Genomic DNA, 57,671 nt, shown 5'->3' with positions numbered 1-57,671 from the left:
CGACCGGACCCGGGGGGACCGCCGGAGCCCGGGGGACGGCCACCGGAGCCGGGGGGACGGCCGCCGGAAGCGGGGGGACGGCCTGCGCTGCCACCGGCACCGCGGCCGGTCGTCGCGCGACCGCGGCCGGGCGGCGGGACCGCCGGTCGGCGAGCGCCGGAGCCGCCACGCGCAGCGCCACCGCCGCCCCCGGTGCTCCGGGTGCGGGTGGGTGCCGGACGGCGCACCGAACCGGCGCGCGGGCCGACGGGCGAGGTCTCGTCGTGGGGAGGCACGCGGGAGTTCCCCTTTCCTGACTGGTGGTGGGCGACGGGGATGCCCGGTCGCAGCCTTGCGTCTTCAGCTGTGGATGCGGGGGAGGACCCCGTCCGGCGGCGCCCGGTAGGGGCTGCTGTGACGGAGGGGCCCGCCGTGACGGCGTAACCGTCCCGCGGCGGTCGCTAGTCCCTGGCGGTCCGGCGCCGCCCCCGGCGGGGCTGCCGCCCGGGCACGGGCTCGGTACCGAGGACGTACGAGCACTCGAGGTGGTTCCAGCCGCACCCACGGCAGACCTCGACGGCGTACACGGTGAACTCCTCCTGGGCGGCGTCCATCCGGGCCAGCTCGACCGGGGTCTTGGCCTGGCCGGCCACGGGACCGAGGTGGTCGCCGTACACGTAGTTCACGCGGGTGAGGCGCTCCCTGCGGCACACCGGGCAGGAGGTCTCGGTCGGTTCACCGTGGTACTTCGCTGCCCGGGAGAGGTAGGGACTGGCGTCGCAGACCTCGAACAACCCGGTGCGCCCGGCGTACACCTCCGCCAGGACCGCTCGCCGCTGCAGCGAGTAGTCCACGACGGCTCGACGTCCGGGCACGGCGGCCAATGTACGTCCCGGGCCTGTGCGCGGGGGTTTCGCGACGAGCGCCACACCGGCGCGCCGAGCGGGGCCCGGAGGGTCCCCGAAGCGCGCCCGGGACGGGAGCCGAGGACCGCGGGACAGGAACCGCCCCGCGAGGCGGCGCGAGGAGTCGGGGCCGGAGGCCTCGGCGACGAGCGTCGGGGCGAGCTCCGAGCTCCGAGCAGCCGGGGAACGGCACGTGGCCGCGGTGCGACCCGGAGGGTCGCAGATGTCATCTATCGTTGTATCGTCTCGATACATCGACTGTGGGACCCGAGGAGGCGTGGTGCTCGAGTTCGCCATCCTCGGTCTGCTGCAGCAGGCCCCGATGCACGGGTACGAGCTGCGCAAGCAGCTCGCGCAGGTGCTCGGCGGGCTGCGCAGCATCTCCTACGGCTCGCTGTACCCCGCGCTCAAGCGGATGCGCGCGGCCGGGCTCATCAGCAGCGATGAACCCGACCCGCACGCCCTGCTGCCGGCGGACGCGCCCCCGCTCACCGGCCGGCGCGGGAAGGTGGTCTACACGATCACCGCGGAGGGCAAGGAACGCTTCCACGACCTGGTCAGCCAGACCGGGCCGGAGGCGTACGACGACGGCGGGCTCTTCGGCGTCCGCCTCGCCTTCTTCGGGCACACGGCCTCCGACGTGCGACTGCGGATCCTCGAGGGCCGCCGTCGCACCGTCGAGCGGCAGCGCGAAGGGTTGCGGTCCTCACTGTCGCGGACCCGCGAGCGGCTCGACCGCTACACCCTCGAACTGCAACGACACGGCCTGGAGTCGGTGGACCGCGAGGTCCGCTGGCTCTCGGAGCTGATCGATTCCGAACGCCGCGAGGCGTCGGGCAGCACGGCAGGACGCGAGGAGCCGGGCGCCGCACCGGCACCGGCGGCCCCTGCACCGTCATCCGCGGACCGCACCCGGTCCGCGTCCGTCGGACCCGATGAGGGTCCAGGGGAAGGAGAGCCATGGGCTCCGTGAAGGTCGCCATCGTCGGCGTCGGCAACTGTGCCGCGTCGCTCGTGCAGGGCGTGCACTACTACCGCGATGCGGACGAGAAGGCGTCGGTCCCCGGCCTGATGCACGTCCGCTTCGGTGAGTACCACGTCTCGGACATCGAGTTCGTCGCCGCGTTCGACGTGGACGCCAAGAAGGTCGGCCGTGACCTCTCCGAGGCCATCGTCGCCAGCGAGAACAACACGATCAAGATCTGCGACGTGCCGCCGCTCGGCGTCGCCGTCCAGCGCGGCACCACCCTCGACGGTCTCGGCAAGTACTACCGCGAGACGATCGAGGAGTCCGACGAGCAGCCGGCCGACGTCGTCGCGGCCCTGCGGGAGTCCGGCGCCGACGTGCTCGTCTGCTACCTGCCCGTGGGCTCGCAGCAGGCCGCCGAGTTCTACGCGCAGGCCGCGATCGACGCCGGCGTCGCGTTCGTCAACGCCCTCCCGGTCTTCATCGCCGGCACCCAGGAGTGGGCGGACAAGTTCACCGCCGCCGGCGTGCCGATCGTCGGTGACGACATCAAGAGCCAGGTCGGCGCCACGATCACCCACCGCGTGCTCGCCAAGCTCTTCGAGGACCGCGGCGTGCAGCTCGACCGCACGATGCAGCTCAACGTCGGCGGCAACATGGACTTCAAGAACATGCTCGAGCGCGAGCGCCTGGAGTCCAAGAAGATCTCCAAGACCCAGGCCGTGACCAGCCAGGTCGACCGGGACATGGGCAAGGACAACGTGCACATCGGCCCCTCGGACCACGTGCCGTGGCTGAGCGACCGCAAGTGGGCCTACGTCCGCCTCGAGGGCCGCGCGTTCGGCGACGTCCCGCTGAGCCTGGAGTACAAGCTCGAGGTCTGGGACTCCCCGAACTCGGCCGGCATCATCATCGACGCCGTCCGCGCCGCGAAGATCGCCAAGGACCGCGGCGTCGGTGGCCCGATCCTCTCGGCGTCCTCGTACTTCATGAAGTCCCCGCCGGTGCAGTACGACGACAGCCAGGCGCGCGACGCCGTGGAGGCCTTCATCCGCGGCGACATCGAGCGCTGACGCACGAACCCTGACCGAGGGCCCGCACTCCTGCCGGAGTGCGGGCCCTCGTCGCGTCTGCCGGGCTCGGGGCCGTGCGCTCCCTACGCTGACGCCCATGCGGCCCCCGACCCTCGCGCTCCCCGCACTCGGGCTGCTGGTGGCCCTGGTCGCCGGCTGCGCCGGTGACGGCGCACGCCGCGATGCCGGGGACGCCCTCACCGAGGCCGATGCGGCCCTGCTGGCCGGACTGCTGCAGCGCAACCACGAGCAGGGCGGCGCCGACTTCGTGGTCACCGTCCCCTACGGGCGGCAGGCCGTGCTGACCCTCACCGGGGAGGTCGACTTCCGGGCCGGCACCGGCCGGGCGCAGGCGGTGACCAGCACGGGGGGCACCGAGGAGGCCCGCACCGTCTTCTTCACCCGGGACGACCTCTGGCTCGGCGACGTGCCCGGCGTGGCCGAGGCGCTGGCCGGGACGGGGGAGATCTACCTGAGCCGGCCGATCGCCACGGACGAGGAGCAGCCGCCGCTGGTCGACGTCCTGGTGACCGTCGTGCTCGGCCTGGGCGCCGACGACGCCGACGACCCGGCCGCCTTCCTCGACGACGGCTACAGCTGGCAGGGGCGACGGTCGATCGACGGCCGGCCCACCGAGCTGTTCGGCCTGCCCGGCAGCCGCACGGTGGCCGTGTCCTCGACCGACGACGTGCTGGTGCAGTTCGCCACGCCGCTGCCGGCCGGTCCCGGCGCCGACGACCTGGAGGCGACGACGACGCTGGCCGACCACGGCCGCCGGTCACTGGACCTGCCCGCGGAGGAGCAGACCGCCCCCGTGGCCGACCATCCCGAGCTCGCCGCGGCGCTGGGGCTCTGACGCGCCGCCGGGGCGGCGATGTCACGCCCTGGACATGCGGGAAGGGGCGGCCTCTTCCCCAGACCGCCCCTTCCCACGTACTTCCTACCAGATGACGGCGCCTTCGGGCACCGGGACTCAGTTCACCGACGGGTCAGAAGGGGCGGTGCTGAGGACGGCGAGCCGTCCCGTCTGACGGTCCAGCACGCGTCGCCACAGCTCGGGTCCGGAGACCTCGGCCAGGACGTCCTCCGGCGAGCCGGGGACGCAGGCCCAGGCTCCCTCGGCCAGCTCGCCGGCGAGCTGCCCGGGCGACCAGCCCGCGTACCCCGCGAACACCCGCAGGCCCTGCACCCGGCCGGCCAGTGGGTCCGGGGCGACGTCGAGGTCCACCAGGTGGATCCCGTCGGCGACGGGCCGCAGTCCGCTGCCGGGCTCGGGCGCGGGCCCGACGCACCGGGCCAGGCAGAGCGCCGTGTCGGTCTCGCAGGGCCCGCCGACGTGGAACACCGCGGGAGCGACGGCCAGGTCGCACCAGCCGGGCAGCACGTCGCGGATGTCCACCTGGCTGGGGCTGCCCAGGACGACGCCCAGCGTGCCGGTCTCCGAGTGGTCGAGGACGTAGACCACGGCGCCGGCGAAGGTGGGATCGGTGAGCCCCGGCATGGCCACCAGCAGGGAGCCGGGTCGCACGTCGTCGAGCCGGCCGATGGACAGCGCCGGCACGGCCGCACGGCGGCGACCTGTCGCGGGTCGCGCGGGCGGGCCGGACTCGGGATCGGGCACCGGGGTCACCGGACCCAGTGTGCCGCACCGCGGCGCCGTCGGCCTCGTCCCCCGGCCTCCTAGGCTGACCCGGTGCGGGACGCGGGGGCCACGGTGCGGTCGCTGCTCGTCCGGCCGGACTTCCGGCGGCTGTTCGCCACCCGCCTGCTGTCCCAGTTCGGGGACGGCGTCTTCCAGGCCGCGCTCGCCGGCACCGTGCTGTTCAACCCCCAGCGCGCTGCGGATCCGCTCGACGTCGCCGTCGGCTTCGCGGTCCTGCTGCTGCCCTGGTCGCTGGTCGGTCCGTTCGCCGGGGTGTGGCTGGACCGCTGGAGCCGGCGGTCGGTGCTGCTGCGGGCCAACCTCGTGCGCGCCGGGCTGGTGGCGGTCGTGGCCGCGGTGGTGCTGGGCGGCGTCGACGGCGTGCCGTTCTACGCCGCCGGGCTGGTGGTGGTCTCGGTCAACCGGTTCGTGCTGGCGGCGCTGTCGGCCGGGCTCCCGCACACCACCGACGCGCTCGTGCCGGCGAACGCGCTCTCCACGACGTCGGGCTCCGTCGCTGCGGTGGCCGGCGGAGGCGCGGCGCTCCTGCTGCTGCAGCTGACCGGCTCGGGGGACGCCGGGTACGCGGCGATCGCCCTGGCGGCAGCCGCCCCCTACCTCGCCGCCGCCGCGGTGGTCTCCGGCTTCACCCGCGGTCACCTGGGGCCCGACGCCGTCGCCCGGGACGGCGCCCCGCCGGTCCGGACCGTCGCGGCGGGCATGGTCGCCGGGGCACGGCACGCCTGGGCACGGCCGGCCGCGGCGGCCTCGCTGGCCGCCATCGGCCTGCACCGCATCTGCTTCGGCCTGCTGACCCTCATGACCCTGCTGCTCTACCGGGGGCCGCTGGAGGACGCCTCGGGCCTCTTCCCGGGCGGCCTGGCCGGCCTGGGCCAGCTGGTCGCGGCCATCGCGGCCGGTTCGCTGCTCGCGGCGGTGCTCACCCCCGCCGCCGTGCGCCGGTTCGGCCGGGTCCGCTGGACGGTCGGGCTGCTGCTCGTCGGCGCCGTGGCCCAGCCGCTGCTCGGGGCGCCGTTCCAGCCACCCACGGTGATCGCCGGCGGGCTGGTGCTCGGGCTGGTCGGTCAGGGCGTGAAGATCTGCGTGGACGCCACCCTGCAGGGAAGCATCGACGACGACTTCCGGGGCCGGGTCTTCTCGGTCTACGACACCCTCTTCAACGTCGCCTTCGTCGCCGCCGTCCTGGCCGCGGCCCTCGTGCTGCCGCCGTCGGGCCGGTCGGTGCCGGTTCTCCTGGTCGTGGGCGCCGGCTACCTGCTGGCCGTCGCGGCCTACCTCGGCATCCGCCGGCGCCCGGTCCCCGTCCCGGCCTGACCCGGGTCAGCGCTGCTGCGCCGCCCACCACGCGCGCAGGGCCTCCTCGGCCTCGTCGCGATCGAGGGGCCCGCGCTCGAGCCGCAGCTCCTTGAGGAAGCGCCAGGCCCGGCCCACCTCGGGGCCGGGCGGCAGCCCGAGCAGCTCCATGATCGCGTTGCCGTCCAGGTCCGGCCGCACCCTCGCGAGGTCCTCGGCCGCCGACAGCTCGGCGATCCGGGCCTCGAGGGAGTCGTACGTCTCCGCCAGCGCCTGGGCCCGTCTCCGGTTGCGGGTGGTGCAGTCCGAGCGCACCAGCTTGTGCAGGCGGGGGAGCAGGTCCCCGGCGTCGGTCACGTACCGGCGCACGGCCGAGTCGGTCCACTCCCCGCGGCCGTAGCCGTGGAAGCGCAGGTGCAGGAACGTGAGCCGGGAGACCGCCTCGACGACGTCCTTCGGGTACTTCAGCGCCATCAGCCGCTTGCGCACCAGCTTGGCGCCCACCACCTCGTGGTGGTGGAAGGAGACCCGGCCCTTCGGCTCGTGCCGCCGGGTGGCCGGCTTGCCGATGTCGTGCAGCAGGGCCGCGAGCCGCAGCACGAGGTCCGGCGACCCGGAGTCCGGGTCCGCCTTCTCCAGCTCGATCGCCTGGTCCAGGACCGTCAGCGAGTGGGAGTAGACGTCCTTGTGCTGGTGGTGCTCGTCGATCTCCATGCGCAGCGCCGACAGCTCCGGCAGGACGACGTCGGCCAGGCCGGTCGCCACGAGCAGCTCGATCCCGGGGCGGGGCGCGTCCTGCAGCAGCGTCTTGGACAGCTCCGCCTGCACCCGCTCGGCGGTGATCCGGCCGAGCGCGGCGGACATCGCCGTCATGGCGGCGACCACGTCGTCGTCGGGCACGAGCCCCAGCTGGGCCACGAAGCGGACGGCCCGGAGCATGCGCAGGGGGTCGTCGGCGAAGGACTCCTCGGCCGGCCCGGGGGTGCGCAGCCTCCGTCGGATCAGATCGCCCAGCCCGCCGAACGGGTCGGTCACCGTCCGGTCGGGGCCCAGCGAGACGGCCATCGCGTTGACGGTGAAGTCCCGGCGGGCCAGGTCGTCGTCGAGGGAATCCCCCCAGGCGACCTCCGGGTTGCGCGACTCCCGGTCGTAGCGGTCGGCGCGGAAGGTGGTGATCTCCAGCCGGGTGCCGCGGACGTCGGCCCCCACGGTGCCGAAGGCGATCCCGGTGTTCCACGTGGAACCGGCCCAGCCGCGCAGCACCTCGAGCGTCTGCTCCGGCCGGGCGTCGGTGGTCAGGTCGAGGTCGCCGGGGACCGTGCCGTTCCCCGCCCGCCCAGCGCCCGACGCGGACGCCAGCAGCGCGTCCCGCACCGAGCCGCCCACGAGGTGGATCTGGAAGCCGGCGGCGGTGAAGCGCTCCCCGGTCTCCGCGAGCACGGGGGACAGGTCGACCAGGTCCCGCACGGTCTGCTGCACGGCCGGCGGTACGGGCTCCGCGGGCGGACGCGGTCCACCGGCCTCGCTCGGACGACTCGGGGGTTGGGCGGACACGACCAGCCAGGGTAGTGCGAGCAGTCGCGCTACCCTCCTGGCATGGCTGGGACCGGCGGACGAGGGCGCCCCGGCCGTCGCTTGCGCCGGGTCGACGAGACGTCCGCCGGTGGCCTGGTGGTCGCCGACGACGGCGTGCACGGGCCGCGCGCCGCCCTCATCGGGCGCACCGACCGGCGTGGACGCCTGCTGTGGTCGCTGCCCAAGGGGCACATCGAGGCCGGCGAGACGCCCGAGGACACCGCCGTCCGCGAGGTCGAGGAGGAGACCGGGATCATCGGTGAGGTGGTCGCCCCCCTCGGCATCATCGACTTCTGGTTCGTCGCCGACGGCCGTCGCGTGCACAAGACCGTGCACCACTTCCTCCTCCGTGCCGTCGGTGGCGCCCTGTCCGACGCCGACGTCGAGGTGACCGAAGTGGCCTGGGTGCCGTTGGACGAACTCAGCGGCCGGCTCGCCTACGCCGACGAACGTGCCCTCGTCGAGCGAGCACCCGGACTGCTGGCCGACACCGCGTGAGCCGGTCGGCCGCCGGTGGCGCCGGTGGTCGCCCTGCCGCCGCCTCCGGCTCCGTCCGCAGCGGCACCCGGCCCGGGGCGCTGCTGCGCACCGTCGTCACGCTCCTGCTGCTGGCGACGCTCGCGGTCCTCGCACCGCCCGCCTCCGCCGCGCCGGCCGCGGCACCCGTGCCCGCCCTGGCGGACGACCCGGCGGACGACGCCCGCGATCCCGAGCGCCCGGTGCAGATCGAGGTCAGCCGGTTCGAGCCGCGGACCGTGACACCGGGCTCGCTGGTCACCGTGACCGGCACCCTGACCAACACCGGGACCGCGCCGGTCGAGGACGTCAACATCCGCCTGCAGCGCGGGGACGTGCTGCTCAGCCGGGCCGAGCTCGCCGCCGAGGACCTCGACCCGGACCCGGCGACCGCCGTCGTGCCGCCGTTCCAGACGATCGAGGGACGCATCGAGCCGGGCGGTGAGCTGGACTTCAGCTACACGGTGGACTCCGTCGAGCTGCGGCTGGACCGCGACGGCGTCTACCCGGTGCTGCTCAACGTCAACGGCAGCATCGACGGCGACACCCGCCGGGTGGGGGAGCTGTCCACGTACGTCGTCCAGCAGCCGCTCCTCCCCTCCGCCACGACCGCCGTCGCGTGGCTGTGGCCGCTGACCGAGCGCACCCACCGCGACGCCGCCGGCCGGTTCGTCGACGACGGGCTCGCCGAGTCGGTGTCGGACGGGGGCCGGCTCGACCGGGCCCTCGGCGTCATCGAGCGGTTGCCGCGCAGCACGCTCCCCGGCGCGGCTGCCACGGAGCCCGCCCTCCCGGTCACCCTCGCGATCGACCCGGCGCTGGTCGAGGCGCTGCAGCGCATGGCCGCCGGGGACTACGAGGTGGCCGGCGGGAAGGGCGCGGGCACCGCGGCGGCCGCGGCCTTCCTGGAGCGGCTGCGCGCCGTCGCCGCCGTCCACCCCGTGGTGGCGCTCCCCTACGGGGACGTGGACGTCGACGCGCTCGACGCCGCCGACCTCGGCGACGTCGTCGCCCGGAGCCTCCCCGGCACCCCCGCGGGCACCGCGCAGGACCCGCCGGGCACCCCCGCCGGGACGTCGGCCGAGGAGACGCTCCTGCCTGCGGGCGGGTCCGACGTCCCCGCGGCGGAGCTCCCGGCACCCGAGGACGGCGCCGGTGCCCGCATCCTCGCCGGCGCCCTCGACGTGGAGCCGCGGACGGACCTGGCCTGGGCGCCCGGTGGGACGCTGAGCGCCTCCAGCCTGGCGCGGCTCAGCGAGGGCGGGATCGACGAGGTGGTGCTCGCCCCCGGCGCGGTGACCACCGGCGAGTCGGCCGTCGGTCGGCAGGACCCCACCGCCGCCGCGCCCGTCACCCTGACCACGGCCGACGGCGCCGTGGACGCGCTCGTCGCCGACGCGCGGCTGAGCGACGTGGTGGCCCTCAGCGAGCACACCGACGGCGGGCCCCGGCTGGCCCAGCAGCGGTACCTCGCCGAGCTGGCCCTGCTCACGGCGCAGGCTCCGCCGGGCTCGGAGCAGACCGTGCTGGTCGCCCCGCCCCGGGAGATCGACGCCGGTCCCGACGGGGTCGGCGCGATGATGGCCGACACCGCGACGCTGCCCTGGCTCCGTGCCGCCACGGTGGAGTCCCTGGCCGCCGGTCCGCGCAGCGAGGACGGCGCGCTGCTCGAGCCGGTCGACCAGGTCCGCCTGGACCCCGCGGGCCTGGCCGTCGTCGACGAGGTGGTGGCCGCGCGCGACGACCTCGCCGGGGCCGTCGACGGCGATGCCGCCCTCGCGCTGCAGGCCTTCGACGCCGCGGTGTCCCGCGCCACGTCGGTGGCCTGGCGCGACGACCCGATGGGATTCCGCGAGGCCGCCGACGACCTCGCCGCGACCATGCGACGGCTGCGGAACAGCGTGACCCTGCTGGCACCGGCCGACGGCACCTACACGCTGGCCTCGAGCGACGCCCCCCTCGTGCTGACCGTGCTCAACGACCTGCCCTTCGCGGTGCGGGTGCTCCCCCAGGTGCGCTCCCGCGGCAACCGCGCGATCTCGGTCGGCGACGTCGGCATCCAGGTGCTGGCACCCGGTTCCCGCACGGTGCTGCAGGTACCCACCTCGATGCGCCAGTCCGGCGGCGTCGCGGTCACGGCCGCCCTCACCACGCCGGGGGGCGGCACCCTGGGCGAGCGGGTGGAGTTGCAGGTGCGCAGCACGGCCTACGGACCGATCTCACTGATCATCACGATCGGCGCGGCCGCCCTGCTGGGCCTGCTGTTCCTGCGCCGGCTGGTGCACTTCCTGCTGCGCCGCCGCGCCCGCGCCACCGGCTCCGACGCCGGCGTCCCCCCGCTCGGCCCGGACGGTTCGCCGACGCCCGGTCCCACGCGGAGCCCGGTGTGAGCACGGTCCCCGACGACGAGCGGCGCGAGACCCCGGACCGGCCGCGCCCCCCGGCGGGCCGTCCGCTGCCCCCTCCGCCCTACCGCGCGACCCCGCCGGAGGGTGCGGCCTTCGCCGCGCCCGAGGACGGCCGCGCCCCGCTGCCGCCGGTGCCGCCGCCGGTCCGGCGCGGCCACGAGGCCCCCCTCTCCCAGCCCGGCCGTGCCCGCCGGACGCCGGCGCCCGGACCGCTCCCGCCGCTGCCGCCGCTGCGGCACCGGTGGGTCCCCGCGGCCGACGAGACCCAGGTCTTCCCGATGCCGGTGCTGCCACCGGTGCCCCGGACGGTCGACGACACCGATGACGACGTCGAGCAGCGCGAGGGCGCACCCGGCGCCAGCGGGGGCATCCTGCGCGCCGCGGGCACCATGGCCGTGGCCACGCTGGTGTCCCGGATCACCGGGCTGCTGCGGAGCATGGTGCTGCTCGCCGCGCTGGGCGCCAACCTGGTCGGCGACGCCTACAACACCGCCAACACGCTGCCCAACATCGTCTACGAGCTGCTGCTCGGCGGGGTGCTCGCCTCCGTCGTCGTCCCCCTGCTGGTGCACGCGCAGGAACGCGACCGGGACGGCGGCACCGCCTACGCGCAGCGGCTGAGCACGATCGCCATCGCCGGGCTCGCGGTCGTCACCGTGCTCGCCGTCCTGGCCGCCCCGCTGCTGACCCGCCTCTACGGCATCCAGGACGACCCCGAACAGGTGCAGCTGGCGAACTGGCTGGCCCGCATCCTGCTGATCGAGATCGTGTTCTACGGCATCGGTGCCCTGGCCCAGGCGATCCTCAACTCGCGCGGCGTCTTCGGGCCACCCGCCTGGGCGCCCGTCCTCAACAACGTGGTCGTGATCGCGACCGGCCTGCTCTTCCTCGCCGCGAGCGGCCCGGGTGACCTCTCCCCGGTCACCATCACGCCCTTCCAGGTGTGGCTGCTCGGGATCGGGACCACGCTCGGGATCGCCGTGCAGGCCCTCGTGCTGCTGCCCCTGCTGCGCAAGGTCGGCGTGCCGCTCCGCCCCCGCTGGGGGCTCAGGAACACCGGCCTGCGCGAGGCGGGGACGTTGGGCCTGTGGGTCATCGGGTACGTCGCGATCAGCCAGATCGGCGTCATCGTGGCCACCCGGGTGGCCAACGAAGCCGGCCGCCAGCCGGACGCCATCGGCTCCTTCGGTCTCGCCAACGCCAGCCTGCTGTTCCAGATGCCCTACGGGGTCATCGGGGTCGCCCTGCTGACCGCCCTCGTGCCGCGGATGAGCCGGGCCGCCGCGCGGCGCGACGTGCCGGGGGTGGTCTCCGACCTGTCCCTGGGAACCCGCCTCTCCGCGGTGGGCCTGCTGCCGGTGGCTGCCGCGCTGACCGTCCTCGGCCCGTCGCTGGGCATCGTCGCCTTCGCCCGCGGCAACACCTCGGTGGAGGAGGCGGAGGCGATCGGCACGGCGCTGGCCATCGGCGCCTTCGGCCTGCTGCCCATGGCGGTGACCCTGCTGCAGCTCCGGGTGTTCTACGCCATGAAGGACGCCCGCACGCCCACGGTGATCCAGCTGGGCATGGTCGCCGTCCGCGTGCCGCTGCTGCTGGCCGTCCCGGCCCTCGTCGAGCCGGAGCACGTGGTGGCCGGGCTGATGCTCGTCACGAGCCTGACCTACGTGGCCGGCTGGGTGCTCGGCGACCTGGCGCTGCGCCGGCGGCTGGGTGCGCTGCGCACCGGGGACGCCCTCGTGCACGTGGCCCGGGTGGCTGCGGCTGCGGTGGCCGCGGGCCTGGTCGGCAAGCTTGTCCTGATCGTGACCGATGACCTGCTCGGATCGTCCACGGCAGGGTCGCTCGGCCGGGTGCTGCTCGGTACCGTGGTCATCGGCGCCGCGGCTCTCGCAGGTCTCGTGGTCGCCCGCGTCCCGGAGATCCGCGAGCCCCTGGCAGCCGTCAGAGCGCGCGTCCGGCGCGGATGACCGGTCCTCCGCGGGACGCGGTGCCCACGCCGGTGCAGACGCACCGGCCGCTCGAGCAGGACAGGAGGTCGACGGTGTCGATGACGTCCACGGTCACCGGCCTCCCGGAGCGCTACCGGCCACTGGACCAGGTAGGGCCCGACGAGCAGACCGAGACCGGCGTCATCCAGACCTGGCGGGCCAAGGACCGGATCCTCAACCGCGACGTCGCCGTCCGCGTGCACACCCCCGCGGGCCCCGCCGCGCACGCCTGGATCACCCGGGCCCTGACCGCCGGCGGCCTGGCCACCCCGGCCCTCGCGATGGTCTACGACGCCTCCGAGGGCAGCGTGGGGACGCCGGGGGACGAGTCGTCACCCGGTGGAGCGGCCTACGTCGTCAACGAGTGGATCGACGGCGAGACGCTCGCCGACCGGCTGGCCCAGGGCCCGCTGCCCGAGCGCGAGGTGCGCACCGTGCTGCGCCGTCTCGCCGACGGCGTCGCCGAGGCCCACCGCGTCGGCCTGGCCGTCGGGGGACTCACCCCCGAGAACGTCGTGCTGCGGCCCAACGGCCTGGTGGGCCTGCGCGGTGTGCCCGCGGCCACCGGCTCGTTCGACGGCGACGTCGCGGCGCTGGGCGCCCTGCTCGACGCCTGCCTCACCGGTCTCCGGCCCGGAGAGCGCGAGCCCCGGCCGCTGAGCGGTCCCTCGGACCTCGTGGCGCTGGCCCGGCGGGCGCGGTCGACCGAACCCGGTCAGGCCCTGTCCAGCGTGGCCGCCATGGCGGCCATCCTGGCCGAACGCCCGCGCAGCCGGCCGTCGACGGGCGGCTCCCGGGCCGACCGGAACGAGAGCCAGCGATCGGACCGGCAGCGGTCCGAGGCGCCCGTCCGCCTGAACCCCGGCACCCTGCCGCCCGTTCCCCCGGTCCGCCCGGCCGGGCCGGGCACCGCGGTGTCGCCGGTCGTCCTCGGGGGCGACACCGTCACCGCCCAGTCGGTCGTCCCCACCTCCGGTGCCTACGCGGGCGCTCCGTACCAGCCATCCGATGACGTCGCGCCGCTGTCCGACGACCTCTACTCCGACCCGGGGACCGGTTCCACCGCCTACGACGACGACGAGGACGGCGCACGCCGGCACAAGCTGCTCGTCGTCGGCCTGCCCCTGCTCGCGCTGCTCGTGGTGATCGCGCTGGCGTGGTGGGTGGGCACCAGCCTGCTGTCGGTCGCCGGCTCGGTCGACGAGGACGCGCCGCCGTCGATCAGCGTGCCGACGGCCGGTTCGTCCGACGGGGGCGAGGACGGTGGACCCGTCGCGGGCCCGGGCGTGGCCATCAGCGGCGCCGGGATCTTCGACCCGGGCGGCGACGGGGAGCCGGAGAACGACGGCGACGTCCCGCTCACCTACGACGGCGACCCCGCGACGACGTGGTCGACGCTGACCTACCGGGGATCGCCGGCCTTCGGCAACCTCAAGCCCGGTGTCGGTGTGCTGTACGACCTCGGCAGCGCCGAGGAGCTGGCCGGGATCACCGTGACCACCCCGACGCCCGGCGCGACCGTGGAGGTCCGGACCGCACAGGCCCCGGCCGGCGCCCTGGAGGGCTTCGACGTCGCCGCCGCCGGCCGGCTGGAGGAGACCACCGAGCTCTCCTTCGACGAGCCGGCCCAGGCCCGCTACGTGCTGCTCTGGATCACCGGCCTGGTGGACGGCCCCGACGGCTTCTCCGCCCAGATCGGCGAGGTCACGGTCCAGGCGGCCGGCTGATCCTCCCCGGGCGGGCCACTCCTCGGCGGAATGCCGCCCCTACGATCGTCGTTGTGCAGCCCGTGAGTGACTCCCCGACGCCCGGTCCCGCCGTCACGACGGAGGAGATCGTCGACCCTGTCATCCCGCCGGCCGAGCACGACGGCGTGCGCGACCTGATCATCATCGGCTCCGGCCCGGCGGGCTACACCGCGGCCACGTACGCGGCCCGGGCCAACCTGCACCCGCTGGTGTTCGAGGGCTCCCAGTTCGGCGGCGCGCTGATGACGACCACCGAGGTGGAGAACTTCCCCGGCTTCCCGGCGGGCATCCAGGGCCCCCAGCTGATGGACGACATGCGCACGCAGGCCGAGAAGTTCGGCGCCGAGCTCGTCCCCCGCGACGTCACCGAGGTCGACCTCACCGCGACCCCGAAGATCGTGAAGGTCGGCGACGAGGTGCACCGGGCGCACGCGGTCATCGTGGCCACGGGCTCGAAGTACCGGTACCTGGGCCTGGAGAACGAGCAGCGCCTGCTGGGCCGCGGCGTCTCCGCCTGCGCCACCTGCGACGGCTTCTTCTTCCGTGACCAGGACATCGTCGTCGTCGGCGGTGGGGACTCGGCGATGGAGGAGGCCACCTTCCTCACCCGCTTCGCCAAGAGCGTCACCGTCGTCCACCGGCGGGAGGAGCTGCGCGCCTCCAAGATCATGCAGAAGCGCGCCCAGGACAACGAGAAGATCCGCTGGGCGCTGGGCAAGCAGGTCACCGAGGTCCTGGGGGACAGCACCGTCTCCGGCGTCGAGCTGACCGACGGCAGCGGTGCCACCGAGACGCTGCCGGTGAGCGGACTGTTCGTGGCCATCGGCCACGACCCGCGCACGGAGCTGTTCGTCGGCCAGCTCAAGCTCGACGACGGCGGCTACGTCCAGGTGGAGCACCCGACCACCCGCACCAGCATCGAGGGCGTGTTCGCCTGCGGCGACGTCGTCGACCACATCTACCGCCAGGCGATCACCTCGGCCGGCACCGGTGCGGCGGCCGCGATCGACGCCGAGCGCTGGCTCGCCGACACCTTCGACGAGCGCTGAGCGGGCATAGAACCACCGTCCCGTGGGTTCTCCCCACAGGACAGCGCTGATCGACTCAGAGCAAGCCGACGAGAGGGAGAACGACCGATGGCAGGCAACACCGTGACGGTCACCGACACCAGCTTCGCGTCCGACGTGCTGGGCAGCGACAAGCCCGTGCTCGTGGACTTCTGGGCGGAGTGGTGCGGCCCCTGCAAGATGGTCGCGCCCGTGCTCGAGGAGATCGCGGCCGAGCACGGCGACAAGCTGACCATCGCCAAGCTCAACATCGACGAGAACCCGCAGATCGCCCGCGACTACCAGGTCATGTCGATCCCGACGATGACGGTGTTCCAGGGTGGCCAGCCGGTGAAGAGCATCATCGGCGCCAAGCCCAAGGGCGCGATCCTGAACGACCTCGCCGACTACCTGTGACGCACGGCCCCTGCTCCGGCAGGGGCCGCCACGCTGAGTGACAACGGGTCCACCTGTCCACCCGGGCAGGTGGACCCGTCGCCGTCCGGGGGACCCCGACTGGGCCGAGGCGGCGTCGAGGACGACAATCAGGGACACGATGGGAGTCAACGGCGGTATGCGAATCCTGGGTCCGGGTGACCGCGGCGCCGCCGTGGCGGACGTGCAGACCGCACTGCGCAGCCTCGGGCTGCTGCCCGACTCCGACGGAGCGTCCGCGCCGCGCCCACCGCACGCCATGGCCACGCTTCCCGACGTGGCGCTGGACTCCGCCGTCTTCGACGACGCCACCGAGCTCGCGGTCCGGCACTTCCAGCAGAACCGCGGGCTGTCGGTGGACGGGCGGGTCGGCGAGGAGACCTACCGCGCGCTCAACGAGGCACGCTGGTCGCTGGGCGACCGGCTGCTGCGCTACGACCCCGAGCGCGCCATCCGCGGGGACGACGTCATCAACCTGCAGGAGCGCCTGCACGAGCTCGGCTACGACGCCGGGCCGGTCGACGGCATCTTCGGCGGGGACACCGAGGCCGGTCTCCGGGCCTTCCAGCGCGACTACGGCCTCACCTCCGACGGCACCTGCGGCCCGGGCACCCTGCGGGCCCTGCGCCAGCTCGGCCGGAAGGTGACCGGAGGACGCCCCCAGTTGCTGCGGCAGAGCGCGTCCTTCGTCGACAGCGGCCCGCACCTGATCAGCCGGCGGATCGTGGTCGACCCCGGCCACGGGGGCACCGATCCCGGCCACACCTACGGCGAGACGACCGAGGCCGACCTCGTCTTCGACCTCGCCTCCCGGATCGAGGGCCGGCTCGCCGCCGCCGGAGCGACGGTCTACCTCACCCGCGGGCGGAACCAGAACCCCACGGCGGCCGAGCGCACCGCCTTCGCCAACGACGCCCGCGCCGACCTGTTCCTCTCCCTGCACCTGGACGCGCACGCGTCCGAGCACGCCCGTGGCGTGGCCAGCTACTACTACGGCACCGGATCGGGCGCCTCCTCCACCGTCGGTGAGCAGTTCGCCAACCTCGCGCGCCGCGAGGTCGTCGCCCGCACCGGGCTCCTGGACCTGGGGTCGCACTTCAAGACCTGGGATCTGCTGCGGATGACCCGGATGCCGTCCGTGCGGCTGGACTGCGGCTACCTCTCGCACCCCGTGGACCGGCTGCTGCTGCTCGACGCCCGGCTGCGCGCCTCGATCGCCCACGGCGTGCTGGCGGCGGTGCAGCGGTTGTTCCTGCCCGCGGAGGCCGATCCCCCGACGGGGACCTTCGTCCTGCCGGTCTGACGGCCATGACACCGTCGTCCTCCGGACGACACCGCGGACCGTGACACCGTCGTCCTCCGGCGCCCCGGGATCAGGTGACCTGATCGTCGAGGGTCCTCCCTCACGGTGCACGGTCAGGGAGGACACCCGGCCGTGAGGGAGGACGCCGATCCCGGGCTGCAGGGCAGCGTGGAGCGGATGTGACGGGGCGGTCCGCTCGGCGTCCCGGAACTCGATTCCCCCCGGGCCTAGACTCTCGAAGGTGGCCACTCTCCCGCCCGGCTCGTCGGCCGGTTCCGGACAGCAGGGCGCGCACCGCGGTGCGCCCCACCCCTCCCCGCGGCATCCGCGGCTGGACCCGCTGGCCGACCGCTACGCAGCACGTACCCATGGGATGAAGAGCTCGGAGATCCGGGCGCTGTTCTCCGTGGTGAGCCGGCCCGAGGTGGTCTCGCTGGCCGGCGGCATGCCCGCGGTCACCGCGCTGCCCCTCGATGCCGTCGGCTCGATGATCGGCGACCTGGTCTCCGGCATGGGCGCCCAGACCCTCCAGTACGGCTCCGGCCAGGGGGATCCCCGCCTGCGAGAGCGGATCTGCGACGTGATGGCCCTCGAGGGCATCACCGACGCCTCGCCCAGCGAGGTCGTCGTCACGGTCGGCTCCCAGCAGGCGCTGGACCTGGTCACCCGCGTCTTCGTCGACCCCGGTGACGTCATCCTGGCCGAGGCACCTTCCTACGTCGGTGCCCTGGGCGTGTTCCAGTCCGCCCAGGCCCGCGTCCGGCACGTGCCGATGGACGACGACGGTCTCATCCCCGAGGCCCTCGAGGAAGCGCTGCTCGAGTGCCGGGCGAACGGTGACCGGGTCAAGTTCCTCTACACGGTGCCGAACTTCCACAACCCCGCCGGCGTCACACTCACCGAGCCTCGCCGCCAGGCGATCGTCGCCCTGGCCGAGAAGTACGACCTCCTGGTCATCGAGGACAACCCCTACGGCCTGCTGGGCTTCGAGCACGAGCCCATGCGCGCGCTGCGGGCCCGCAACTCCGAGCGGGTGATCTACCTCGGCTCGTTCTCCAAGACGTTCTCGCCGGGCCTGCGGGTGGGCTGGGTGCTCGCGCCCCTCGCCGTCCGCGAGAAACTGGTGCTGGCGACGGAGGCGCAGGTGCTCTGCCCGCCGTCGCTCACCCAGTACGCCGTGGCCCGGTACCTCGACACCCAGCCGTGGCGCGAGCAGATCAAGCTGTTCACCGAGCTCTACCGCGAGCGCCGGGACGCCTGCCTCGAGTCGCTCGAGACGCTGATGCCCGCCGGTACCACCTGGACCCGGCCCGACGGCGGCTTCTACGTCTGGCTGAAGCTGCCCAACGGCCTGGACGCCAAGCTCATGCAGCCGCGGGCGGTGAACGCGCTCGTCGCCTACGTCCCGGGCATCGGCTTCTACGCCGACGGCAGCGGCCAGGAGTACATGCGGCTGTCCTACTGCTACCCCGAGCCCGACCAGATCCGCGAGGGCGTCCGGCGGCTGGCCCGGGTCATCGAGGCGGAGCTGGACCTGCACAGCACCTTCGACTCCGTCGACACCGGCAGCTTCCGCGCGATCCGGCCGGGCCCGGAGTTCACCGGCTCCGGCACGATCGTCGGCCCCGCCAACAGCAACGCCTACGAGGACGGCCGATGACCGAGTCCGCACCCGCACCGGCCCCCGAGACCGGGAGCGACCCGCACCCGCTGCGCGCCGTCGTCCTCGCCGGTGGGCTCACCTTCGAGCGCGAGGTCTCGCTCTCCTCGGGCACCCAGGTGGTCGAAGAGCTGACCCGCGCCGGTCTGGACGCCGAGCTGCGCGACGCCGACGCCGAGCTGCTGCCCGGGCTCGCGGCTGCGCCCGCCGACGCCGTCTTCATCGCCCTGCACGGCGCCACGGGTGAGGACGGCGCCCTGCGTGCGGTCCTCGACCTGGCCGGCGTCCCCTACGTGGGCTCCCCCGCGGCGGCCTGCCGGCTGGCGTGGGACAAGCCGGCCGCGAAGTCCGTCGTCCGGTCCGCCGGGATCACCACTCCCGACTGGGTGGCCCTCCCGCACAGCACCTTCCGCGAGCTCGGCGCCGGCACCGTGCTCGACCTGATGGTCGCCCGGCTGGGGCTGCCCCTCATGGTCAAGCCCGCGTCCGGGGGCTCGGCGCTGGGCGTGCAGAAGATCAGCCGGGTCGAGGACCTCCCGGCCGCCATGGTGAGCTGCTTCGCCTACGGGGACACCGTGATGGTCGAGCGCTACGTGGAGGGCGTGGAGGTGGCGCTCGCCGTCGTCGACCTCGGCGACGGCCCCCAGGCGATGCCGGCCGTCGAGATCGAGCCGGAGTCCGGCGTCTTCGACTACACCGCCCGCTACACCCCCGGCCTGACCGAGTACCACGCACCGGCCCGCATCCCGGACGACGTCGCCGCCCGGGCCGCGGCGGTCGCGGTCCGCGTGCACGAGGTGCTCGGGCTGGCCGACCTGTCCCGCACCGACGCGATCGTCACCCCGGACGGCGAGGTGCACTTCCTCGAGGTGAACGTGTCGCCTGGTCTGACCGAGACGTCGATGTTCCCGATGGCCGTCGAGGCCGCCGGGTACGAGCTCGGCGACGTCATCGCCCGCCTCCTCGCGGCGCGGGCCTCCTCGCCCCGCTGACCCTTCACACAACGACGAGGGCCCCATTACGTCTGTGACGTAACGGGGCCCTCGTCGTTGGATAGGCGCTGGTCAGGCCTCCGGGCGCCGTCCGGTGATTTCGGGGGCCATCACGCCGATGATCCGCTGCAAGTCGTCGACCGAGCCGAACTCGACCACGATCTTCCCCTTGGACCGGCCGATCTGGATCTTGACCTTCGTCTCGAACCGGTCGGAGAGCCGGGAGCCCAGCTCCTCGACCCCGGGGGCCGAGATGTTGCGGGTCCGGCGCTTGGCGGTGGGGCGCTCGGCGGCGGCCATCGCGACCGCCTCCTCGGTGGCCCGCACCGACATGCCCTCGGCCACGATCCTGGTCGCCAGGGCGTCCTGGGCGTCGGCGTCCGGCAGCCCGAGCAGCGCGCGGGCGTGCCCGGCAGAGATGACGCCGGCGGCCACCCGGGTCTGCACCTTCACCGGCAGCTTCATCAGCCGGATCGTGTTGGTGACCTGCGAGCGGCTGCGGCCGATCTTGCTGGCCAGCTCCTCGTGGGTGGCGCCGAACTCCTCCAGCAACTGCTGGTAGGCCGCGGCCTCCTCGAGCGGGTTGAGCTGGACCCGGTGGATGTTCTCCAGCAGGGCATCGCGGAGCATCGCGTCGTCGGTGGTGTCGCGAACGATCGCGGGCACAGTCTCGAGCCCGGCCGCGCGGGCGGCGCGGAGCCGGCGCTCACCCATGATGAGCTCGTAGGTCACCGTGCCGCCGTCGGCGCCGGGGTTCTCCCGCACGACGATCGGCTGCAGGAGGCCGAACTCCTTGACGCTGTGGCTGAGCTCCTCCAGCGCCTCGTCGTCGAAGACCTGGCGGGGCTGCTTCGGGTTGGGGACGACGTCGTCGACCGAGACCTCGCGCAGCTGCGCCCCGGGAACGCCGAGGGCACCCGGCGCCTCGACCGGCGGCGTCGTGCCGACGTCGACCCCGGCGGCCGGCGTGGCCGGCATGTCGGGGGAGTCGGGCGTGGGGCGGTCGGCCGCCGACGGCTCGGCGGGCGGCGGCACCAGGCTCACCGGGGACGGTGCAGCCGCCGATGGCGCCTCGTCCGCCCGGGACCGGTCAGCCGGCTCCGTGGACGGCGGGGGAGCAGTGGGCGCCGACGGGGGCGGGCCGGTCGGGATGAGGGCGGCCAGTCCGCGACCCAGTCCACCGCGCTTGCTCATCTTGGCTCCTCGTTGGGGATCGAGCTCACTGGCCGTCCTGCGTGTTCACGCCATCGGCGACGGCGAAGGCCGTCGCCGCACCCGGCGTGCTGGTGCGGTCGATCGGGGGCAGTTCCACGCCGCGGTGGGCGAGCTCGCGGGCTGCCTCGACATAGCTGGTGGACCCGCGCGAGCCGGGGTCGTAGGTGAGCACGGACTGGCCGTAGCCCGGCGCCTCCGACACCCGCACGTTGCGCGGGATGACCGCGTCGAGCACCACGTCGCCGAAGTGGTTGCGCACCTCGTCGGCGACCTGGTCGGCGAGCTTGGTCCGGCCGTCGTACATGGTGAGCAGGATGGTGCGGACGGCGATGCCCGGGTTGAGGTGCTGCCGGACGAGGTCGATGTTGTTGAGCAGCTGACCCAGCCCCTCGAGCGCGTAGTACTCGCACTGGATGGGGATGAGGACCTCGTCGCCGGCGACCAGCGCGTTGAGCGTGAGCAGGCCCAGGGACGGCGGGCAGTCGATGAGCACGTAGTGCGGGCGCTTCTCCGGCGGGAGGGCGGCGATGTAGCCCTCGATCGCCCGGCGCAGCCGGTGCTCGCGCGCGACGACCGACACCAGCTCGATCTCCGCGCCGGCCAGGTCGATGGTGGCCGGGACGCAGAGCAGGTGGGGGCTCGCCGTCGTCGGGTGCACCACCTCGGTCAGCGTGCTGTCGCCGACCAGGGCGTCGTAGATCGACGGCGTCCCCACCGTGTGCTCGACACCGAGGGCCGTGCTCGCGTTGCCCTGCGGATCGAGGTCGATGACCAGCGTCCGCAGGCCGTAGAGAGCCAGGGCGACGCCGAGGTTCACCGTGGACGTCGTCTTGCCGACGCCGCCCTTCTGGTTGGCGATGGTGATGATGCGGATCCGCGCGGGCACCGGGAAGGGATCCTGGTCGGCCGCGTGCAGCACGCGGGTCGCCCGCAACGCCTCCATCGCGATGGGGCTGTCGAAGTCCGCCACGCCCCCGGAGGACGACTGGTCGGCCGCGAGGCTGCTCCGCAGCCGCTCGCCCGGGTCGGTCATCGCAGTCCCTCCTGGTGCCGTTTCACGTGGAACGGGTCGGGTAGCTGTACCTGTTCCACGTGGAACAGGGTCGTGGAACGGCCCGCCGTCACCTCGCGGGGGAGAGCCGTCACCGTGCCCCACGCGTCATGACGACCACGGTAGTGGCAGCAGCCCCCAGGGATGCACCGACCGCCCGCGGGTGGATGTCCCGCATGCCCGCCGCCTCCAGTTCCGGGACCAGAGCCGGGAGCTCCGCCAGTGCACGGGCACCGACGAGGGCCACCAGCTGGGTGCCCGGACGCAACAGACCGCGACACCAGCCGACGAGCCGGGGGAGCGGAGCCACGGCCCGGGCGGTGACGACGTCGACGGGACAGACGGAGCCGGCCACCGACCGCTCCTCGGCCCGCCCGCGGATGACCTGCCACGGCGTGCGCTGCGCGTCGGCGAGCTCCGCGACCGCCTCCTGCAGGAACTCGACGCGGCGCGCCATCGGCTCGACCAGGGTGAGGGCGACGTCGGGGCGGGCCAGGCCCAGGGGGATCCCGGGCAGTCCCGCTCCACTGCCGACGTCGACCACGCGCGCACCCTGGGGCACGGCCTCGGCCACCGCCGCGCTGTTCAGCACGTGCCGTTCCCACAGCCGGGCCACCTCGCGCGGCCCGATCAGCCCCCTGGTCACTCCCGCGGAGGCGAGCTTCGCGACGAAGGCGCACGCGGCCGGGAGCGCGTCCCCGAAGACCTCCCCGGCCACCTCGGGCGGCGGCGGGGCGTCGGGTGTCGGCTCGCTCACGAGTGCTCCTCGCCGGCGCTCGTCAGCCGCGCCGGCGGGGTTGCTCCGCCCACCGGTTCACTCGCTGGACGGCTCACCGGTCCGGCAGGACCACGACGCGGCGGTTCGGCTCCTCGCCCTCGGACTCGCTGTGCACGCCATCGACACCGGCGATGACGTCGTGGACGACCTTGCGCTCGAACGGGTTCATCGGGCTGAGCCGCTCGGGCTGCCCGCTGCTGGAGACCCGGCGGGCGGTCTCGCCGGCCAGTGCCGTCAGGTCGGCCCGGCGCTTGGCGCGGAAGCCGCCGACGTCCAGCATCAACCGGCTGCGCACGCCGGTCGACTGCGCGACGGCGAGCCGGGTGAGCTCCTGCAAGGCCTCGAGCGTGGCGCCGTCCGGCCCGATCAGGTCGTTGAGCCGGCCGCCCACGATGGCGACGGAGGCGCGGTCGCCCTCGACGTCGAGGTCGATGTCCCCGTCCACGTCGAGGATGTCGAGGAGCCGCTCGAGGTAGTCACCGGCGACGTCCCCCTCCTGGACCAGCAGGGCCTCCCCACGCGGACCGGTGGACCCTGGGGCCCCACCCGCCCCGTCAGAGTCCAGGTCTGCCGCCTCGACGAGGGCGTCGTCGCTGGCGGCGTCGGCGTCCGGGAGCGCGGGGGCGCTGTCGGTGGGGTGCTGCTGCGGGGCACTCACGGAGGTTCCTCCACTGTCGGTTCGGGCATCCGGGTCGGCCCCGGTGGTCATGGTCCGGACCGTGGTCCGGCGTGCGCCGTCAACGGCGCTTGCGCTTGCCCCGGTTCGCGGGGCCCTGGCCCGCCCGTCCGGCGCCACCGCGGGGGGCGTTGCCCGCACCGTTCGCGGAGGGCCCGGCGGGGCGTCCGTCGGCCGCACCGCTGGCCGTCGCACCGTTCGCACCGTTCGCACCGTTCGCACCGTTCGCACCGTTCGCACCGTTCGCACCGTCGACGGTGCTCTCGGGGGCGGCGGTCGCGGGCTTGGCGCCGGGCTTGGGCCGGACCGGCTTGGCGCCCGGCTTGGGAGCGAGCGTCTTCGGGTCGATCGCCGGCTTGTCGGTACCGGACTTCGCCTTGGCGGCGGCCGACCCGGGCGGCGGCATCTTGCGCAGGATGAAGAACTGCTGGCCGAAGGTCCAGGAGTTGTTCACGACCCAGTAGATGAGAACGCCGATGGGGAAGAAGAACCCCGTGACGAAGAGGCTCAGCGGCATGCCGTAGAGCAGCAGCTTCTGCACCGTGGCGGCCTGGCCCTCGACCGGACCGGAGCGCTTCATGATCTGCTTCTGCGTGAAGTAGGTGGTCACGCACATCAGCGGGATGAGGATCAGCGCGACCAGGCGGATGCTGCCGTAGGTCACCCCGTCCAGCGCCAGGATCGCCTCTTCCTTGGCACCGCTCATGTTGAACGACGCGGAGATCGGCGCCCCGAACAGGTCGGCGCGGGACGCCTGATCGGTCAGCTCGTCGGTCCAGCTGTAGAGCCCTTCCTTGTCCGGCGCGAGGCGGCGCAGCACGTGGAAGAGCGAGATGAAGATCGGGATCTGCGGCAGGATCGGCAGGCAGCCGGCCAGCGGGTTGACCCCGCGCTCCTTCTGCAGCGCCATGATCGCCTGGCTCATGCCCTGCCGGTCGCTGCCGTACTGCTTGCGCAGCTTGGCGATCTCGGGCTGCAGCTCCTGCATGGCCCGCTGCGACTTCACCTGCTTGACGAACAGCGGGAAGAGCAGCAGCCGCACGGTGACGACCAGCAGCGCGATCGACAGCGCCCAGGTGAGGCCACCGGCCGGGTCGAGGAAGGTGGAGAGCACGTCGTGCCACCGGGCCATCACCCAGGCGATCGCGGTGTACAGCCAGTCAAGCAACGGAGGTCTCCTCGTTCGCCCGGCGCGAGGCCGGCGGGGTGGCACGTGCAGGTTCGGGTGCCACTGGCGCCGGCACCGCAGTGCTCGACGCGCGGGCGGGCTCGCGGGTTCCGGCAGGGGGAACCGGGTCCAGGCCACCGGGGTGCCAGGGCGCGCACTTGAGGATCCGGCGGACGGCCAGCCAGCTGCCGCGCGCCGCTCCGTGGCGGTCGATCGCCTCGGCGGCGTAGGCGCTGCAGGTCGGGTAGAACCGGCACCGCGGCGGCAGCGCCGGGCTGATCGCCCGGGAGTAGAAGCCCACGGCGGCCAGCAGCGCCCGGCGCACCGGTGCCCGGCCGCTCACGGGCGGGCCCGCTGGTCGAGCAGCCGGTCCAGCCCGCGGGCGAGGTCGCGGCGCAGGACCGCGGAGTCGGCGTCCGCCGCCTCGGGGCGTGCCCGGACGACCAGGTCCGCCGTGGCCGGCAGCCGGTCCAGCTCGGCACGGACGGCGGCCCGCAGCCGGCGGGTCACGCGGTGACGGACCACGGAGTTGCCCACCGCCTTGCCCACCACGAAACCGGCCCGCGCACCGGACGGCGCCACCGGACGCGCACCATCACCGGGCGCCGGGTCGCCGCCCGCTCGGGCGGGCCGTTCGGGGAGGAAGTGGAGCACCATGGTCGGCCGCCCGGCACGTCGGCCGGACCGGACGACCGCGGTGAATTCCGGGCGCCGGCGCAGGCGTGCCTGCGCGGGCAGCACGTCAGGCGGAGAGCTTCTCGCGACCCTTGCGCCGGCGGCCGGCGAGGATCGCGCGGCCCGCACGGGTGCGCATCCGCAGCCGGAAGCCGTGGGTCTTGGACCGGCGACGGTTGTTCGGCTGGAAGGTGCGCTTGCTCACGAGGTACTCCCACATCACGTTCGGCGGTGCGCGTCCCCGGTGGGCGGACGCGCAGGGGGTGCCGGCACGAACGGCGCGAGCCGTACCCAGCCGGACCCCGGAAGCTGGTCTTCCGCGGACGAACACGTGCACGCCAGCGCCGGATGAGCGGGCATGGCGGCAACAGCCGTCACGGACTCCGGACAGCATAGCCGAGGAATCCAGGCTGCCGGTGCCCGGGATCGGTCCGGACTCCGCATGATGCCCCGGCGGTGCCACCGCCCCGGAACGGCACGCCGTCGCGACGCGCCGGAAGCGGTGGATGCATCGTTGCCGCCCTGTGGACGAGGCTGTTAGCGTCGCCGTCGCCCCGCACCGGACGACAGGGTCACGGCGCGTGGGCCGACCCCTCGGTCTCCCGACCCCCGAAGCGCCCGTGGATCCCGACGACGGGGCGCTGACCAGCGGAAAAGCTGGACAGACCCCGGGCTCTCGTCGGCCACGGTGGCAACGGCACCGGTCGTGCACAGCCTGTGGACACCCGTGTGGAACACGGATGTCCGCACGTGCCCGCCGGCCACGGAGCGCGGATCCCCGCCAGGCACCAGGCTGACGGGACGCGGCCCTCGAGGGAACCGGCCGATCGGGGTCGAACACATGGGGAGGACGACGGCATGGCGGACGACGCGCCGGATCTGCCAACGGTCTGGGACCAGATCCGCGAACGGCTGGCCACCAGCCTGTCCCCGCAGCAGAACGCCATGCTGAACCTGACCCGTCCGCTGGGACTGGTCGAGGGCACCGCGGTGCTCGCCGCACCGAACGAGTTCACCCAGACCGTGCTGGAGTCCCGGATGCGCCGGGTGCTCGCCGAGGCGCTGTCCGAGCAGTTCGGCCGGGACATCCGCGTCGCGATCCAGCTCGAGGACGCTCCCGAGGACCCTGCTCCGGAGGTCCAGGACGACGGACCGACCCGCCGTCCCTGGTCGGCCGCCGAGGCGGCGCTCGAGGCACGGCGCGCCGAGGAGGACCGGGTCACCCGCGACCGCGCCGACGACGGGCGCAGCGCGTTCGGCGTCCGCACCGACGCGGTCGGCTCGGCACCCTGGGACCGGGAGCCCGCCGACGACCGGAAGGCCCGCGCGGAGGCAGAGGTGCGCGAGCTGCGCCCCGTCGACCGGGGAGCTCCCGAGGACTGGGCCACCCCCGCATGGGGCGGGGAGCCGGCGTCCCACGACTGGGGCGGCTCGGGCGACGGCCGATCTGCTGACGTGCTGCCCTTCGACCTCTCCTCGCCCGACGGCGATCAGCGCGGCGCACGTTCGGGGGGACGGCGACGGCCCGAGGCCGGTCGGCCGGCGGGACTGGACCCGGGGCTGAACCCGAAGTACGTCTTCGACTCCTTCGTCATCGGCAACAGCAACCGGTTCGCCCACGCCGCGGCGGTCGCGGTGGCCGAGGCGCCGGCCCGCGCCTACAACCCGCTGTTCATCTACGGCGAGTCCGGGCTGGGCAAGACCCACCTGCTGCACGCGATCGGGCACTACGCCGCCCGCATGTTCCCCAACGTCAAGGTGCGCTACGTCAGCACCGAGGAGTTCACCAACGAGTTCATCAACCTGGTGCACTCCGGCCGAGCCGAGGACTTCCGCCGTCGCTACCGGGACATCGACTTCCTGCTGATCGACGACATCCAGTTCCTGGAGCGGGCCGAGCGGACGCAGGAGGAGTTCTTCCACACCTTCAACACGCTGCACAACGCGTCGAAGCAGATCGTGATCACCTCCGACCGCGCGCCGAAGAAGCTGACGACGCTGGAGGACCGGCTGCGGACCCGCTTCGAGTGGGGCCTGATCACCGACGTCCAGGCGCCCGATCTCGAGACCCGCATCGCGATCCTGCGCAAGAAGGCGTGGGGCGAGCGGCTACAGGTGCCCGACGCGGTGCTGGAGTTCATCGCCAGCAAGGTGCAGACCAACATCCGCGAGCTCGAGGGCGCGCTCATCCGGGTGACGGCGTTCGCGTCGCTCAACAAGCAGCAGGTGGACCTGCCCCTGGCCGAGCTGGTGCTGAAGGACCTGATCAGCGACGAGCAGGGGCCGCAGATCACCGCGGCGATCATCATGGCCGCCACCGCCGAGTACTTCTCCGTGACCATGGAGGAGCTGCAGGGCTCCAACCGCAGCCGGACGCTGGTGAACGCCCGGCAGATCGCGATGTACCTGTGCCGGGAGCTGACCGAGCTCTCCCTGCCGCGGATCGGGGCCTCGTTCGGCGGCAAGGACCACACCACGGTCATGCACGCGGTCAAGAAGATCACCAACCTGATGAGCGAGCGCCGGGCCACCTACACCCAGGTCACCGAGCTCACCGCGCGCATCAAGAGCCGCGCCCGGCAATAACTCTGTCGTCCTCCGGACGACACCGCGGCCACGTGCCGTCCCCCCGTTGGGACGAGCGCGTCGGTCGGCCCTGCGCGGGACCCTCCGGGCCCCACTCGGCCCGCGATCCGCACCGGACGACACCGCGGCCACGTGCCGTCCCCCCGTTGGGACGAGCGCGTCGGTCGGCCCTGCGCGGGACCCTCCGGGCCCCCTCGTGGCTCGGCCGCGCGATGTGGTGGTGACCCTCGCCGTCGACGACGAGGCTCGCTGTTCCACAGCATGTCCGCGGTCGGCCGGCGGGGCTCGTCGCGCGGGCATCAGCGGGACGTCGGGCGGACGACGCGGACCGGTCGACATGTCGCTGTCCACAGTTGTGTGGAACTCCGTGGACAGCGGAACCCCTGTTCCTGCGCGTCAGAGGCCGGTCATCGGCCGACCATCCGGTCGACACGTCGAGAAGTTGTCCCCAGGAATGTGCACAGGTTGGGGAGATCCGTGCCGGAGCCGGTCCGCGAGCCCCGCACCGATCGCCCGCCCGACCGGCGCCCGCGCCCTCCACAGCCCCGTGACCTGCGCGTATGCCCGAGAGCCGGGAGACCGGCCCCGGCGGACGCCGAACCGGGCCGGCGGACGTGCACACGGCATGGGGACGAACAGGGGGCAACCAGGGGAGTGCAGGTGGACGGCGGGCGGTGTCTGTGCACGGCGGTCGAGTTGTCCACGTGTCGACAACAGGACGACGGTGACCGCCCACAGCGGGCCAACAGGGCTGGTGGGGCATTGACCTGCGGAAAGGCGCCCGGTCCCCAGCTTCCACACGTGTGATGACGAGGATGAAGTACTTCTACCCAGAATTTCTCGAACCACATTCAGGCTGGGGGCGCTCCGCTCGGGCCGTGCTCCAGGAGCGCACCGGCACCGACGGAGCGCTGGGCAGAGCACCCGACAGGGGACAGGGTTTCCCCCGGAGGCACCCGAGCAGGCACCATGAGCACCGCACCGGGGGTGGGAGCCTCCGCCTCGACGTCCGGCGCACCGTGGACGCAGAAGAGATCGGGTGGATGGACAGATGAAGTTCCGGGTGGCACGAGAGGTGCTCGCCGACACCGTGGCGTGGACGGCCCGCAGCCTGCCGCCGCGACCGTCGGTCCCCGTCCTCGCCGGCATCCTGCTCGAGGTCGACGGCAGCCAGCTGTCGGTGTCCGGCTTCGACTACGAGGTGTCCGCGCGCGCCGAGGCCGACGTCCAGGCCAGCGAGAGCGGCCGCGTCCTGGTCCCGGGCCGGCTGCTGGCCGAGATCACCCGGGCTCTGCCGCCGCACCCGGTGGACATCACCGCCGACGGCCCGCGGCTGGCGATCACCTGCGGCAACGCCCGGTTCAGCCTGCCGACGCTGCCCGTCGAGGACTACCCGTCCCTGCCCTCCATGCCGTCCTCGGCCGGTGTGGTGGACAGCGACGTCTTCGCCGAGGCCGTCTCGCAGGTCGCGGTGGCGGCCGGGCGTGACGACACGCTGCCGATGCTCACCGGTGTCCGGCTGGAGATCGAGGGCGACCAGATCACCCTCGCCGCCACCGACCGCTACCGACTCGCGGTCCGGGAGTTCGCCTGGCGTCCCGACACCGCGGGCCTGTCCGCAGCGGTCCTCGTGCCGGCCCGCACCCTGGCCGACGCCGCCAAGACCCTCACCAGCGGTCCGGAGATCACCGTCTCGCTGTCCTCGGGCAGCTCCGGGGAGGGCATCCTCGGCCTCTCCGGCAAGGACCGGCAGACCACCACCCGGCTGCTCGACGCCGAGTTCGTCAAGTACCGCGCGATCATGCCCAGCGAGTCCGCGGCCAGCGCCACGCTCCCGGTCGGCCTGTTCACCGACGCCGCCAAGCGCGTCGCCCTGGTCGCCGAGCGCGGCACCCCCCTGCGCTGCGAGTTCACCCCCGGCCAGGTCACCCTGCGGGCCGGCGGCACCGACGACGAGGGGCAGGCCGAGGAGCGCTGCGACGTCGACTTCGACGGCGAGCCGCTGACCATTGGCTTCAACCCGACGTTCCTGCTCGATGGGCTGGCCGCGGTGCACACCGACCGCGCGCGGATGGACTTCACCAGCCCGCTCAAGCCCGCCGTGCTCTCCGGCGTCGAGGAGCCGGCCGACGACGGCGGGGCACCGGCTCCGCGTCCGGGCAGCTACCGGTACCTGATCATGCCGGTGCGACTGCCCGGCTGACCGCCACCCGGCGAGGCCCGGCCCGGGCGAGCACGATGGGGCACTGACCAGGACAGAACGCCGAGAGGGGACACCGTCGTGCAGCTGGGACTGATCGGGCTGGGCAAGATGGGCGGCAACATGGCCGAGCGGGTACGCCGGGCCGGCCATGAGGTCGTGGGGTACGACCGCTCACCGGACAAGCGCGACGTCGACAGCCTGCCCGCTCTGGTGGAGGCGCTGTCCACGCCCCGCGTGGTGTGGGTGATGGTGCCCTCCGGCGAACCGACCCGGGAGACGGTCAAGGAGCTCGCCGGCCTGCTCGAGCCCGGTGACGTGATCATCGACGGTGGCAACTCCAAGTACACCGACGACCAGGTCCACGACGTGATGTGCCGCGAGAAGGGCATCGGCTACATCGACGCCGGGGTCTCCGGCGGCGTCTGGGGCCTGGAGAACGGTTACGCCCTGATGGTGGGCGGCACGAAGGAGGACGTCGCCAAGGTCCAGCCGGTCTTCGACGCGCTGAAGCCCCCGGCACCGGTGGACGAGGCCGGGCAGGAGCTACCCGGCGCCGGTTTCGTGCACGCCGGCCCCGTGGGCGCCGGGCACTTCAGCAAGATGGTCCACAACGGCATCGAGTACGCGATGATGCAGGCCTACGGCGAGGGTTACGAGCTGCTCGCGGCGGTCGACCTCATCGAGGACGTGCCCGGCGTCGTCCGGTCGTGGACCCAGGGCACGGTCATCCGCTCCTGGCTGCTCGACCTGCTGGTGCGGGCCCTGGACGAGGACCCGGCGCTGGACCGGGTGCGGGGCTACGCCGAGGACTCCGGCGAGGGCCGGTGGACCGTCGAGCAGGCGATCGAGAACGCCGTCCCCATGCCGACCATCGCGGCCTCGCTGTTCGCCCGCTTCTCCTCCCGGCAGGAGGACTCGCCGACCATGAAGGCGGTCGCCGCGCTGCGCAACCAGTTCGGCGGGCACGCGATCCGGTCCGCGGAGTCCGAGGCCGAGAGCCCCGCCTGATCCGCCCCCGTCCGATCATTCCTGCGAGCTGAAGGGCCGAGGTGTACGTCCGGCACCTGCAGGTCGGCTCCTTCCGGAGCTGGGAGCGCGTGGACCTGCCGCTGTCCCCGGGCCCGACCGTGCTGGTCGGCCGCAACGGGGAGGGCAAGACCAACCTGGTCGAGGCCGTCGGCTACCTGGCGACGATGAGCAGCCACCGGGTCTCCAGCGACGCACCCCTGGTGCGCCACGGTGCCGCGCAGGCGGTCGTGCGCGCGGCGCTGCGCCGCGGCGACCGCGAGCTGCTCGTCGAGATCGAGATCAACCCGGGGCGGGCCAACCGGGTACGGGTGAACCGGGCACCGCTGCAGCGGCCGCGGGACCTGCTGGGCATGGTCCGCACGGTGCTCTTCGCGCCCGAGGACCTCGCGCTGGTGCGCGGCGACCCGACCGAGCGCCGGCGGTTCCTCGACGAGCTGCTGGTCACCCGCACGCCCCGGCTGGCCGGGGTGCGGGCCGACTACGACCGGGTGCTCAAGCAGCGCAACGCGTTGCTGAAGACCGCACGGCTGGCTCGCGGCAAGGCCATCGAGACCCTCGACGTGTGGGACGGCCACCTCACCGACCTGGGCGGTCAGCTCCTGTCCGCCCGGCTCGGTCTCATCGCCGACCTCGCGCCGCAGGTCGCGGAGTCCTACGCCCGCGTGGCCGGCGACGGGGCCCTCGTCGCCGGTCTCGGCTACTCCTCGACCGTGCCGCTGGCCGGCGACGGCGCGGCGCTGCGCCCGGACGCGGTGCTGCCGACGGCGGAGGAGCTGACCGTCGCGATGCGCGAGCGCGTGGCCGAGCGCCGGGGTGACGAGCTGGACCGGGGGATGACGCTGGTCGGGCCGCACCGCGACGACCTGGTCATCCACCTGGGCCCCGCCCCGGCGAAGGGCTTCGCCAGCCACGGCGAGTCCTGGTCCCTGGCGCTGGGCCTGAAGCTCGCGACCTTCGCGCTCCTCCGGGCCGACGGCGAGGACCCGATCCTGGTCCTGGACGACGTCTTCGCCACGCTGGACGCCGAGCGACGCGCGGCGCTCGCGGAGGTGGCACGCTCGGCGGAGCAGACGCTGATCACCGCCGCGGTGCTCGACGACGTGCCGCCCGAGCTCCGCGGCGGCCGGGTCGAGGTCGGCGCCGGCGAAGTGCGGGTGCTCGACCCCGGGGAGGTCGCATGAGCGAAGACCGGCCGGCACGCCCGAGCGACATCGCCCGGGCCGCCCTCGAGGGGGGGGGGGGGGGGGGCGCGCGCGGGGCCCCCCCCCCCCCCCCGCCGCGCCCCCCGGCGCCCCCCCCCCCCCCCCCCCCGCCCCCCCCCCCCCCCCCCCCCCCTCCGCTGCCCGCCCGCGCCCGACCCGCCGCCGGATCGCCGGGCCCCGGCGGAGCTGGAGCGGCCCCGGTCCCGGCGCTGACGACCCCCAGCCGCTGGGCCGGCTGGTCGACTCGCTCGTCGACGCGCAGGACTGGTCCGAGCGCACCCGGACCGGTGCGGTGTTCGGCAGGTGGGAGATGCTCGTCGGGCCGGAGATCGCCGCGCACTGCGCTCCGCAGACCCTCACCGAGGGGGAGCTGCTGATCGTCGCGGAGTCGACGGCCTGGGCCACCCAGCTGCGGCTGCTGGCGCCGACCATCCTGGGCAAGCTGCGGGCCGGGGTGGGCGGGGACGTCGTGACCCGGTTGCGCGTTGTCGGACCGACGGCCCCCAGCTGGAAGAAGGGCCCGCGCTCCGTGCGCGGCCGGGGTCCGCGCGACACGTACGGATAGGCACCGCACCACGACGGAAGGGCAGCGATGAGCACGCCTCGGGACCGCGACGGCTTCGACGACGACACCGGCCGGGCCTGGCAGGAGCCCGCTCACCTCGGCGGCGACGAGCCGGCCGGGGAGCCGCCGGCGCAGGAGGGGCCGCCGGAGGACCCGCCGAACTTCGTGGACCGCCGCAAGCAGCCACGCGACAGCGACCACTCCGTCGACCCGGAGGCCTGGCGGCCCGCCGGCTGGGACCTCCCGCCGGCCGAGCCCGAGCGGCCGGCCGCGACGCCGGGACCGTCCGGCGTCGACCCCTCGTGGGCGCCCCCGGGTGCTCCCGCGGGCGAGGCCCCGGTGCCCGAGCGGCGGGGCCTGTTCGGCGGCCGCCGTCAGCGGGACCCCGAGATGCAGCGGGCGTTCACGTACCAGGGCGACGTCGTCGGCGCGCAGGGCTGGGCACTCCAGCGCGGCTGGACCATCTCCGACGGCACCGCGCCGGAGGACGCCGTCCTCGCGGAGCTGATCGCCTCGGCGCCACCCCGGCTGACCAAGGACCACCGGCCCGGCAGCGTGCTGCGCGGGCGCGCGGGATCGCTCGAGCTCGTCGCCTTCGACGCCGTCTACATGTCCGGGCGGCACGTGGTGCCGGAGTACGCGATCACCGCGGCGCCGCTGCTGGGCGCCCCCCCGGCGCTGCGGCTGTCCCCGGCCCGGCTGTGGAAGCACGGCGTGGGCGGCATGGTGCAGATCCCCTCCGAGGATCCGGACTTCGAGCGCCGCTGGACGCTGCTGGCCGCCGAGGACGGCCCGCAGGTGCGCCGGATCGCCGGCGACCCCGAGGTGCGCCGCCTGCTGCTGGGTACCGACGACGGCGACGAGTTCTGGACGACGGGCGGGTTCCTGGCCGCGATCCGCCCGGACGGGCACCGTCCCGAGCTGCTGGAGCACCACACGCGGCTGCTGACCGCGCTCGTCGGCGCGCTCGCCGTCGGCTACTGACGCGGCTCGTCCGCTGAGCGCCCACGACCGGTCCGACGCCGGGCCCGCGTCCCCCGGCGCGGGTCCGCGGGAGCTGCTGCCCCTGCTGCGGCCGCACCGGCGTGCGCTGGCCGCCGCGGCGGCGCTGTCCTTGGTGGCCGCGGCCGCGGCGCTGGCGCAGCCCGCCCTGGTCGCCAGGGTCATCGACGTCGTCGGCTCGGGGGAGGCGCTGCTGCCCACCGTCTCGCTGCTGGTGGTCGTGCTCCTGGCCGCATCGGCGCTGGGCGCGTTCCAGCAGTACCTGCTGCAGCGCACCGCGGAGGGCGTCGTCCTGACCACCCGGCAGCTGCTCGCCGACCGGCTGCTGCGGCTCCCGGTGGCCGAGTACGACCGGCGGCGCACCGGCGACCTCATGTCGCGGGTGGGCGCCGACACCACGCTGCTGCGCGCGACGGTCACCTCCGGCGTCGTGGACGTGGTCGGCTCGGCGGTGCTCGCCGTCGGCGCGGTGGTCGCGATGGCGCTGGTCGACGTCTGGCTGCTGCTGCTCACCCTGCTCTCGGTCGGCATCGGGGTGACCGTGGCGGTGCTGGCCTCCCGCGGCGTGCGCCGGCTGTCGCGGCAGGCTCAGGAGGAGGTCGGCGCGATGACGGCCGCCGTGGAGCGCGCGCTGTCGGCGGTGCGCACCATCCGGGCCAGCGGTGCCACCTCCCGCGAGGTCGCCACCGTGGGAGGCAGTGCGCGGCGGGCGTACGAGGCCGGCGTGCGGTTGGCCCGGCTGGAGTCGCTGGTCTCCCCCGCCGGGTCGATCGCGGTGCAGGGCGCGTTCCTCGCGGTGCTCGGCGTCGGCGGCTACCGCGTGGCCGACGGCTCGATCACCGTGGCCGCCCTGGTGGCTTTCATCCTCTACCTGTTCCTGCTGGTCATGCCGCTGGGCCAGGCGATCTCGGCCTGGACGCAGCTGCAGACCGGGCTGGGTGCCCTGGCCCGGATCCAGGAGGTGCTGGCTCTGGAACCGGAGCAGGACGAGCGCCCGGAGCGGGCCGGCACCGTCACCCCGCGGGCAGGTGCGCCGCTGCTGGAGCTGGACGACGTCTCCTTCGCCTATCCGGACGGGACGCCGGTGCTGCGCGGGGTCTCCTTCGAGGTCGAGGCCGGGAGCCGCGTCGCGCTGGTCGGGCCCTCGGGTGCGGGGAAGTCGACGATCCTGGCGCTGATCGAGGGCTTCTACCCGGTCGCCGCCGGCGCCGTCCGCTGGGCCGGCACCGACGTCCGGGACGTGCCCCGTGCGGCACTGCGTGCCCGGCTCGGCTACGTGGAGCAGGAGGCGCCGGTCCTGGCCGGGTCGGTGCGCGACAACCTGCTGCTCACGCGGCCCGACGCGACCGACCCCGAGCTGTGGGCGGTGCTCGCCGACGTGGGCCTGACCGAGGTGGTGCGCCGGTCCCCGCGCGGCCTGGACGTGCTGGTCGGCGACGAGGGCGTGCTGCTCTCCGGTGGGGAGCGCCAGCGCCTGGCCATCGCGCGCTCCCTGCTTGGCCGACCGGAGCTGCTGCTCCTGGACGAGCCCACCGCCAGCCTCGACGCCCGCAACGAGGGGCTGCTCCGGGACACGCTCGCGGCCGCAGCGGCCGACCGCGCGCTCCTGGTGGTCGCCCACCGGCTGTCCACGGTCCTCGACAGCGACCAGATCGTGGTGCTCGACCAGGGTCGGGTGGTCGCCCGCGGCACCCACGCGGAGCTGGTGGAGACCAGCCCGCTCTACCGGGAGCTGGCCACCGCCCAGCTCCTCGTCTGACCCGCGCTGGGATCAGGGAGGAGGGCGACGGCGCCCACTCCAGCTGCTCGGCCCCCGGGTGATGGCCGCAGATCATCCCGCCCGGGACGATCCCGTGGAACGTGGCTTGCTGTCGCAGCGACGTCGTCCCCCGGTCGTGTTCCACGTGGAACGCCAGCCGGGCGAGGCCGGGCAGGAACTGCGCCCTTGGACCGCCGGACCGGCGCCGGCAGGCCGCCTCCGGGGCCCGGAGGCCCGGCGCCGACCGCCCCTTCGAGCGCCGGATCCGACGCTGCGGGTGTGAGCCCCCCGAGGACGGCGTGTCGATACCCGGGGCAGGACAGGTGGTGGCGGAGGTGCCGGAAGGGGCTCAGACACGACGTGAGGGCGTGGACGGCGCCATTCCTGTCAGTGGACCCGGTATCCTCGACAGCAGAAACCGCCAGCAACCGGCTCAGCGTCGTTCTGCGCCCCGAGGGGCCAGTGCCGTTCTGCGCGTCGTCCCCCGTCAGCACCGGGGATCCGCGTGCCGGTTGCGCGAAAGGAAGGCCCCCCGTGGTCGCAGCACCGCAGACCGAGAACGCCTACTCCGGCAGTTCCATCACCGTCCTCGAAGGCCTCGAGGCGGTCCGGAAGCGCCCCGGTATGTACATCGGCTCCACCGGGGAGCGCGGCCTGCACCACATGGTGTGGGAGGTCGTGGACAACTCCGTCGACGAGTCGCTGGCCGGCTACTGCGACACCGTGCGGGTGACGCTGCTGGCCGACGGCGGCGTCCGGGTCGAGGACAACGGCCGCGGCATCCCGGTCGACATGCACCCGGTGGAGAAGCGGCCCACCGTCGAGGTGATCATGACCGTCCTGCACGCGGGCGGAAAGTTCGACGGCAAGAGCTACGGCGTCTCCGGCGGTCTGCACGGCGTCGGCGTCACGGTCGTGAACGCCCTGTCCACCCGCCTCGAGGTCAACGTGTGGCGCGACGGGACCGAGTGGAAGCAGAGCTACGCCTACGCCAAGCCGGGCCCGCTGGAGGAGGTCGGCCCCACGAAGAAGCAGGGCACCGCGATCACCTTCTGGGCCGACGGTGACATCTTCGAGACGACGACCTACTCGTTCGACACCATCAACCGCCGTCTGCAGGAGATGGCCTTCCTCAACAAGGGCCTGACGATCGTCCTGCGCGACGAGCGGCCCGGGCACAGCAAGGTCGAGACCGGCATGGCCGAGGAGGTCTCGGTCGCCGAGGCCGCGCCGGAGGCGGGCGCCGAGGACCAGGCGTTCGAGGCCACCGAGGTCACCTACAAGTACGACGCCGGCCTCATCGACTACGTCGCCCACATCAACGCCAAGAAGTCGCCGATCCACAAGTCGGTCGTCAGCTTCTCCGCCGAGGGCACCGGCAAGAACGACATGGCCATGTCGATCGACGTCGCGATGCAGTGGTCCGAGGCCTACTCGGAGTCGGTCTACACGTTCGCGAACATCATCAACACGCACGAGGGCGGCACGCACGAGGAGGGTTTCCGGACGGCGCTCACCTCGATCGTCAACCGGTACGCCGAGGAGAAGAAGCTCTTCAAGGGCAAGGACGAGAAGCTCACGGGTGAGGACATCCGCGAGGGTCTGGCCGCGATCGTCTCGGTGAAGCTGGGCGACCCGCAGTTCGAGGGCCAGACCAAGACCAAGCTCGGCAACACCGAGGTCAAGGGCTTCGTGCAGCGGGTCTGCAACGAGCAGATCGGGCACTGGTTCGAGGCCAACCCGAGCGAGGCCAAGATGATCATCAACAAGGCCTCGTCCGCCGCCCGCGCCCGCCGTGCGGCGCAGGACGCCCGCAAGCTGGCCCGCAAGAGCCTGCTGAGCAACAACTCGCTGCCGGGCAAGCTCGCCGACTGCCGCTCGACCGACCCCCGCGACTCGGAGATCTACATCGTCGAGGGCGACTCGGCCGGTGGATCGGCCAAGTCCGGCCGCGACTCGATGTTCCAGGCGATCCTCCCGATCCGCGGCAAGATCATCAACGTCGAGAAGGCGCGCATCGACCGGGTCCTCAAGAACAACGAGGTCCAGTCCATGATCACCGCGTTCGGCACCGGCATCCACGACGAGTTCGACGTGTCGAAGCTGCGGTATCACAAGATCATCCTGATGGCTGACGCCGACGTCGACGGCCAGCACATCCGCACGCTGCTGCTGACCCTGCTGTTCCGCTTCATGCGGCCGCTGGTCGAGGCCGGGCACGTCTACCTGGCCCAGCCCCCGCTGTACAAGATCAAGTGGGGCGGCAAGCACGCCGACGACTACGTCTACACCGACCGGGAGAAGGACGCCGTGCTCAGCGCGGCCGCCGAGTCCGGCCGGAGGGTCAAGGACGACGCGATCCAGCGGTTCAAGGGTCTCGGCGAGATGAACGCCAAGGAGCTGTGGGAGACCACGATGGACCCCGCGACGCGCATCCTGCTCCAGGTCACCCTCGAGGACGCCGCCACCGCCGACGAGCTGTTCAGCGTGCTCATGGGCGAGGACGTCGAGGCCCGCCGCAGCTTCATCACCCGCAACGCCCGCGACGTCCGCTTCCTCGACGTCTGACCGGACCGCCGGGCGGCCGGCCGGTGAACAGCACCGGGCCGGCGCCCGACGGCCCGGTTGACCAGCGAACTTGTCCACCTCTGTGCACCGACCTGTGGAGACCTGAACCGTGACGGAGACCCCACCCCGCGACCGCGTCGAACCGGTCGACCTCCAGCAGGAGATGCAGCGCAGCTACATCGACTACGCGATGAGCGTCATCGTGGGCCGGGCCCTGCCCGAGGTCCGCGACGGCCTCAAGCCGGTGCACCGCCGCGTGCTGTACGCCATGTACGACCAGGGGTTCCGACCCGACCGCAGCTACGTCAAGTGCGCCCGCGTCGTCGGTGAGGTGATGGGTAACTACCACCCGCACGGCGACACCTCGATCTACGACGCCCTCGTGCGCCTGGCCCAGCCGTGGGCGATGCGCTACCCGCTGATCGACGGGCAGGGGAACTTCGGCTCGCCGGGCAACGACCCGGCCGCGGCCATGCGGTACACCGAGGCCCGGCTCACGCCGCTGGCCATGGAGATGCTCCGGGACATCGACGAGGAGACCGTCGACTTCCAGCCGAACTACGACGGCAAGAACCAGGAGCCGCTGGTCCTGCCGGGGCGCATCCCCAACCTGCTGATCAACGGTTCCGCCGGCATCGCCGTCGGCATGGCCACCAACATGCCGCCGCACAACCTCCGCGAGGTCGCGGCCGCCGTCTTCTGGATGCTCGACAACCCGGATGCGGAGGCCGAGGAGGCGCTCACCGCCTGCATGGAACGGATCAAGGGCCCCGACTTCCCGACCCACGGCCTGATCGTCGGCCGCGAGGGCATCGAGGAGGCCTACCGGACCGGCCGCGGCTCGGTGCGCATGCGCGCCGTCGTCACGGTCGAGGAGGACTCCCGCGGTCGGGTCCAGCTGGTCTGCACCGAGCTGCCCTACCAGGTGAACCCGGACAACCTCGCCGAGTCCATCGGCGAGGCGGTCAAGGAGGGCCGGATCCAGGGCATCACCGACATCGCCGACGAGTCCAGCGACCGGGTCGGCCGCCGCCTGGTCTTTACGCTGCGCCGCGACGCCGTCGCCAAGGTGGTGCTGAACAACCTCTACAAGCACACCCAGCTGCAGACCACCTTCGGCTGCAACATGCTCTCCATCGTCGACGGCGTCCCGCGGACGCTGCGCCTGGACGAGCTCGTGCGCGAGTACGTGAACCACCAGATCGAGGTCATCCAGCGGCGTACCCGCTACCGGCTGCGCAAGGCCGAGGAGCGCGCGCACATCCTGCGCGGCTACGGCAAGGCGCTCGACCACCTCGACGACGTCATCGCGCTGATCCGTCGCAGCCCGTCGGCCGACGAGGCGCGGACCGGCCTGATGGAGCTGCTGGACGTCGACGAGATCCAGGCCATCGCGATCCTCGACCTGCAGCTGCGCCGGCTGGCGGCCCTCGAGCGCCAGCGGATCCTCGACGAGCTGGCCGAGATCGAGGCCCGCATCGCCGACCTGCTCGACATCCTGGACAAGCCGCTGCGCCAGCGGCAGATCATCAGGGACGAGCTGGCCGAGATCGTCGAGAAGTACGGCGACGACCGCCGCACGCAGTTCGTCGCCAACGACGGCGACGTCTCGATGGAGGACCTCATCGCGGAGGAGGAGGTCGTCGTCACCATCACCCGCACCGGGTACGCCAAGCGGACGAAGAGCGACCTCTACCGGTCGCAGCGCCGCGGCGGCAAGGGCGTGATGGGCGCGGCCCTGAAGCAGGACGACATCGTCGACCACTTCTTCGTGGGCTCCACCCACGACTGGATCCTGTTCTTCACGAACAAGGGCCGGGTGTACCGGTCCAAGGCCTACGAGCTGCCCGAGGCCAACCGCACGGCCCGCGGCCAGCACGTGGCGAACATCCTGGCGTTCCAGCCGGACGAGAAGATCGCCCAGGTCATGCAGATCAAGGACTACACGGTGGCGCCGTACCTGGCGCTCGCCACGGCCAAGGGGCAGGTCAAGAAGACCCGGTTGACCGACTTCGACTCCCCCCGCCAGGGCGGCGTCATCGCCGTCAACCTGCGCGACGGCGACGAGCTCGTCGGGGCCGTCCTGATCAACCAGGACCAGGACCTGCTGCTGGTCACCCGCAAGGCGATGTCGATCCGGTTCACCGCCGACGACGCCGCCCTGCGGCCGATGGGCCGGGCCACCGAGGGCGTGCGGGGCATCTCGCTGTCCGAGGACGACCGGCTGCTGTCGATGATGGTCGTCCAGGAAGGCGTCGACGTCCTGGTCGCCACCGAGCGCGGCTTCGCCAAGCGGACCGGTATCGAGAACTACCCGAACCAGGGCCGGGGCGGCAAGGGCGTGCTGACGGCCGACCCGAAGGCGCGCAAGGGTGCCCTCGTCGGCGCCCTGGCGGTGACGCTCGGGGACGAGCTGTACGCCATCACCTCGGGCGGCGGCGTGATCCGGACGCCGGTCAACGGGGTGCGGCACAACAAGGATCGGGCGACAATGGGCGTCAAGCTCATGAACTTGCCGGAGGACGTGTCCATCGTGGCGATCGCTCGTACGACGGACAACGACGAGCCGTCGGCCTAGGGTGACACCAGGTGACGAACTGATCGGGCCCCGGGCACGCGCGAGCGCTGCCCGGGCGCCGGTCCCGAAGGAGCGGTCTGTGCCGCAGGTGAACGGGAGACTGGCATGAGCGACCGGCCACAGGGTTCGGTGCGCACCGGGTCCCGCGGTGGAGACGGCCCGTCCGGTGGCGGCGCGCCCGTCGAGGGTGGGAAGGGGACGCCCTCCGGGCAGGAGGGCGCGACCGGTCAGCCGGCTTCCGGGCAGCCCGCTCCCGGCACCGGCACCCAGTCGATCCCGACCACGGGGACGCAGTCGATCCCGACCACGGGGACGCAGTCCATCCCCACCACGGGGACGCAGGCTGCCGCCCGGGCGCAGAGGCCGCCCGCCGGCCCCGCGACCGGGACGCAGTCCATCCCGGTCACCGGCAACCAGCGCGCCGCCGGTGCGACCCCCGCTGGCGCTCCGCCTGTCGCGGTGCCCCCGGTACCGGCTCCGCCCTCCGGCGGGGATGCCCCGTCGGGTGACCGGGCCCAGGCGGGTGCCGCCAAGGGACGTCCGGGACGTTCCTCCGGCCGCGGTCCGCGACGGGCCCGGCTGCAGCTGCGGCACATCGACACCTGGTCGGCGCTGAAGATCTCGCTGGTCCTGTCGATCGCGCTGTTCTTCATCTGGATGGTCGCCGTCGGCGTGCTCTACCTGGTGCTCAACGGACTCGGCGTCTTCGAGACCCTCAACGAGCTGTTCGGCCAGTTGGGCACCGAGAGCGACGCGGGCGAGGGCAGCGAGGTGCTCACCCCGGGCGTCGTGTTCGGCGGCGCGGCGATCATCGGGGCCATCAACATCGTGCTGCTCACGGCGCTGTGCACGGTGGGCACCTTCATCTACAACATGTGCTCCGACCTCGTCGGCGGCCTGGAGGTCACCCTCTCCGAGCGGGACTGAGCGAGGACCCCCCTCCGGGGGTCCTCGTCGTCCCAGGTACGCTGTTCGAGGTTCACGGGCCTGTAGCTCAGGCGGTTAGAGCGCATCCCTGATAAGGATGAGGCCGGAGGTTCAAGTCCTCCCAGGCCCACCCGTGTGCCGGTGCCTCCGGTACCGCACGCCGCGCACCACGGCGCACCGACCGCCCAGGAGGTCTTCCGCGTGCTGAAGAAGCTGGCGCTGGTCGCAGCGGCCGTCGGAGCCGTGGTTGCCGTGCGCAAGCGCTCGAGCGGCAAGGTCGAGGCCGACCTCTGGCGCGAGGCCACCAGCGGCCCCCAGGCCGTCAGCACTCCCACCGCACGCTGATCCACCCGGGGCCCCGGCCCCGCCGGGGACGTAGCTCAATTGGCAGAGCACCGCCTTTGCAAGGCGGGGGTTAGGGGTTCGATTCCCCTCGTCTCCACTCCTCGGCACCGGACCCGCCGTCCGACGGCACTCCACCGCAGGGACCGGTCACGGGGTCCGAACGGGACGGCGCGTCGGAGCCCGCCTGCGATCCGGGTCAGTACCGTCTCGTCCCGCTGTCCCGAGACCCCGGAGGTCCCGACGTGAGCACCGAGCAGCCGCCACCCGCCGCGCCGGCACGGCCCGCCGCGCCGCCACCGCCACCGCCACCGCCCGGCTGGCGCCCGGCGCCCCCTCCGTTCGTGCGCCAGCCCAGCCCCTTCCGGCGCGGTTTCGGCCTCGGCCTGGGGGCGAGCCTCGGCGCCGGGCTGGGCCTCGGTGTGGTGGGCGTGGGGCTGGTCGTCGTCATGGTGCTGGCCCTGGTCGGGCTGGTCTCCGGGGGGAGCGGGGACACGACGAGCGGTCCTGCGACCGACCTGGCCTGGGGCGAGTCCTCCGCGGAGTCGAGGCTGCTCGCGGTCCCGGTCACCGGGGTGATCCTCGGCGGGGAGAGCGACGGCGCCGTCTTCGGTGGGGCCACCTACGGCTACGAGGTCGCCGACACCATCGACGACCTGGACGAGGACGACGCCGACGGGCTGATCCTGGAGGTGAACACCCCGGGCGGCACGATCTACGGCTCGCGCGCCATCGCCGACGCCGTGCAGCGCTACCAGGAGCGCACCGGGCACCAGGTGCTGGCCCACGTGCAGGGGATGTCCGCCTCCGGCGGGGTCTACGCCATGGCCGGGGCCGACCAGATCGTGGCCGACCACGGCAGCCTCGTCGGCAGCATCGGCGTGATCATGGGGCCCTTCCAGCGCTTCCGGGACGTCACCGGCATCCCGGGTTCGCTGCTGGAGCCGGGTGTGACCACCGAGGGCGGCATCACCGAGGAGTACCTGTCCCGGGGCCGCGGCAAGGACCTCGGCAACCCCTACCGTGACCTGACCGAGGAGGAGCGGGCGGTGCTCGGCGCCGGCCTGGACCGCGAGTACGCCGAGTTCGTCGGCTGGGTGTCCGAGGCCCGCGGCATCCCGGCGCAGACCATCGTCGACGACCTGGGCGCGTTCGTGTTCGACAGCGCCACCGCCGTCGAGCGCGGCCTCGTCGACCGGGTCATGGGCCGGGACGAGGCCTACCGGTACGCCGCCGAGATGAACGGCATCGACCCCGAGGACACCCGCGTCGACCGGATCAGCGGGCCCGGTCTGCTCGAGTCCCTCCTCTCCGCCCGGTCCCCCGGAGGCGGCACCGCGTCGGAGGCCCTGGAGCCCGGCCTGAGCACGGTGTGCACCGGCGCACCCCTCGTGCTCGCCTTCCACGGGGAGCTCTCGGCCGCCTGCTCCGGGAGCTGAGCACACCGGCCGCCTCACCGGGCGCGGAGCAGTGGGAGAGTGGAGGGGTGACTGAATCGACTCCCGCCCGCCGCGCGGTCCTGCACACCAACCACGGCGACATCACGGTGGACCTGTTCCCCGACCACGCCCCCAAGACGGTCGCGAACTTCGCCGACCTCGCCGAGGGTGCCCGCGAGTGGACGCACCCCGAGACGCGCCAGAAGACGACCGACCGGCTCTACGACGGCACGATCTTCCACCGCGTCATCTCCGGCTTCATGATCCAGGGCGGCGACCCGCTCGGTCAGGGCTTCGGTGGCCCGGGCTACCAGTTCGGCGACGAGTTCCACCCCGAGCTGGCCTTCGACCGGCCCTATCTGCTGGCCATGGCCAACGCCGGCCCCGGCACCAACGGCTCGCAGTTCTTCATCACCGTGGGCCCGACCCCGCACCTGAACCGCAAGCACACCATCTTCGGCGAGGTGGCCGACCAGGCCGGCCGCGACGTCGTGGACAAGATCGCCGCCGTGCCGACCGCACGCGGCGACAAGCCGCTCGAGGACGTGGTGATCGAGTCCGTCGAGGTGCAGCGCAGCTGACCACCACCCCGGACGACGGGGGCGCCGGCGCGGGGAACCGGCCGGCGCCCCTGCCTGCCACCTGCTACCGGCACCCCGACCGGCCCACGGGCATCTCCTGCACGCGCTGCGGGCGGCCCATCTGCCCGGAGTGCATGGTCCCGGCCTCGGTCGGCTTCCAGTGCCCGCAGTGCGTCGCAGCCGGCAACGCCACGGTCCGGACCGCGAGTCCGCGCACCCTGCGGTCGGCGGGCCGTCGATGGGGTGTCGTCACCCTGGGCCTGATCGCGCTCAACCTGGCGATGTTCGTCGTCACGGCGGTGTCTGCCTTCTCGGTGGGCAACTCCCCGGCGGACAACCAGCGGTCGCCCGTCTTCGTCGACCTCGCCCAGTGGCCGGCCGGCGTCCACTACCTGGACGAGTGGTGGCGGGTCCTCACCGCGGCGTTCCTGCACATCGGCCCGGTGCACCTGGCGTTCAACATGCTCGCCCTCCTGCTCTTCGGCTCCGAACTCGAGCGGCAGCTGGGCTGGGCGCGCTACCTCGCCGTCTACCTGGTCTCGGCGCTCGGCGGCGCGGTGGCCATCCAGCTGCTGGGTGACCCGAGGGTCGTGGTCGCGGGAGCGTCGGCCGCGATCTACGGGCTCCTCGGTGCTCTGGGCGTGCTGATGCTGGCGAGCCGGCAGGACGTCCGCGGTCTGCTCACCCTGCTCGCGATCAACGTCTTCATCAGCTTCCTGCCCGGGATCTCGCTGCTCGGCCACCTCGGCGGGCTGGTGGCCGGCGCGCTGTCCGCCGGCGTCCTGTTGCTGCTGCGGCGCCGGTCCCACCTGCAGGTGCCGGCGCTGGCCCTGCTGGGCGTCGTGCTGCTCGTCGTCGCCCTGACGGTGCCGACGCTGACCGTGCTGGACCTCTAGACGGTCGGGTCCAGCTGGCGCAGTCGCCGGGCCACCGCGGCCGGATCGGCGCCGAGGTCCCGGCGGCCCAGCACCACGAGCACCCCGTCGTCGTCGTCCGGGCCGGCGGCGGTGTCGAGCTCGAGGGTGACCGTCCGCAGAGCCAGGCGACGGGTCTCGCGGACGCCGATGTGCAGCCGTCCCCACGGCAGGTGGACCCCGCCGGAGAGCCGGCGCACCCGGATCCCGTCCGGGCCGGCCGCGAGTCGTGGGCGCTGCAGCAGGTCCCGCGCCGCCTGCGCCAGGAACAGCGCGGCGCCCAGGGTCAGCAGGATCCGGCCGGGGACGTCGGCCACGACCGGGACTCCCGCCGCGAGCAGCAGACCCATCGCGATCGAGAGCGCCGTTTCGGGCGTCCGGGTGGTCCAGGTCACGGGGGGACCTTGCCAGAAGAGGCCTGGGTCATACGATGACAGTCAGGGCGGACCGTTTGGCCTCGCCCCGAATCGTCGACGAGGAGTAGGTCCATGCGCGATGCCGTCATCTGTGCCGCCGTTCGCACGCCGGTGGGCAAGCGAGGCGGAGGTCTGTCGGGCGTGCATCCCGTCGACCTCTCCGCCCACGTGCTCAGCAGCCTGGTGGAGCGGACGGGCATCGACCCGGCCGTGATCGAGGACGTCATCTGGGGCTGTGTCAGCCAGGTCGGCGAGCAGACCTTCAACGTCGCACGCAACGCCGTGCTCGCCGCCGGCTGGCCCGAGGCCGTCCCCGGCACCACCGTCGACCGCCAGTGCGGCTCGTCGCAGCAGTCCGTGGCCTTCGCCGCCGCGACCGTCATCAGCGGCCAGGCCGACGTGGTCGTCGCCGGTGGCGTGGAGTCGATGAGCCGCGTGCCCATGGGGTCGGCGAGCAACCCGGCCAGCGGTGCCGGTCGTCCGATGGGGCCGAAGTTCGCCGAGCGCTACGACGGCGTGCAGATCAACCAGGGCGTCGGCGCGGAGATGATCGCCGAGCGCTGGGGCTTCTCGCGCACCCAGCTCGACGAGTTCGCCCTCGGCTCCCACGAGAAGGCGGCCAAGGCGCAGGCCGACGGCGCCTTCGAGGAGGAGATCGCCCCGATCGCCACCCCCGAGGGCCTGGTCAGCGCGGACGAGGGCATCCGCCCCGGCGGCACGCTGGAGAAGCTCGGCTCCCTGAAGACCCCCTTCAAGGAAGACGGCGTCATCAGCGCCGGCAACGCCAGCCAGATCTCCGACGGCTCCGCGGCCCTGCTGGTCACCACCAGCGAGAAGGCCCGCGAGCTGGGGCTCACCCCGCTGGTGCGCATCCACACCACCGTCATGGCCGGCGACGACCCGGTCATCATGCTGACCGCGCCGATCCCGGCCACGGCCAAGGTGCTGGACCGCTCGGGGCTCTCGATCGACGACATCGGCGTCTACGAGGTCAACGAGGCCTTCGCGCCCGTGCCGATGGCGTGGCTGGCGGAGACCGGCGCCGACGCCGACCGGCTCAACCCGCACGGTGGGGCCATCGCGCTGGGCCACCCGCTGGGTGGTTCCGGCGCCCGTCTGATGACGACCCTCATCCACCGGATGCGCAACACCGGCAGCCGGTACGGCCTGCAGACGATGTGCGAGGGCGGCGGCATGGCCAACGCCACCATCCTGGAGCTCATCGACGCCTGATCCACGGCGGTCCCCCTGGGGACCACCGAGCGCAGCCCCCGACGCCACGACGCGCGTCGGGGGCTGCGGTCGTCTCCGGGCTCCGAGGTGTCGTCGCAGGTCAGAGCGGGTATGGAGGGTCTGCGTCCACCGCTCCGCAGCGGCGGACATGTCGACTCGTCCACAGCTGCGTACACAGCTGGGGACAGACTCACACAGGTGTAGTTACGCGCGCGGATGATCCGTCACATGCGTCCCAGCCGCGGAATCCGTGCAGGTCAGAGCGGTACGGGCCGGTCCCGTCCCTCCACATCCGGTGGACAACCCTGGGGGCGGGGCGCCATGTCGACCTGTGGACGGACGCGATCGGCTGTGCACATGGAAGAACCCCTGGATGACCCCATCCCCTCCCCGGCTCGCGGGCTCGCCGGCGAGCCTCCGGACGGGCCTCGGCCCTCGGAGGCTCGGGGCGGGACCCGGGACAGGGGCCGCAGGACGACGAAGGCCCCCGTCCCGGCAGGGACGAGGGCCTCGGCCCCGTTCAGGGGCCCGCGCTGAGCGTGTGAAGCGTGGGGAACGGGGGCGTTCCCTCAGCGCCAGCGCATCGACATGATCAGTCCGGCGACCATGGCGCCGAAGCCGATGGCGAAGTTCCACGCCCCCAGCGAGACCATGAACGGGATCTCGTCGCCGGCGATGTAGTAGACGACGATCCACAGCAGGCCGAGCAGCATCAGCCCGATCATCAGCACGACGTACCAGCGCGGGCTGGGCTGCGCGATGCGGGCCTGCTCCGCGGACCGCGCCTGCAGCACTCCCTCGGGCGGCGTGTAGACCGACTTCTTGCGCACCTTCGACTTGGGCACGTACCTGCTCCCTCCGGGTGGCCGGGTGCGTCCTCACCGGCCGCGACGGAGTCCAGCCTAAGCTGTGGGGGGAGCACGACGGCGCCGCCACGGTGGCGGAGTGCCCGATGACCGTCGTCCCGCCCCGATCCGCCGGAGGTGCCCGTGGCCCGTCTGTCGGCCTGGGGCGCCCTGGTGCCCGTGGTGGCGATGGCTGCCGGCGTGCTCTTCGCGACCTCCGGACGGACCGCGCAGGGCACCGACCTGCGCGCGGGCGAGGTCACCGAGCTCGCCGCCCTGATCCGCGAGCGGGACGACGCGATCGCCGCCCAGGAGCGGCGCCTGGCCCAGCTGCAGCGGCGCTCCGAGCTGCTCACCGAGCAGGCCGCGGCCCGCGACGGCGCCGTCGCCGAGGCCCGCACCGCGGGCGAGCAGGGCGCCCCCGCCGCCGGGCTCTCCGCGGTCAGCGGCACCGGCCTGAAGATCACCCTCGACGACGCCCCGCGCCGGCCCGACGGCACCCTCCCGGTGGGTGCGCGGCCCGACGACCTGGTCATCCACCAGTCCGACGTGCAGGCGGTGGTGAACGCCATGTGGGCCGCGGGTGCCACCGGGGTCGCGGTCATGGACCAGCGGCTGATCGCCACCAGCGCGGTCCGCTGCGTCGGGAACACCCTGCTCCTGCAGGGGCGCACCTACTCGCCGCCCTTCGTCGTCACCGCCGTGGTCGACGCCGCCGCGGCGCGGGAGGAGCTGGCCGACTCACCGCAGATCGCCGTCTTCCGGCAGGTGGTGGACGCGTTCGGGCTGACCTACGAGGTCCGCGAGCAGCCGCAGGTGGAGCTCCCCGCCTACGATGGGCCGCTCACCCTGCAGTACGCCGCCGCAGGCTGAGCCGCAGCGCCCGACAGAGCCGACACCCGGGAGAACCGTGCCCGCCGAGAGCCACCCCGCCGAGGGCCACCCCGCCGGGACCGCCGACGGGCGTCCCGTCCTCGTCGTCGACAACTTCGACAGCTTCGTCTACAACCTCGTGCAGTACCTCGGCCAGCTCGGGGTGCGCTGTATCGTGCGGCGCAACGACGCCGTCACCGTCGACGAGCTGTCCGACCTCGACGTGGCCGGGGTGCTGCTCTCCCCGGGCCCCGGGACGCCCGCGGGGGCCGGCGTGACCGTGCCCATGGTCCGCGCCGCCGCCGGGCAGGGCGTGCCCGTCCTCGGGGTGTGCCTCGGGCACCAGGCGATCGCCGAGGCTTTCGGTGGCGAGGTGGTGCGCGCTCCCGAGCTGCTGCACGGGAAGACCAGCCAGGTCGTGCACGACGGCACGGGCGTGCTCGCGGGGCTGCCCTCGCCCTTCACCGCGACCAGGTACCACTCGCTCGCCGTCGACGCCGCCACGGTGCCCGACGAGCTCGAGGTCACCGGGCACACCCCCTCGGGCATCGTGATGGCGCTGCGCCACCGCGAGCTGCCCATCGAGGGCGTCCAGTTCCACCCGGAGTCGGTGCTGACCGAGGGCGGTCACCGCATGCTGGCCACCTGGCTGGCCTCCTGCGGGCTGACACCCGACCCCGCGGCGCTGGAAGCGGCCTCCGCGGCCGCGGAGCGGCTCAACGCGGCCACCGCCTGACCGTTCTGCGCGCAGAACGACGAAGGGCTCCTCCCGGATCGGGAGGAGCCCTTCGTCGTGGTGGGTGAGGCGGTCAGCCGTCGGCGTCGGGCTGCCCGGTCTCGGTGGCGCCGCCGCCCGCGGAGGAGCTGAAGACGTAGATCGTGATGGGCTGATCCAGCGGCACCTCGTCGCCCGCGGACGGATCCGTCTCGGCCACGGTCCCGGCCACCGCGTCCGTGTCGCCGGGCTCGGGGGTGTAGGGAACGGTGGTGAAGCGCCCCGTGAAGCCGGCGCTCCGGAGGGCCGCCCGGGCGACCGACTCCGTGTCACCGGTGACGTCGGGGACCTGCACCGTCTCGGGCTCGGCCGGGCCGCCGGAGATGTCCAGCACGATCCGGGTGTCGGCCGAGGCCGCGCTCCCCCCACGGGGGGTGGTCGCGACGACGGTGCCGGCCGGCTGGTCCGAGTCGACCTGCTCGGTGCTGATCTGGTTCTCGCGGAAGCCGGCCGCGGTCAGCACGCCGCGGGCGTCGGCCTCGGTGCGGTTGACGACGTCGGGCAGGTCGATGGAGCCGGTGGAGAGCCCGAGGGTGATCGTCGCGTCCGTCGCGGCCGACTGGCCGGGAGACGGGTCGATCGACGCCACCGAGCCCTCCTCCTCGAGGGAGTCCACCTGGCGGGTGTTGATGCTGCCGGTGAAGCCGGCCTGCTCGAGGGCGGCCCGGGCCTGGTCCTCGTCGAAGCCGATGACGTCGGGAACCAGCACGCTGTCGGGCTCGATGCCGACCACGAGGTCGACCGCCGTCCCCTGGGGCACCTGGGCGCCGCTCGCCGGGTTGCTGTCGAGCACCGTGCCGACCTGGGCGCTGTCGGTGGTGATCTCCTGCGTGACCTCGCCGACCTCCAGGCCGACGTCGGTGAGGGCGGTACGCGCCTCGGCCTCGGGGAGGTTCTGCAACGCCGGAACCTGGACCTGGGTGGCGACCGGGTCGTCGGCGGTGTCGTTCCCGCTCATCGACACCGCGGCCGCGATCGCCCCGCCCAGGAGCAGGACGGCCAGCACCGAGACGACGGCGATGATGATCCGGCGCTTGCGGCGCTGGGCCTGCTCCTCCTCGTCGTCCCAGTCGTCGTAGTGGGCCGGGGTGGCGCCGATGATGGCGGTCTTCTCGGCGTCCCCCATGACGGGGGTGGCCTCCACGCGCTGGCCGGCCAGTGCCCGGAGCAGGTCGTTGCGCATCTCCGCGGCCGACTGGTAGCGGTTGGCCGGGTTCTTGCTCATGGCCTTGAGCAGGATCGCGTCCAGCTCGGGCGGGACGGCGGGGTTGATCGACGACGGCAGCCGCGGGTCCTCGCGCACGTGCTGGTAGGCCACGGACACGGGGGAATCGCCGGTGAACGGCGGCGCGCCGGTGGCCAGTTCGTAGAGCAGGCAGCCCAGGGAGTAGACGTCGGACCGGGCGTCGACGCTCTCGCCGCGCGCCTGCTCCGGCGACAGGTACTGCGCGGTCCCGATGACGGCGGCGGTCGAGGTCATGGTCGCGGCGGAGTCGGAGACCGCCCGCGCGATGCCGAAGTCCATCACCTTGACGGTGCCCTGGGGCGTGATCATCACGTTCCCGGGCTTCACGTCGCGATGCACGATGCCGTTGCGGTGGCTGAAGTCCAGGGCGCCGCTGATGTCGGCGGCCAGGGTCATCGCACGTTCGGGGGAGAGCGCGCCCTCGCGCCGCAGCACGTCGCGCAGCGTCTCGCCCTCGACGTACTCCATGACGATGTAGGGGGTGGCGCCGAGCGCGGTGCGGTCCTCGCCGGTGTCGTACACCGCGACGATGGCCGGGTGGTTCAGCGAGGCCGAGGCCTGCGCCTCCCGGCGGAAGCGGACCTGGAAGGAGGGGTCGCGGGCCAGGTCGCTGCGCAGCACCTTGACCGCCACCTCGCGCCCCAGCCGGAGGTCGCGGCCGAGGTGCACCTCGGCCATGCCGCCGCGGCCGAGCACCCCGCCGATCTCGTAGCGCTCGCCGAGCACCTGCGGCGTGGTCATCGGAGGTCCTCTCGAGCAGGTGCGTGCGTCGTCCGGGGACGGATCGCGGCGCGCGGGCAGCGGACAGGGCGCGCTGCGGGCAGGATGCCGTCGGCGAGCCTAGCGGCGGGACGGCGCGTTCCCGGGCAACCGGGAAGGGTCAGCCAGGTCACCCGTTCACTTCCGCAGCAGCCGCCTCAGGAGCGTTGGCACCCACGTCCCCGGGTGGGGAAGCCGTCGAGGTCCCGCCGCCACCGCCACCGCCACCGCCACCGCCGCCACCGCCGCCCTCGCCGGGCTGGCCGGGCTGGACCGTCGGCGACGGTGCGGCCGACTCGGAGGTCGATGGTGCCGGCGCACTGCTCGAGGCCGACGTAGGGGTCTCCGCCGGGCTCGTGGCGGGCGACGGGGTCGGCTCCTCGACCTCCGGGGTGGGAGTGGGCTCCTCGTCGACCGGCTCCGGCTCGGGCTCGGGCTCCGGCTCCTCCTCCTCGACCGTCCAACCGTCCTCGGCGACGGTGAGGAGCACGGTGGTCGTGGCCGGATCGACGGTCGTCCCGGACGGCGTGATCGCGGCGACGGCGTTCTCGTCGAGGTCCATGCCCAGCTCGGCGAGCGTCGCGTCGTCGGCCTCCTCCTGCTCCACCGTCAGCCCGTCGGCCCTCAACTGGGCGGCGACCACGTCGGCGTCCTGACCGATGTAGGCGCTGGCCGGACCGATGACGACGCCGGCCGCGGGCGCCGTGATGTCGCTCGTCGGCCCCGTCGGGGTGGCGGTGCGGCCGCCGTCGGTGCCGCTGCCCTGGTTGATCAGCAGGGCGGTGCCTCCGCCGACCAGCAGGAGCACGACCAGCGCCACCAGCAGCCACGCCCAGCGGCGCCGCTTGGCGGGTGGGGGGCCGTCGTCGTGGGCCCCCCAGTCGTCGTCGTCCGCCGGCCCGTGCAGCGGGGGCATGGCGCCCGCACCGGTCGTGGGGGACAGGGCGCGGGTGCCGGTCAGCGCGCCGGTCTGCGCCGCCAGGACCGTGGTCCGGCCGTCGGCGAAGCCGCCGCCGACCACCTGGGTCGGGGCCGTCGCGGGGCCCACCGGTGCGGGCGTCCCGCCGGCGGCGACCCGCCGGACCGCGGCGGCGAACGCCCCGCCGTCGGGGAACCGGTCGGCCGGGTCCTTCGCCAGCGCCCGCTCGACCAGCAGCCGGACCGCCGGCGGCACCTCGGCCGGGAGCGGCGGCGGGGGGCGGTTGATGTGCGCGAGCGCGATGGCCACCTGGGAGGTGCCGTCGAACGGCCGGCCACCGGTCAGGCACTCGTAGGCCACGACGCCGAGGGAGTAGACGTCGGAGGCGGCGTTGACCTCCATGCCCTGGGCCTGCTCGGGGGAGAGGTACTGGGCGGTGCCGACCACCATGCCGGTGCGGGTCAGCGGTGTGGCGTCCCGGGCCTGGGCGATGCCGAAGTCGGTCAGCTTCACCACGCCGTCGGGGCGCACCATGAGGTTGCCGGGCTTGATGTCGCGGTGGACGACGCCGGCGCGGTGCGCGGCCGACAGGCCCTCCGCGGACTGCTCGAGGACGTGCAGCGTCCAGTCGACCGGCAGCCGCCCCTCCTCGTGCAGGATCGTCACCAGGGGCTGGCCCTCGACGAACTCCATGACCAGGAAGGCCAGCTTCTTGGTGCCCGTGTCGTCGACGGTCTCCCCGTAGTCGTAGACCGAGGCGATGTTGGGGTGCGACAGCGCCGCGGTGTGCCGCGCCTCGTTGCGGAAGCGGGCCAGGAAGCTCGGGTCGTCGGTGTACTCGCTCTTGAGGACCTTGGCCGCGACGATGCGGTCGAGCACCTGGTCGCGGGCCTTCCAGACCTCGCCCATGCCACCCACGGCGATCGGGGCGGTGATCTCGTAGCGGCCGGCGAGCAGGCTGCCGGTGGCCAGGGTCATCAGCCCTCCTGCCCGTCGAGGTAGGCCTGGATCACCTGGCGGGCGATCGGTGCGGCCACGCCACCACCCGTCCCTCCACCGTTGCGCACGAAGACGGCGACGGCGATCCGGGGCTCCTCGGCCGGCGCGAAACCGATGAACCAGTTGTGGTCGGGGCCCTCGTTCTCCGCCGTCCCCGTCTTGCCGGCCACCTGGACGCCGGAGATCCGCGCGCTGCGCCCGGAGCCGTTGGCCACGACGCTGGTCATCATCTCGGTCAGCTGGTCGGCGACCTGCTCGGACACCGGCTGGGACAGCTCCTCCGGGTCGGTCTCGTCGATGACCGTGAGGTCCGGCGCGAGCAGCTGGTCGACGAGGTAGGGCTTCATCAGGACGCCGTCGTTGGCCACGGCCGCCGCGATCATCGCCGCCTGCACGGGGGTCACCTGCACGTCCTGCTGGCCGATCGAGGTCCTGGCCAGCTGGTCGCCGTTCTCGATCTCGCCGAGCGTGCTCGTGGCGACCTCCAGCGGGATCTCCAGGTCGTCCTGGCCGAGCCCGAACGCCTCGGCCATGTCGCGGATCGCGTCCTCGCCCAGATCGATGCCCAGCTGGGCGAAGGCGGTGTTGCAGGAGATGGTGAGCGCGTCGATCAGCGGCTGCTGACCGCTCGGGTCGCACGCCGAGCCGTTGAAGTTCTCCAGCGTCCCGCTGGACTGCGGCAGGTCGAACACCTGGGGCGCCGGCACGACGGTCTCGGGCGTGTAGCCCTCCTCCAGCGCCGCCGCCGACACGATGACCTTGAAGATCGAGCCGGGGGCGTAGCGCTCGCTGATCGCCTGGTTGATCCGCGGGTCGGGGTCGGCCGCCTCGAGCTGGGCCGCCGCGTCGCGGACGGCGTCGAGGTCGTGGCCGGCCAGCAGGTTGGGGTCGTAGGTCGGGGTGCTCGCCAGCCCCAGGACGGCGCCGGTGGTGGGATCGAGGGCCACGACCGCGCCGACCTGGCCCTCGAGGCCGGCCATGGCGGCCTGCTGCACGGCCGGCTCCAGGGTGAGGACGACGTCGCCGCCGGAGGGGTCCCGGCCGGTGAACAGGTCGGAGATCCGCCGCACGAAGAGCCGGTCGTCGGTGCCGGTCAGCAGCTCGTTCTCCGCGCTCTCGATGCCGGTGGCGCCGTAGATCACCGAGTAGTAGCCGGTCACCGCCGCGTACAGGGCCGCCTGCGGGTACTGGCGCAGGTACTTGAGCCGGTCGTCGGTGGGCACCGACATCGCGATCGGCTCGCCGTCGACGACGATCGCGCCGCGTTCGCGGGAGTACTCGTCGGCCAGCACCCGGGTGTTCCGGCCGTCCTCGCGCAGCTCGTCCGAGCGGACGACCTGGATGTAGTTGATGTTGAGGATCAGCAGCGTGAAGAGCACCAGCACGCTGATCGCCACGCGGCGCAGCGGCGCGTTCACGGCGTCACCACCTCGGTCGGCGCATCGGTGAGCCGCTGCGGGGCCACGTGCGGCGTGGCCGGCCGGCGGGCGGCGTCGCTGATCCGCACCAGCAGGGCGACCAGACCGAAGTTGGCCACCAGCGACGAGCCGCCGTAGGCGAGGAAGGGGGTGGTGAGCCCGGTCAGTGGCAGCAGGCCGGTCACCCCACCGAGGACGACGAACAGCTGCCAGGCCACGGCGAACGACAGGCCGGCCGCCAGCAGCTTGCCGAAGGGGTCCCGCACGATCAGCGAGGTGCGCAGGCCGCGCTCGACGAGGATCAGGTAGACGAGGATCACCGCGGCGAAGCCGAACAGGCCCAGCTCCTCGCCGATCGCGGAGCCGATGAAGTCGCTCTTGGCGATGGGCACCGCGTCGGGCCGTCCGCCGCCGAGCCCGGCACCGAACAGCCCGCCGGTGCCCAGACCGAACAGCGACTGCGCCACCTGGTAGCCCGCGCCGTCGTAGTAGGCGAAGGGGTCCAGCCAGGTGTCCACGCGGGCCTGCACGTGGGCGAAGGCGCGGTAGGCGATCGTGGCGCCGCCGGCGAAGAGCACGAGGCCGATGACCACCCAGCTGGCCCGTTCGGTGGCCACGTAGATCATCGCGACGAAGATCCCGAACAGCAGGAGCGAGCTGCCCAGGTCGCGCTCGAAGACCAGGACCAGGATGGAGACGACCCAGACGACGAGAACCGGCCCGAGGTCGCGGCCACGGGGGAACTCCAGCCCCATGACCTTGCGGCTGGCCAGCGCCAGGACGTCCCGCTTGTCCACCAGATAGGCGGCGAAGAAGACGATCAGGGCGATCTTGGCGAACTCACCGGGCTGGATGGAGAAGCCGGCGACGCGGATCCAGATCTTGGCGCCGTAGACCTCCGACATCGACGCGGGCAGCACGGCGGGGATGGCCAGCAGCACCAGGCCGACCAGCATGAGGATGTAGGCGTAGCGGGACAGGAGCCGGTGGTCACGGACCACCAGGAGCACGGCGATGAACAGCGCCAGCCCGATGGTGGCCCACAGCAGCTGCACGGGCGCGTCCCCGCTGCCGGCGTTCTCGGCGATGTCCAGCCGGTGGATCATCACCAGCCCCAGGCCGGTGAGGACGGCGACGCAGGGCAGCAGCAGCGGGTCGGCGTAGGGCGCGAACTTCCGGACGACCAGGTGCGCCCCGGTCCACAGCGCGGTGAACCAGATGCCGAACGTGGCCAGCTCGGGACGCAGCGAGCCGGTGACGGTGAGGTCGACGATGCACTGGGCGGCCAGCGTGATGACGACGGCGAAGAGCAGGAGCAGGGCCTCGGTGCCCCGACGGGTGGGGACGGCCGTGCCGGAGGCAGCGGCGCGGGGGTCGGTCGTCGGCCCGGCCATCACTCGGGCTCCCGGCAGTCCACCCCCGGCCGCGACGACGACGTCGCCGCGGTCGACGTGGCGGCTGCGGTGGTGCGCCCCGGCGTGCCGGGCGCGCCGGCCTCGTCGGTCGGTTCGCCGTCGGTCGGTGCGGCGTCGGCCGGCTCGTCGTCCTCGGTGGGGCAGAGCTCCAGGCGCTGGTCCCGCAGCGCGGACACGATGCGCTCGGCGTGGTCGGCGTCGTCGGCGGTGATCCCGCCCTGCACGCGGTTGCGGGCCGCCGGCGTGAGGTCCGTGACGGGGAGGTCGGCGTCCTGGTCCACCCGGAAGAGGTCCAGGCCGAGCAGCGAGACGTCGAGCCCGCGGAAGACCGCCACCTGCTCCTGCCCCTGCTCCTCGTCGACGCCGACGAACCAGTGCTGCAGGGCCCACACGTAGGTGCCGATCGCGCCGGCCGCGAGCACGGTCAGCAGGATCCCCGCCCCGAGGAGGAGTCGCAACGGGCGGCGGCGGGCGGAGGGGCCACCGCCCGTCGGCGGTGCGGGCTGCGGCGGCGGGGGCGGCGTGGGATCGGCCAGTGCGGCGCGGCCGGCCGCGGAGGTGGCGTCGACCTGGCGCTGGCCGATGTGGTCGCCGGCGGCGCCGTCGACGACCGGCTCCATGAGCACGCCGCGGCCGTCGTCGTCCACGACGTCGGCGACGATGACGGTGATGTTGTCGGGGCCGCCGCTGCGCAGCGCCAGCTCGATGAGGCGGTCCGCGGTGCTCTGCGGGTCCGGGTCGGCCAGCGCGTCGGCGAGGGTCTCCTCGCTGACGACACCCGACAGGCCGTCGGAGCACAGCAGGTACCGGTCGCCGGCCCGGGCCTCGCGCATGGAGAGGTCGGGTTCGACCTCCTGCCCGTTGAGTGCGCGCAGCAGCAGCGAGCGCTGCGGGTGGCTGTTGGCCTCCTCGGGGGTGATCCGGCCGTCGTCGATCAGCGTCTGCACGAACGTGTCGTCGTGGGTGATCTGGGTGAACTCGCCGTCGCGGAGCAGGTAGGCGCGCGAGTCGCCCACGTGGCACAGCGCCAGCCGTCCGCCGGCGAAGAGGATCGCGGTGAGCGTCGTCCCCATGCCCTCGAGCTGCGGGGAGTCGCGGATGACCTCGCGCAGGTGCTCGCTGCCCTCGAAGACCCCCTGGCGGAGGGCCTGCAGCATGTCGCCGGACGGGGTGTCGTCGTCCAGGTGCTGCAGGGCGGCGATCACCACCTTGCTGGCGACGTCGCCGGCGGCGTGACCGCCCATCCCGTCGGCGACGGCGAGCAGCCGCGGTCCGGCGTAGACGGAGTCCTGGTTGTTGCCGCGGATCAGTCCGCGGTCGGAACGCGCTGCGTAGCGCAGGACGAGACTCATGAGCGCAGCTCCAGCGCGGTCTGGCCGATGCGGATCGGCTGGCCGGGGCTGATCAGCAGCGGCCCCTGGACGCGCTGCTGGTCGAGATAGGTGCCGTTGGTGGAGCCGAGGTCCTCCACGTACCACTGCCCGCCGCGGTTGGTCAGTCGGGCGTGACGGGAGCTGGCGAAGTCGTCGGTGAGCACCAGGGTCGAGTCGTCCGCCCGGCCGATGAGGATCGGCTGCTCGCCGAGGGTGATCTTGGTGCCGCTGAGCGGGCCCGCGGTGACGACCAGGGTGCGCGGGCCCTTGCTGCCGCGCTTCTTGCCGGCAGCAGCTGCCCGCGGCGGGACGGACGCCACCCGGCCGACGCGACCGCCGAACAGGTCGGCCCGCACGACGCGGAACGCGGCGAAGATGAACAGCCACAGCAGGAGGAGGAACCCGAAGCGGAAACCCTGCAGCACGATCTCGGCCATCACCCGGTCACCTCGCTCGCCATCAGCGACGTCGTGCCCGGTACCGCCCTGCTCATGCGTGACCTCGACGACCTCGTCACGCGCCGTCCCGCCGGTACACCAGCACCGAGTGGCCGATCCGGATGACGTCGCCGTCGGAGAGGGGCTGACGGGT

At 73.4% G+C, this 57,671-nt stretch carries 49 protein-coding genes, 2 tRNA genes and 1 pseudogene (1 of these 52 running past the window's edge); 32 read left to right on the top strand and 20 right to left on the bottom strand.

The annotated features are described in order from the left end of the window. Positions 1 to 440: 440 nt before the first annotated feature. Positions 441 to 854 carry a DUF5318 family protein gene (locus tag ACI793_RS05395; protein ID WP_456605339.1) on the bottom strand — a complete coding sequence of 138 codons (414 nt, stop codon included), beginning with the start codon at positions 852 to 854 and terminating at the stop codon, positions 441 to 443. Between the two features lie 310 nt (positions 855 to 1,164). Here ACI793_RS05395 and ACI793_RS05390 point away from each other — a divergent pair, with 310 nt between their 5' ends. From ACI793_RS05390 to ACI793_RS05380, 3 genes are all read left to right on the top strand, one after another. Then, complete coding sequence (locus tag ACI793_RS05390) at positions 1,165 to 1,857, top strand: PadR family transcriptional regulator (RefSeq protein ID WP_456605338.1); 693 nt, start codon at positions 1,165 to 1,167, stop codon at positions 1,855 to 1,857. Continuing rightward, positions 1,845 to 2,924 carry an inositol-3-phosphate synthase gene (locus tag ACI793_RS05385; protein WP_456605337.1) on the top strand — a complete coding sequence of 360 codons (1,080 nt, stop codon included), beginning with the start codon at positions 1,845 to 1,847 and terminating at the stop codon, positions 2,922 to 2,924. Before ACI793_RS05390 ends, ACI793_RS05385 begins: the two co-directional genes overlap by 13 nt. Before the next feature lie 97 nt (positions 2,925 to 3,021). After that, positions 3,022 to 3,780 carry a hypothetical protein gene (locus ACI793_RS05380; protein WP_456605336.1) on the top strand — a complete coding sequence of 253 codons (759 nt, stop codon included), beginning with the start codon at positions 3,022 to 3,024 and terminating at the stop codon, positions 3,778 to 3,780. 117 nt (positions 3,781 to 3,897) lie between these two features. On the opposite strand, the gene ACI793_RS05375 is transcribed toward ACI793_RS05380, so the two are convergent. Beyond that, on the bottom strand, positions 3,898 to 4,554 hold the full coding sequence (locus tag ACI793_RS05375; protein ID WP_456605335.1) for a YqgE/AlgH family protein: 657 nt from the start codon (positions 4,552 to 4,554) through the stop codon (positions 3,898 to 3,900). 63 nt (positions 4,555 to 4,617) lie between these two features. On the opposite strand from ACI793_RS05375, the gene ACI793_RS05370 reads away from it, so the two are divergent. Further along, positions 4,618 to 5,901: an MFS transporter gene (locus ACI793_RS05370; protein ID WP_456605334.1), complete on the top strand. Its 1,284-nt coding sequence runs from the start codon at positions 4,618 to 4,620 to the stop codon at positions 5,899 to 5,901. A 6-nt stretch (positions 5,902 to 5,907) separates the two neighbouring features. Here ACI793_RS05370 and ACI793_RS05365 read toward each other — a convergent pair whose 3' ends face one another. Further along, positions 5,908 to 7,359, bottom strand: a complete 1,452-nt coding sequence (locus tag ACI793_RS05365; RefSeq protein WP_456605333.1) for a CCA tRNA nucleotidyltransferase — start codon at positions 7,357 to 7,359, stop codon at positions 5,908 to 5,910. A gap of 117 nt (positions 7,360 to 7,476) precedes the next feature. On the opposite strand from ACI793_RS05365, the gene ACI793_RS05360 reads away from it, so the two are divergent. From ACI793_RS05360 to ACI793_RS05320, 9 genes are all read left to right on the top strand, one after another. After that, on the top strand, positions 7,477 to 7,953 hold the full coding sequence (locus ACI793_RS05360; protein WP_456605332.1) for an NUDIX hydrolase: 477 nt from the start codon (positions 7,477 to 7,479) through the stop codon (positions 7,951 to 7,953). After that, positions 7,950 to 10,361, top strand: a complete 2,412-nt coding sequence (locus ACI793_RS05355; protein WP_456605331.1) for a hypothetical protein — start codon at positions 7,950 to 7,952, stop codon at positions 10,359 to 10,361. Before ACI793_RS05360 ends, ACI793_RS05355 begins: the two co-directional genes overlap by 4 nt. After that, positions 10,358 to 12,346: a murein biosynthesis integral membrane protein MurJ gene (murJ, locus tag ACI793_RS05350; RefSeq protein WP_456605330.1), complete on the top strand. Its 1,989-nt coding sequence runs from the start codon at positions 10,358 to 10,360 to the stop codon at positions 12,344 to 12,346. The genes ACI793_RS05355 and murJ overlap by 4 nt, the downstream gene beginning before the upstream one ends. Further along, entirely contained in the window at positions 12,343 to 14,094 is a 1,752-nt protein-coding gene (locus ACI793_RS05345) for a hypothetical protein (RefSeq protein ID WP_456605329.1), read from the top strand. Before murJ ends, ACI793_RS05345 begins: the two co-directional genes overlap by 4 nt. A gap of 53 nt (positions 14,095 to 14,147) precedes the next feature. Then, positions 14,148 to 15,164 (top strand): thioredoxin-disulfide reductase, encoded by a 1,017-nt coding sequence (gene trxB, locus ACI793_RS05340; RefSeq protein ID WP_456605328.1) that lies wholly within the window; start codon positions 14,148 to 14,150, stop codon positions 15,162 to 15,164. A gap of 87 nt (positions 15,165 to 15,251) precedes the next feature. Next, entirely contained in the window at positions 15,252 to 15,578 is a 327-nt protein-coding gene (gene trxA / locus ACI793_RS05335) for a thioredoxin (protein ID WP_311343261.1), read from the top strand. A gap of 157 nt (positions 15,579 to 15,735) precedes the next feature. Then, a complete protein-coding gene (locus ACI793_RS05330; protein WP_456605327.1) occupies positions 15,736 to 16,899 on the top strand; it encodes an N-acetylmuramoyl-L-alanine amidase in 1,164 nt (387 codons plus the stop codon). A gap of 241 nt (positions 16,900 to 17,140) precedes the next feature. Continuing rightward, positions 17,141 to 18,559: an aminotransferase-like domain-containing protein gene (locus tag ACI793_RS05325; RefSeq protein ID WP_456605326.1), complete on the top strand. Its 1,419-nt coding sequence runs from the start codon at positions 17,141 to 17,143 to the stop codon at positions 18,557 to 18,559. Further along, a complete protein-coding gene (locus tag ACI793_RS05320; RefSeq protein WP_456605325.1) occupies positions 18,556 to 19,551 on the top strand; it encodes a D-alanine--D-alanine ligase family protein in 996 nt (331 codons plus the stop codon). The genes ACI793_RS05325 and ACI793_RS05320 overlap by 4 nt, the downstream gene beginning before the upstream one ends. Positions 19,552 to 19,623: 72 nt before the next feature. Here the strand turns inward: ACI793_RS05320 and ACI793_RS05315 are convergent, their stop codons facing one another. The 8 genes from ACI793_RS05315 to rpmH form a co-directional block, all read right to left on the bottom strand. Next, entirely contained in the window at positions 19,624 to 20,745 is a 1,122-nt protein-coding gene (locus ACI793_RS05315; protein WP_456605324.1) for a ParB/RepB/Spo0J family partition protein, read from the bottom strand. A 25-nt stretch (positions 20,746 to 20,770) separates the two neighbouring features. Further along, on the bottom strand, positions 20,771 to 21,799 hold the full coding sequence (locus ACI793_RS05310; protein ID WP_456605323.1) for a ParA family protein: 1,029 nt from the start codon (positions 21,797 to 21,799) through the stop codon (positions 20,771 to 20,773). A 109-nt stretch (positions 21,800 to 21,908) separates the two neighbouring features. After that, a complete protein-coding gene (rsmG, locus tag ACI793_RS05305) occupies positions 21,909 to 22,574 on the bottom strand; it encodes a 16S rRNA (guanine(527)-N(7))-methyltransferase RsmG (RefSeq protein ID WP_456605322.1) in 666 nt (221 codons plus the stop codon). Between the two features lie 73 nt (positions 22,575 to 22,647). Then, positions 22,648 to 23,253 (bottom strand): Jag family protein, encoded by a 606-nt coding sequence (locus ACI793_RS05300; RefSeq protein WP_456605321.1) that lies wholly within the window; start codon positions 23,251 to 23,253, stop codon positions 22,648 to 22,650. A 79-nt stretch (positions 23,254 to 23,332) separates the two neighbouring features. Then, positions 23,333 to 24,439: a membrane protein insertase YidC gene (gene yidC, locus ACI793_RS05295; protein ID WP_456605320.1), complete on the bottom strand. Its 1,107-nt coding sequence runs from the start codon at positions 24,437 to 24,439 to the stop codon at positions 23,333 to 23,335. Next, a complete protein-coding gene (gene yidD, locus ACI793_RS05290; RefSeq protein WP_456605319.1) occupies positions 24,432 to 24,782 on the bottom strand; it encodes a membrane protein insertion efficiency factor YidD in 351 nt (116 codons plus the stop codon). Before yidD ends, yidC begins: the two co-directional genes overlap by 8 nt. Beyond that, complete coding sequence (rnpA, locus tag ACI793_RS05285) at positions 24,779 to 25,180, bottom strand: ribonuclease P protein component (protein WP_456605318.1); 402 nt, start codon at positions 25,178 to 25,180, stop codon at positions 24,779 to 24,781. The genes yidD and rnpA overlap by 4 nt, the downstream gene beginning before the upstream one ends. A 1-nt stretch (position 25,181) precedes the next feature. Further along, entirely contained in the window at positions 25,182 to 25,319 is a 138-nt protein-coding gene (gene rpmH / locus ACI793_RS05280) for a 50S ribosomal protein L34 (protein ID WP_040338882.1), read from the bottom strand. 653 nt (positions 25,320 to 25,972) lie between these two features. Between rpmH and dnaA the strand changes: the two genes are divergently transcribed. The 16 genes and pseudogenes from dnaA to ACI793_RS05200 all read left to right on the top strand — a co-directional run bounded on the left by dnaA (position 25,973) and on the right by ACI793_RS05200 (position 44,791). Next, positions 25,973 to 27,700 carry a chromosomal replication initiator protein DnaA gene (dnaA, locus tag ACI793_RS05275; RefSeq protein WP_456605317.1) on the top strand — a complete coding sequence of 576 codons (1,728 nt, stop codon included), beginning with the start codon at positions 25,973 to 25,975 and terminating at the stop codon, positions 27,698 to 27,700. 1,039 nt (positions 27,701 to 28,739) lie between these two features. Then, the gene (dnaN, locus tag ACI793_RS05270) at positions 28,740 to 29,903 is read left to right on the top strand and encodes a DNA polymerase III subunit beta (RefSeq protein ID WP_456605316.1); all 1,164 of its coding nucleotides are present in this window, start codon (positions 28,740 to 28,742) and stop codon (positions 29,901 to 29,903) included. A 63-nt stretch (positions 29,904 to 29,966) separates the two neighbouring features. Continuing rightward, a pseudogene (gene gnd, locus ACI793_RS05265) lies at positions 29,967 to 30,911 on the top strand (phosphogluconate dehydrogenase (NAD(+)-dependent, decarboxylating)); the annotation flags it as partial. A gap of 41 nt (positions 30,912 to 30,952) precedes the next feature. Next, complete coding sequence (gene recF / locus ACI793_RS05260; protein ID WP_456605315.1) at positions 30,953 to 32,113, top strand: DNA replication/repair protein RecF; 1,161 nt, start codon at positions 30,953 to 30,955, stop codon at positions 32,111 to 32,113. A 187-nt stretch (positions 32,114 to 32,300) separates the two neighbouring features. Next, entirely contained in the window at positions 32,301 to 32,699 is a 399-nt protein-coding gene (locus tag ACI793_RS05255) for a DUF721 domain-containing protein (RefSeq protein ID WP_456605514.1), read from the top strand. Positions 32,700 to 32,726: 27 nt separating this feature from the next. Beyond that, positions 32,727 to 33,683, top strand: a complete 957-nt coding sequence (locus ACI793_RS05250; RefSeq protein WP_456605314.1) for a hypothetical protein — start codon at positions 32,727 to 32,729, stop codon at positions 33,681 to 33,683. Between the two features lie 13 nt (positions 33,684 to 33,696). After that, positions 33,697 to 35,460 (top strand): ABC transporter ATP-binding protein, encoded by a 1,764-nt coding sequence (locus ACI793_RS05245; RefSeq protein WP_456605513.1) that lies wholly within the window; start codon positions 33,697 to 33,699, stop codon positions 35,458 to 35,460. Between the two features lie 534 nt (positions 35,461 to 35,994). Continuing rightward, entirely contained in the window at positions 35,995 to 38,028 is a 2,034-nt protein-coding gene (gene gyrB / locus ACI793_RS05240) for a DNA topoisomerase (ATP-hydrolyzing) subunit B (protein ID WP_456605313.1), read from the top strand. A gap of 109 nt (positions 38,029 to 38,137) precedes the next feature. After that, positions 38,138 to 40,606: a DNA gyrase subunit A gene (gyrA, locus tag ACI793_RS05235; protein WP_456605312.1), complete on the top strand. Its 2,469-nt coding sequence runs from the start codon at positions 38,138 to 38,140 to the stop codon at positions 40,604 to 40,606. A gap of 105 nt (positions 40,607 to 40,711) precedes the next feature. Then, positions 40,712 to 41,533, top strand: coding sequence for a DUF3566 domain-containing protein (locus ACI793_RS05230; RefSeq protein ID WP_456605311.1), 822 nt, complete (start codon positions 40,712 to 40,714; stop codon positions 41,531 to 41,533). Between the two features lie 56 nt (positions 41,534 to 41,589). After that, positions 41,590 to 41,663 (top strand) — tRNA-Ile (locus ACI793_RS05225). A 5-nt stretch (positions 41,664 to 41,668) separates the two neighbouring features. Then, positions 41,669 to 41,878, top strand: coding sequence for a DLW-39 family protein (locus tag ACI793_RS05220; protein ID WP_456605310.1), 210 nt, complete (start codon positions 41,669 to 41,671; stop codon positions 41,876 to 41,878). A gap of 24 nt (positions 41,879 to 41,902) precedes the next feature. Beyond that, positions 41,903 to 41,975: transfer RNA gene (locus ACI793_RS05215), tRNA-Ala, on the top strand. Between the two features lie 145 nt (positions 41,976 to 42,120). After that, positions 42,121 to 43,314, top strand: a complete 1,194-nt coding sequence (locus ACI793_RS05210) for a S49 family peptidase (RefSeq protein ID WP_456605309.1) — start codon at positions 42,121 to 42,123, stop codon at positions 43,312 to 43,314. A gap of 47 nt (positions 43,315 to 43,361) precedes the next feature. Then, the gene (locus tag ACI793_RS05205; protein ID WP_456605308.1) at positions 43,362 to 43,895 is read left to right on the top strand and encodes a peptidylprolyl isomerase; all 534 of its coding nucleotides are present in this window, start codon (positions 43,362 to 43,364) and stop codon (positions 43,893 to 43,895) included. A 134-nt stretch (positions 43,896 to 44,029) separates the two neighbouring features. Further along, positions 44,030 to 44,791, top strand: a complete 762-nt coding sequence (locus tag ACI793_RS05200) for a rhomboid family intramembrane serine protease (protein WP_456605307.1) — start codon at positions 44,030 to 44,032, stop codon at positions 44,789 to 44,791. On the opposite strand, the gene ACI793_RS05195 is transcribed toward ACI793_RS05200, so the two are convergent. Continuing rightward, positions 44,788 to 45,204 (bottom strand): PH domain-containing protein, encoded by a 417-nt coding sequence (locus ACI793_RS05195; protein WP_456605306.1) that lies wholly within the window; start codon positions 45,202 to 45,204, stop codon positions 44,788 to 44,790. The genes ACI793_RS05200 and ACI793_RS05195 overlap by 4 nt on opposite strands. Positions 45,205 to 45,297: 93 nt before the next feature. On the opposite strand from ACI793_RS05195, the gene ACI793_RS05190 reads away from it, so the two are divergent. Then, entirely contained in the window at positions 45,298 to 46,458 is a 1,161-nt protein-coding gene (locus tag ACI793_RS05190) for a thiolase family protein (protein WP_456605305.1), read from the top strand. A gap of 569 nt (positions 46,459 to 47,027) precedes the next feature. On the opposite strand, the gene crgA is transcribed toward ACI793_RS05190, so the two are convergent. Continuing rightward, complete coding sequence (crgA, locus tag ACI793_RS05185; RefSeq protein ID WP_456605304.1) at positions 47,028 to 47,303, bottom strand: cell division protein CrgA; 276 nt, start codon at positions 47,301 to 47,303, stop codon at positions 47,028 to 47,030. Between the two features lie 144 nt (positions 47,304 to 47,447). On the opposite strand from crgA, the gene ACI793_RS05180 reads away from it, so the two are divergent. Next, positions 47,448 to 48,176: a DUF881 domain-containing protein gene (locus tag ACI793_RS05180; protein WP_456605303.1), complete on the top strand. Its 729-nt coding sequence runs from the start codon at positions 47,448 to 47,450 to the stop codon at positions 48,174 to 48,176. Between the two features lie 37 nt (positions 48,177 to 48,213). Further along, positions 48,214 to 48,912, top strand: a complete 699-nt coding sequence (locus tag ACI793_RS05175) for an aminodeoxychorismate/anthranilate synthase component II (protein ID WP_456605302.1) — start codon at positions 48,214 to 48,216, stop codon at positions 48,910 to 48,912. A gap of 73 nt (positions 48,913 to 48,985) precedes the next feature. Here the strand turns inward: ACI793_RS05175 and pknB are convergent, their stop codons facing one another. The 7 genes from pknB to ACI793_RS05140 all read right to left on the bottom strand — a co-directional run. Next, the gene (gene pknB, locus ACI793_RS05170) at positions 48,986 to 50,938 is read right to left on the bottom strand and encodes a Stk1 family PASTA domain-containing Ser/Thr kinase (RefSeq protein ID WP_456605301.1); all 1,953 of its coding nucleotides are present in this window, start codon (positions 50,936 to 50,938) and stop codon (positions 48,986 to 48,988) included. Positions 50,939 to 51,086: 148 nt separating this feature from the next. Then, positions 51,087 to 52,853 carry a serine/threonine-protein kinase gene (locus ACI793_RS05165; RefSeq protein WP_456605300.1) on the bottom strand — a complete coding sequence of 589 codons (1,767 nt, stop codon included), beginning with the start codon at positions 52,851 to 52,853 and terminating at the stop codon, positions 51,087 to 51,089. After that, the gene (locus ACI793_RS05160) at positions 52,853 to 54,292 is read right to left on the bottom strand and encodes a peptidoglycan D,D-transpeptidase FtsI family protein (RefSeq protein WP_456605299.1); all 1,440 of its coding nucleotides are present in this window, start codon (positions 54,290 to 54,292) and stop codon (positions 52,853 to 52,855) included. Before ACI793_RS05160 ends, ACI793_RS05165 begins: the two co-directional genes overlap by 1 nt. Beyond that, the gene (locus tag ACI793_RS05155) at positions 54,289 to 55,686 is read right to left on the bottom strand and encodes an FtsW/RodA/SpoVE family cell cycle protein (protein WP_456605298.1); all 1,398 of its coding nucleotides are present in this window, start codon (positions 55,684 to 55,686) and stop codon (positions 54,289 to 54,291) included. The genes ACI793_RS05160 and ACI793_RS05155 overlap by 4 nt, the downstream gene beginning before the upstream one ends. Next, entirely contained in the window at positions 55,686 to 57,059 is a 1,374-nt protein-coding gene (locus ACI793_RS05150; RefSeq protein ID WP_456605297.1) for a PP2C family protein-serine/threonine phosphatase, read from the bottom strand. Before ACI793_RS05150 ends, ACI793_RS05155 begins: the two co-directional genes overlap by 1 nt. Further along, positions 57,056 to 57,517, bottom strand: a complete 462-nt coding sequence (locus ACI793_RS05145; RefSeq protein ID WP_456605296.1) for an FHA domain-containing protein FhaB/FipA — start codon at positions 57,515 to 57,517, stop codon at positions 57,056 to 57,058. The genes ACI793_RS05150 and ACI793_RS05145 overlap by 4 nt, the downstream gene beginning before the upstream one ends. Before the next feature lie 76 nt (positions 57,518 to 57,593). Next, positions 57,594 to 57,671 carry the 3' portion of an FhaA domain-containing protein gene (locus ACI793_RS05140; protein WP_456605295.1) on the bottom strand. Its footprint extends 735 nt past the window's final position, so 78 of the gene's 813 nt are visible here — the last part of the coding sequence; its start codon lies beyond the right edge, outside the window — the gene reads right to left on this strand; its stop codon occupies positions 57,594 to 57,596.

The organism is Blastococcus sp. SYSU DS0617, from assembly GCF_054051075.1.
The sequence above is the reverse complement of the archived record's forward strand: the minus strand, read 5'-3'. Positions and strand labels throughout refer to the sequence as shown.

Coding starts and splice junctions, on each gene's coding strand:
- ACI793_RS05385 (WP_456605337.1), top strand. CDS start 1,845: ATGGGCTCCGTGAAGGTCGCCATCGTCGGCGTCGGCAACTGTGCCGCG.
- ACI793_RS05380 (WP_456605336.1), top strand. CDS start 3,022: ATGCGGCCCCCGACCCTCGCGCTCCCCGCACTCGGGCTGCTGGTGGCC.
- ACI793_RS05360 (WP_456605332.1), top strand. CDS start 7,477: ATGGCTGGGACCGGCGGACGAGGGCGCCCCGGCCGTCGCTTGCGCCGG.
- ACI793_RS05345 (WP_456605329.1), top strand. CDS start 12,343: ATGACCGGTCCTCCGCGGGACGCGGTGCCCACGCCGGTGCAGACGCAC.
- trxA (WP_311343261.1), top strand. CDS start 15,252: ATGGCAGGCAACACCGTGACGGTCACCGACACCAGCTTCGCGTCCGAC.
- ACI793_RS05330 (WP_456605327.1), top strand. CDS start 15,736: ATGCGAATCCTGGGTCCGGGTGACCGCGGCGCCGCCGTGGCGGACGTG.
- ACI793_RS05320 (WP_456605325.1), top strand. CDS start 18,556: ATGACCGAGTCCGCACCCGCACCGGCCCCCGAGACCGGGAGCGACCCG.
- ACI793_RS05315 (WP_456605324.1), bottom strand. CDS start 20,745: ATGAGCAAGCGCGGTGGACTGGGTCGCGGACTGGCCGCCCTCATCCCG.
- ACI793_RS05310 (WP_456605323.1), bottom strand. CDS start 21,799: ATGACCGACCCGGGCGAGCGGCTGCGGAGCAGCCTCGCGGCCGACCAG.
- dnaA (WP_456605317.1), top strand. CDS start 25,973: ATGGCGGACGACGCGCCGGATCTGCCAACGGTCTGGGACCAGATCCGC.
- ACI793_RS05250 (WP_456605314.1), top strand. CDS start 32,727: ATGAGCACGCCTCGGGACCGCGACGGCTTCGACGACGACACCGGCCGG.
- ACI793_RS05230 (WP_456605311.1), top strand. CDS start 40,712: ATGAGCGACCGGCCACAGGGTTCGGTGCGCACCGGGTCCCGCGGTGGA.
- ACI793_RS05200 (WP_456605307.1), top strand. CDS start 44,030: ATGGTCCCGGCCTCGGTCGGCTTCCAGTGCCCGCAGTGCGTCGCAGCC.
- ACI793_RS05190 (WP_456605305.1), top strand. CDS start 45,298: ATGCGCGATGCCGTCATCTGTGCCGCCGTTCGCACGCCGGTGGGCAAG.
- pknB (WP_456605301.1), bottom strand. CDS start 50,938: ATGACCACGCCGCAGGTGCTCGGCGAGCGCTACGAGATCGGCGGGGTG.
- ACI793_RS05165 (WP_456605300.1), bottom strand. CDS start 52,853: ATGACCCTGGCCACCGGCAGCCTGCTCGCCGGCCGCTACGAGATCACC.
- ACI793_RS05155 (WP_456605298.1), bottom strand. CDS start 55,686: ATGGCCGGGCCGACGACCGACCCCCGCGCCGCTGCCTCCGGCACGGCC.
- ACI793_RS05150 (WP_456605297.1), bottom strand. CDS start 57,059: ATGAGTCTCGTCCTGCGCTACGCAGCGCGTTCCGACCGCGGACTGATC.
- ACI793_RS05145 (WP_456605296.1), bottom strand. CDS start 57,517: ATGGCCGAGATCGTGCTGCAGGGTTTCCGCTTCGGGTTCCTCCTCCTG.